Below are 51842 nucleotides of genomic sequence, written 5' to 3' on the forward strand. Positions count from 1 at the left end.
CATTCGGGCTTTCGACTCTCTTTATGGGTTACGCCGATTCGATTTTGGCCCTACAGACGCGTATCAATCCTTTCCTCGAAGCAATATTTTGGCCCCCGGGCTTAGAATAGTCACAAACCTTAACGCTGCGCACGCTGTTATGGCTGGTTACAAGGGACTGTGGCTGCATAGAGTGGCTGAGGGCGAAGACGATTTTCTAGGTCACCAGTTCGAGTTTCGCTGGCGCTATAAAGCGCTAGCACCACTAGCACTCGAGTTAGGTGGTGCTTATCTTGTAAAAGGTAAAGCGCTGGAAACTGGTGCGTATCCCGGTAACGCCATGTACGCTTACACCGGGTTCATTTACTCTTTCTAGGTAGAAACGTAGATGGGGTGTGTTTTGTTTCGGCTTTCACACCCTATTTTCAGGTCATTGGCGACGTTAAGCGTGATTCTTGATGTAAAGTTCGTCACGTCGTAAGTGCGTAAAGTAGCGCATCTCTTCCGAAGACACGTTTACGGCATAACCCTTCTTTTATACCGCCAATACGCTCCGCCACACGAATACTTGCCTTGTTATTTGGCTCAATAAAACACTCTAGCCTGTGTAAGTTCATCTGTGAAAAGGCAAGCTTTTTTAGCGCTTCACAAATTGCGGTAGCGAGCCCTTTGCCGCAAGCGTCAGGCCTTAACCAATATCCAAGATTAGCTGTCAGATGAGTATGGTGAATATGGTTGATTATACCCATGCCTAAACACGTGTCGTTGTGTATGAGAAGGTAAGTAAGACCATAACCTGCCTCCCGAGCCTTTTCCATACTGGAAATACATTGCTTAGATAGCGCAGGTGTTACCGGGCATACTGCTGAACCAAACCAAGGTTTGACATGATGAATGGATTGCTGACCAGCCTCACAAAGCGCATCGCAGTGTTTTTCTGCTATGCGCTGAATAGAGATTGGGCCTTGCTCAGTATGAATAGAAGGCAAGCGAGAAGGCAAAATTGATAAGTCGATCAAAAGGGTTTTTTATCCAGTAATCGACATGCGAACACAAGAGCAAATACCGCAAAGTACGCAGCAAAAATTATCTGCATCCATTCGGCCATACCCATTGATAAAAACTGCCACGAATCTTCTAAACAATCACCTTCTGCAGCAAATACCGCGGGCAGCCACTCGTGGAGTTGTAACCAAGCCGGAAAGTTAGGCACTATTTCACAACTGGCGAAGAAAGGGTTAGCTGCGTTAAGGATACCTACATGCTCTTTGGCAATCAAAAAGCCCCATCCCGCTGACACTGCCCAACCTGCAAAGCCGAGCATACGCGTGAAGCCATTGTTTTTTATCAGCACAATTAATGCGGAAATCACAATGCCATACATTGCTGTACGTTGATAAATACACATAATGCAGGGCTTTAGGCCCATACCGTACTGAAAATATAGCGCTGCAATTTCTAATGCGAGAGACGTTGCAAAAAGCACAAGCCACGAAGACTTGTGCTCTGCCCAATGGCTTATGCTGTGAATGATACCACGCATAGATTAGTGACCTACCGCTTGCGCGCCGGGTTCAACAGCCGTGTGGTGCTCAATGAGATGCATGTCATAAAGCACTTGTGTTGCGTCAGCAAGTCCAATATAGGTCGCTAATAAGCCGACAATGGTAAGCACTAAAGTGTAAGGCAGGGCCATCATAACCATTCGTCCATACGACAAGCGAAGTAGTGGCGCGATTGCTGAAGTAAGTAAGAACAGGAAAGCTGCCTGACCATTTGGTGTTGCAACACTGGGTAAGTTAGTTCCTGTATTAATGGCTACTGCAAGCATATCGTACTGGTCACGAGTGATTTGACCAGCTTGAAGAGCGGCCGTTACTTCAGTGATGTAAACCGAACCAACAAACACGTTATCACTCACCATTGAGAGTACGCCGTTGGCAAGATAGAACATTACCATTTGTGTTTCACCTTCAAATGATAATACCCAGTGAATAACGGGTTGGAATAAACCTTGGTCAATAATTACCGCAACGACACCGAAGAAAACACATAATAGTGCCGCAAAAGGCAGGGCCTCTTCAAACGCTTTGCCTAACGCATGCTCTTCAATAACACCGCTCATTGACGTGGCTAAAACGATAACTGACAATCCAATTAAGCCTACCGATGCCATGTGTGTAGCAAGACCTACAATTAACCAGATTCCAATGAGTGCCTGAACGACAAGCTTGGCACTTTCGCGCTTGCTGCGGCCTTTGTCCATATGATCGTTATAGTCGACCAATATTTGTCTTACTGCTGAGGGTAATTTGGCACCGTAGGAAAACAAACCGGTCTTTTCTAATACAACAGTGGTAAGCAAACCAAAAATAAAAACAGGCAAAGTCACCGGCGCCATTCGAATGAAGAATTCAACGAAGTCCCAGCCAGCTTTGTCGGCAATGATCAGGTTTTGAGGCTCGCCAACCATTGTCATAACGCCACCTAATGCGGTACCTACTGCCGAATGCATCATAAGGTTTCGTAAGAATGCTCTGAAATCTTCTAGGTCGTGACTTCCTAGCTCGTCATCACTGGTGTGGTCGTGTTCAGAGTGAAACTCTTTCCCAGAAGCGACTTTGTGATAAATAGAATAGAAACCTAAGCCAACGCTGATGATTACCGCGACTACGGTTAATGCATCTAAAAAGGCTGACAAAAATGCAGAAGCGAAGATAAACGCCAAGGAAAGGACAAGTTTGTTTTTCACTTTAATCACAAGTTTCGTGAAAAGGAACATCAACAAGTCTTTCATGAAGTAAATACCTGCCACCATAAATACGAGCAGTAGCAACACTTCTAAATTAACTTCTATTTCGTGCATCATATGACCTGGCGAGGTCATACCAATAAACATGGCTTCTATGAGAAGAAGGCCGCCTGGCTGAAGTGGGTAACACTTCAATGCCATTGCCAGTGTAAAAATGAACTGAATAACAAGTGTCCAGCCAGCAATATAAGGGTCCACCATAAAGATGAAAGGGTTAACAATGAGAAAGGCAATGATGGTTTTTTTATACCAGTCGGGCGCATGTCCCAGGAAGTTCTTATAGATCGCCGCGATCATTGAAGTTTGCATGAGTTCCTGTTCCTTTTACAACAAAGCACGCATTTTTGCGTATCTTTACACTGTGTAGTTCCGGTTATTGCATTGCATAAACTACCGGAGTGGCGGGATAAAGTTCGCCTCACCATAGTTTTGCTGCTGTCATTATAGTCGGAAATTAAGCGTACATGATATTAACGTCTTGAGAAAGCAATTCACAGACCCCACCCTCTGAAAGTTACTGAATATTTATCACTTTTTTAATGATGATTGCTGTGACATAGGTAAATGAGACCAGTTTCGCACATTAAATGTACAAAACGATGTTTAAGATCGCTGAAATAACACTTTAGTTTTAATGATTTGTTAAAAGCTTTAGTAGACCGAGCATAATTCATTGTGATAATAAAAGAGCATCTGGTACAATCAGTTACAAAATAACAATAACGTGCAGGCGATTAGTTATGATTTATAAGGCACAGAGTCCAGCTGGATTCGCCGAAGAATATATTGTTGAATCTATTTGGAGTGGAAGATTTCCACCTGGCACCATTTTGCCTGCAGAAAGAGAACTTTCTGAGTTGATAGGTGTAACGAGAACGACGCTGCGTGAAGTGCTTCAGCGTTTGGCCCGCGATGGGTGGTTAACCATTCAGCATGGTAAACCCACAAAAGTAAATAACTTTTGGGAGACGTGCGGGCTAAATATACTAGAAACCCTTGCCCGATTAGATCAAGAAGGGATCCCTGAACTGGTCGATAATTTGCTGGCAGCGCGTACCAATTTAAGCGCAGTGTTTATCCGAGGCGCTATCAGAAACAATCCTCAAGAGTCTGCCGCAATTATTGCTCGATACAAAGACGTTGAGCAAGAAGGGTTGGCGTTTGCCCAGTTCGATTATCAAATGACACACGATTTAGCATTGGCATCTAACAATAACGTGTTTGTACTTATGATGAACGGTTTCCGCGGTCTATACTCGCGTATCGGCGGTTACTTTTTCTCGCATCAGCAAGCGCGGGATGTTGCAAATAAATACTATGCAGATTTGTTAAATGTTGCGGAGAACGGCGCGTATGAAAAAGTGCCAGTCGTAGTGAGAAACTATGGTATTGAGAGTGGCAAAGTGTGGTCTGCTATTCGTGATGAAATGCCAAAAGACTTGGTCGACTAGTTTTTCGTACTGTGGGCCTTGTGGCGTTTTAGCTGGCCATCAAACACACAAATCCGGTCAAATTTCGTTGTTTTGAAAGCAAGTAAATAACACTGTATAGAACGAGTCACGCGCCGCATCGCTTTTTAAAGCATGCGGCGTTTTTTCTTTGTAATATATTCTCGCCTTTTAGAGGAGGAGTAAAACCAATCCGCATTGATAATTGCTAGCGCCAACCTCTTGGTTATGTATACTCGATATCAAAACAGGCACTGTTTCATTGAGTTTAGTGGGAATTGATGCGTTGGTAAGTCTTTTTTTCTAATATTAACATGTCGCGAACACGCTTTGATAAAACAGCGATTACATAGGAAGAAAAATGAAATATTTATGGATAACCTTTGTCACGAGTAGTCTATTGTCAGGCTGTGGCGTTGACAACAACACTGAAACTCCCAAAACAATGCCAGAAAATGCTTTATCAACCCCCATGCTTAATATCGAAATGCCTGCTCCCTTGGCGAAAAAAGTGCCTTATGCAATGGAAGCGCATGGCGTTACACGAGTTGATAACTATTACTGGATGCGAGACGATACTCGCACTGACGAAGCGGTTTTGGCTCACCTAGAAAAAGAAAACAACTACGTTGAGACAGTGCTCGCGCCACTTAAAAGTACCCGCGAAACGCTTTACGAAGAGTTGGTGTCTCGTATCGAAAAAGACGACTCTACTGTTCCTGTGCTAGACAATGGCTTTTGGTACTATACAAGCTACTCTGGGGAAAACGAGTACCCTGTATATTTACGAAAGCCTTCGCTTGATGCTGAGCCGCAAGTGTTGCTTGACGCAAATGTTATGTCGAAAGGACACGATTATTTTAGTATTGGCTCATATGCAATAAGCGAAAATAACGCGTTGATGGCTTATTCAGTAGATACGCTTAGCCGTCGTATTTACACCATTTACGTGAAAAATATAAAGAGCGATGAAAAGCTCGGCGATGTTTTAGAGGGAACCTCGGGCAGCGTCGTCTGGGCGAACAACAACACGCATCTTTTCTATGTTAAGAAAGACCCTCAAACCCTTTTAGGCTATCAGGTTTATCGCCATGAATTAGGTAGCTCGCAAAGCGACGACGTGTTGGTGTATGAGGAGACTGATCCAACGTTTTACACGTCTATCAGTAAGAGCAAAGACGATAGCGTTATTTATATCCTCCATCAAAATACAGATAAGACGGGTGTTACTGTGATCGACGCGAACAATCCCACCGCGCCGACACGGGAATTTCTGCCGTTAGAAGACGGGCGAGAGTACAGCGTTGCTAAAGCGAAAGACGGTTACTACGTCTTGACGAATATCGACGCCAAGAACTTTAGAGTTATGAAAGCGCCGCTTGACGCCACCGATGATGTTTCGAAATGGGAAGAAGTGGTTGCACATCGTCCAAATGTTTTTCTACAAAGCATTGAGCTAATGAAAAACCATCTAGTGGTTAAAGAAAAAGAAAACGGCATGCTTCGCATGGTGGTACACAATTTGACCACAAATGAAGAGCAGGTCATTCCAACACAAGATCCAATCTATGGTGCGTATTTTAATGCAAACCCTGAAATGGATACCAATAAACTCAGAATATATTACAGTTCTCTGACGACCCCAGGTTCAATCATCGATATTAATTTAGATACCCTCGACAGTGAGGTAATGAAGCAAACCCGTGTATCTGACACGTTTGATTCTTCTACTTATGCTTCTGAGAGAGTAATGATAGAAGCAAGAGATGGTGCAAAGGTTCCAGTTTCATTGGTTTATCGTAAAGATAAATTCAAGAAAAACGGCACTAATCCGCTATACCAATACGCTTATGGATCGTATGGCGCAACTATTGACCCTACGTTTAGAAGCAGCTGGCTTTCGCTATTAGACAGAGGTTTTGTGGTTGCTATTGCTCACATTCGCGGGGGGCAAATGCTCGGGCGTGAATGGTATGAGAACGGTAAAATGCATCAAAAAATGAATACGTTTACTGATTTCATTGACGTAACGAAAGGCTTGGTTGCTCAACAGTATGCTGATGGAGACCGCGTATTTGCCATGGGTGGCAGTGCGGGTGGCCTGCTAATGGGCGCGGTGGTAAATATGGCGCCAGAACTGTACCAAGGGGTTAGTGCACATGTGCCCTTTGTCGACGTGGTTACCACCATGAGTGATGCGTCTATTCCGCTGACAACCGGTGAATATACAGAGTGGGGTAATCCAGCGAATAAAGCTGAGTTTGACTATATGCTGTCGTATTCACCTTACGATCAAGTTGAAGCAAAAGAATACCCACACATGTTGGTGACAACCGGTCTACATGACTCTCAAGTGCAATACTTCGAGCCCATGAAATGGGTAGCGAAACTCAGGGAGTATAAAACAGATGACAACCTACTTCTGTTTAAGACGGATATGGAAGCGGGCCACGGCGGCGCGTCAGGGCGCTTTAAGCGTTTCGAATCAACAGCGCTTGAATACGCCTTTGTTTTGCATCTAGCAGGTGTACCGCTCTAATTTGGTATTGATTTTTTGAATCTACCTTTTGTCTTAAAGCCCGAATAGTGACCACTTTTCGGGCTTTTTTATTTTTTTGTGTTTTTAGTATGCGGATTCTAATTGTTAGGCGTAAAGTCTAGTCATGGTGTTGAAACACACTCTCATTTAGCATTCATAGGAGCTGAAACATGACTACTACTGACACAATTAAAGGCAAAATTAACGATGCCGAAGAAATGGCGCGTAAAATTTGGTTAGCAGGCCTAGGCGCTTATGGTAAAAGCGTTGAAGAAGCGCAGGGGCGTTACGAGAAGTTAAGCGAAGAAGCAAACAAAATGTTTGACGAGCTTGTAACGAAAGGCGAATCATTAGAACAAGACGCGAAAAGCAAAGTTAAGTCTACGACTAATGAAGTTGAAAACCGTGTTGCAGATGTACGTAAGAAGCTAGGTCTTGACTCAGAGCCAGCTGACCAACGTATTGAAGAACTTTCAGCTAAAATTGACGCGTTGACTGAAGCAGTAGCAAAATTAGCTGCTAACAAATAATTCGTTCTCCCTTTTGGGCATCCTATGGGTGCCCATTGCGCATGTAAACTTTTAGCACGCGTTTAGTGCTATTGGCTTAAGTGAAATTGAGTGACAGCGCCGCTTTTTACAAATAGCGAAAGTCGACATACAGGGCTACTTACCTTTGCGCCTTGTAAGTTTTTTACTGTTGCTGTCATGCTTACTGAATCTCCACTACGGAGGCGTTATGAGCAACAAAAGTAATCCAAATACAAAGCCACTTGCTACCACAGACAACGCATCAATAGCGTCTGCGGATACAGCTACATCACCTTTAAAATCATCTCCATTATTTGGTTGGCTATATGCGGGTACAGACCTCATATCTGCTAAGCTTGATCAGGCAGCAGGTGTGGTCAGCCAGAAAATTGATGATACTCATGAAACCATCAACGCTATGCAGGCCAAAGGCCTTGAAGTTGAAAGTGAATTAAGAAAAACGCTAAACCCTTTTGCGATGGTCAACGCTGCGCAGAAATTTGTCAGTGCCACGCCACTTTTTTCAGTGTTTTCTGGGGGGCAAAAGCGCCAACAAAAAGAGCAACAGTTAGAGGCGCTTAATGCGAAGGTGGATTTGCTGGTCGAACAAGTCGCCCTTTTAGCAGCAAAAGAAGCAGCGAAGCAGGTCAAAGCAAGACAGACCGTCGAGACAACTCCGGCTACGACAGACAAATCATCAAGCGCTGGCTCGGCCACCAAGCCGCCTCGTGCGAGAAAAACGACTGCGTCTACGACGAAAGCGTCAGCTGCGGGAGCGACGGCACCGAGTAAGAGAGCGGCGAGTTCAAACACGAGTAAAAGTGCTGCGGCTAAGACGGCGACAAGAAAAAGCACTGCAGCGACCAAAGCCACCGCTGCAAAAGCGACCCGCTCTGGCAACAGCGAGTCGCCTGAAGAGACAAAGAAAAACGATTAACGGATCTGTTAAAAGATAGGTGATTGTGTAAATAGGGTGAGTCTATGCGGACTGGTATACTGACTTACCCTATTTGTTTTTCGCCCACAAATTTTGATGCTTTTTAAAGCCGAAGTAGTCATAAGGCTCCCAGAAACTAGGCACCAGATTGTCGATTTCATCCGGCGTGAAATTGTTAGAAAGTTGGCTCATGATTTCATGCAATTTCTCTTTACCTAGGCGCATGAGCTTTTTCCTGTTTGCAGGGAAATAGAGATTTCGGCTCTTTGGAATAATCTCGTGAGCGCCACTGGTGATAAACTTTTGGTTTCGTGTTACGACTTTACACAATGGCTCGGCGGGATTTGCCGGGTTAAGTCCAGTCACGATAGCATATTCATACTGGTCTTTTTCCTGACCGTTTTCATTCTCCGGTATGAAGGTAATACCAAAACCCTGCGGAAAGTATCCGACTAAATCAATAAAATCATGTGACAGTTGTTTATTTAACCCGTTCTTTTTCGCCAACTGCTCAATAAGCAAATAGCCTTTTGGTAACCCCAAACGCGAGTAATCTGATTTAGTGGAAAGCACAATTGAAACGTAAATCTGAGGGATTTTAACAATCTCGCCCAACCCGGTTTTGGAAACAAAAGCGTCTTTAACCAGGTTTAGCAAAAATTCATGCGCTTCATTATGCACCAACGTAAACCTGTCTCTTTCCTCTTTTATATCTCCAACATAATTAGGGATACCTAATCCTTCGCTCAGATATTTAAGCGTGAAGTGATAATTGAGTTTAAGAAGATCTTTTCTCTGTGACTCTTCTAATAAACGAAACTCATCTAAATCGCCGTTTTCGCCTTTTAAAATCGTCAGTGCAGCAGGGCTCTGTAAGCCAATATCTTGAAGAAGTGCTGCGGCAATAAGGGGGCGACCAAGTTCCACTTTCCATTTTTCTTGCCAGTAACGGTTTCCGCGAAAACGAGACGACGACTCACGGTACTTGGAGAGATATTTGTGAGCTATGCTATCGTGGTCCAACAGACGGTCGACCAATCGCAACGTCAATACGGCTTTGTACAGGGGCTTAAATCGCGTGTGAACACGAGCAAAATTGCCCTGGGCGCCAGGCGTAAGCAGCATCAGAGTGCCGAGTAGCTTAGCACTTTGTTGTTGGGTTTCTTGCCAATTTTCCCCTTCGCTCAGCGCAATTATTTTATTGCATACAGCGTCAAGACGCTCAAGCCTTGAAAGACGTTCTTCCTCTAATTTTTCGGTGCTATTTTTTATCTGCTTTGTGAGCTGATCACAAAGGATCTCTTTTTGCTTGTTGCCCTTTATCTTTTTCAGTTCGACTTTTAAATCTTCAATATGATTTTCGAGGGAGGGAGTGAGAGAAAAATAATGGCGAGCATCCTCAAAGACTGAACCATAGCCAGTTTCTAGAGGTGATATCATATTAATGAGTTGTTTTACTTGTTGCGTGTAAATGCTATCAGGGTTTTGGCTTTGTGCGCTCACCGTTATCCTTTAATTTGATGCTACGAGTTGCCGCTTCTTTTTTCGAGCAGTTCCAGGCTGTACAGTTCAGCTCACGTTTTATCTTACCACATGACCTAACTCTACCGCCTCACGTTTCTTCAGTTGAGCTAAATGATACCGTAATTTTTCACTGATTTTGGTATTTCTTTTAATAACATGGAGTTGCGGCCATGACGCTCGTTCTCCACTAACAATTAACTGCGCAATACTCTCGCGAGTCGGGTTAGATAACACGTGCGATAAATTTCTAATTTGTCGCTTGGGTAGAATATTAATATTGCCAACATATTGCTGATCAATGATAGAACGTACTTTGTGAATAGCCAGCTTTGCGCTTTTATTCCGTGTTAAACGTTCGATAATATCGATGGCAAAAATACTGTTTGTTTTAGCAAGCTGACCAATGTGGCGAGCCGACATATCCCAAACTGAATTGGGATCAATACGGTTTGCCGAGATAAAAGGCACAGCTAAAGGGTTAGTTTGGCTGACAATACTGTGGTTAACGCCATATAGCCTTGCGAGGCGTTCAAAGGGAAGGTCAGCCATCAGTGAACCGTCTGCAAAACGTCGGTTTGGAATGTAAGGCACGATGTCACCACTCGGCGTCTTTGCACGCAGCTGAACTGGACTGAAGATAACGGGTACAGCACACGATGCTCTGACTGCTTGGGTAATAATAGCATTCGGCGAAGTCTTGGCATTCAATAACCGTGAATGTTGATGAAGATCTGCGGGTGATACGGTTACCGTAATGTGTCTCCCCGTTTTCTTAAATGCCTCTTCGAAGGTGGTAAGGTCGAAAAGCTCAATTAAGGCATTCTCCAACACAGAGCTATCAAATAATCCTTTTTTACCGAGTCCCGCAAAGCTTCGCCAGTGTTTGAACGTTTCGTAAATAAACTCAGCACTGAGTGCTTCTTGCAGCTGGTCTTGATCTCGCGTGCCCAACATTGCTGCGATAATTGACCCTGCACTCGAGCCAGAAACCACAGTGGGCAGAAGGCTCTTTTCATTAAGCGATTTTACAACACCTGCATGAAAGAAGCCTAAACCGGCTCCACCTGACAACATCAGACAGCTTCGACCAAAGGCGTGGGCCGTTTCCTCAAAGAAGGACAGCTTTTCGTAAAAATCTACATGTTGCTCGTCGGCGTGAAAAATTTGTTCTAGGGCCTGCGTTACCTCATCAATGAATTGCTCAACGAGATATTTAGTACCAATCTTACATTGGGTTAATAGTACGGGGTTTGCTATGTTACCTAAATTACCGTGAAGCCCTTCGTGAAGTATCGACATCAAAGCGTGCAAGTCGCCCTTACCTCGGGCTAACTGAAGACGCTGAACACGTTTGCGAATGAGCTTGTAATCGTAATCATCGCTTTCGTCTTTGGCTTTCCACTCTTCAGCGCCGGATAGCGCATCGTGAGCTAAACATGCGGCTTCATATTCCTCATAATTATTCGCATGCTCCATATCATGTTCTAGTTTCTTTAACCGCAAATCTATTACTGCCATGATAAATACCTAAAATATTGAACTAGCAAGATTATTTGTTGCTAGCTACGGAGATGTAGATAACAACAATATAGTGACCTTGCGTTCTGCATACTGAATTTGTGTACAACTATGAAATACGAAACCGAATGAAGGTCGCAAAAAACATAATATTTCAAGTCTATTCGCATTATTTAGAATTCACCACCTAATACCTGTACTTAACACGTCATTCTGCTGTGAAACTCTGATGTTTTGCTTTCTTTTGAAATTTCACTCACTTGTTTTCAATCAACAATTCAAAGTTATTTCATTTTTTACGTTGACCATTTCGTAAGCACTCAGTAGCCTGACAATGAGAAGAATAAACTGGAACCTTACTTGTAGTATGGAATGGAACCTTGAAACCCTGAGTTTGCTATCAATTCCTTTGATTAGCGCCATAGTTGGCTGGCTGACTAACTACTTGGCGGTAAAAATGATGTTTTATCCAATCGAATTTGTGGGCGTAAAACCTATTTTTGGATGGCAAGGGCTGATTCCTGCAAAACGTCGTCAGATGGCGGAGATTGAAGTTGAGCTGGTTTTAGGTAAGTTACTTAGTGTCGAAGAGTTAGCTCAGCGGCTTGATGCTGATGAACTTACCAAGGCAATCGAAAGGCGTTTAGGCCAGGTTATTCGTAAAGTCGTCAACGACGTCATGGCCGAATCAGCGCCACAGCTGTGGGCTGCGCTTCCTGTTCAAGGTAAGAACCTTGTTTATCAGCGAATAGAAAATGACATTCCTAATGTAGTTCACAAAATGGTGGACGATTTCCAACACAATGTCTCTGAAATTTTAGATATCAAAGAGCTCGTTGTAGAGCAGCTAGTGAGTGCGCCAGAGCTCGTTAACGAGATATTCCTTACCGCGGGTAGCAAAGAGTTTCCGTTTATTGTCCGTTCAGGTTTTTACTTTGGTTTCCTTTTTGGTTTACCCACTATGTTGCTTTGGTATTTTTACCAAGCTTGGTGGATATTGCCACTGGGTGGTCTATTGGTAGGGTATGCGACGAACTGGATTGCGATAAAAATTATTTTTGAACCAAAGCGACCAATAAAACTTGGACCAATAACGATCCAAGGCATGTTTTTAAAGCGCCAGAAAGAGGTGTCAGAAGTTTACTCGGATATCATAGAGAAAAAGCTCATCACGCCCAAAAATATCACCCACGTCATTCTGCATGGTTCAGGTTCTGCTCAGCTCTTAGAGCTCATTGAGCTTCATGTTAATGACGCCATAGAGCGCTATGTAGCCATTGCTCAACCCTATTTTGCACTGGGCGTTGGTTCAGAAAACTATCACCAGATGAAAGCGCTGGCAGTACGCCAAATTTTTGATAATTCAGATAAATACCTGCTTTATGCGTTTGATTACGCGAACAATGCGTTGCAAGTCGGGCACGACTTAAGCGAACGAATGCAGGCGCTCAGCGTTGAAGAGTTTGAAGGGGTATTGCGGCCCGCCTATCAACAAGATGAGTGGAAACTCATCGTAACCGGGGCTATTTTAGGTATGGTGGCTGGAGTCGCACAGCTTTATCTTGTGTTTATGTAGTGAAGTTTATCTGGTGGATGTTTCGCAGCACGCTCGATATTCCACATTCTACGAAAAGGTCTGGACGAAATTATGAAGACAGCGCAAAAAATACTGCTCACTGCGCTTACCTTGTTCAATGAACACGGTGAAAACACTGTAACCAGTGTAGACATCGCGTTGGAATTAGATATCAGTCCAGGAAACCTCTATTACCACTTTAAAGGTAAAGACAGCATCGTAAGTGCGCTAATGAAAATGCATGAGCAACAAATGCATAAGCTCTTGAATAGAGAAAAGCTTGATACACTTCATCCTGAAGAGATCATGTATTACCTGTTTTTGCTTGTTGATAGCATTCACGTCTTCCGTTTTTTTTATCGCAGCCCGGCAGATTTGGCTGAGAAGTACCCCCCCATAGTTCGTCCTCGCCAGCACATACTTTCAAGCTTAAATAAACAGCTGGCCTTTCTTTTTGACGCGTTATCACAGCAAGAAGCACTCATTGCAACAAAAGCGGATATAGCACTACTGGTAGATTTGATGTCCCTGATTATTACGCAGTCGTGCCAATTCGATGAATTAAACAGTCATATGGATAGCGCCATGCAGCGCTATCATGCTTTGTCGCTAATGATGGTAAGTGTGTTGCCACGTTTGGCGCTCTCTGATGAGCAAAAGCAAGAACTCTCGCAGATGCTTAATTCTCACGATTTCGTGAGAGATGTCTCAACGCAACCCCCTTTCGACTTTGCTTGAAGGAATAACAATGGCAAAAACGCTCAGCTTCTTAGATAAGTCATTTTGGATAACGGAGTCTGATGAGAATCCTAAACACGTTGCTTGTTTGCAATTACTTGCCATTCCTAAAGGGGCGAACAGCACTGAATATGTTCCTCAACTATTTAAAGAAATAAGGAGCTTTGCTCGCGCAACATCGCCTTTTAACTGTGCCGTGAAAACGGTGCTAGGGTATCCAGTTGGTTTTGCACCCGTGAAAAAACTTAATATGGATTATCATGTACAGATTCATCGCGTTGCCGACATAACAAATAGAGAAGCACTCGATGCCTTTGTCGCGAGACTGCACGCCTCACGATTAGACCCGGATAAACCTCTGTGGCAATACCATTTTATTTTTGACGACAGTAGCGATACGTTTGCGATATATGCCCGCGTTCATCACATGTATGGCGACGGTGCAACCTTGGTGCGTTGGTTTCAAGCTGGCTATGTATCAAATTCTCACGAAACTAAGTTTACACCCGTTTGGGCGGTGAAGCGGCTCAGGCACAAGCGCCACGAGTCGGTGAGTTTTTACAAGCGCATTGTAGGCGTTGGCTACGCGTTTAAAACAGCCTTTGATTTGTTGGTTATCTTTCTTCGTATTTTCATGAAGCTTTTGAGGGTTAACCCACACTACATGCCCATTCCGTTTACGGGTACCAAAACCGTACTGACTGGGCAAGTTAAGGCGGGGAGGGCGGTAGCGACGATGGACTTAGACTTTAAGCGGGTAAAGGCGCTGGCAAGGCGCACTCGCTCTACTGCCAATGAGGTACTTTTGTGCGCGTTTGATATTGGCGTTCATAAACTGCTGCAAGACCACGGGCAAGTATTTAAAAAAGCCCTATTTACTAATATGCCCATTAATCTGCGCAAGCCAGGCGAGAAAACGACGGGCAATAAAATAGCCATTGTTCCTGTTCAGCTTGCCCATGGCGAAACAGACCCGTATCTTCGACTTCGCCAAATTGTCGTAAACCATCGCATTGTAAAACATGCTGCTCAGCATGCGCGACCCGCTGCATTTAGCGGCTACACTATCGTAATTCAGTCTTTAGCCTTGGTATTTGAATGGTTAAAGTTGTCCAGTGTGGTGAAGCCCATTGCCAACATCTTAATTTCAAATGTGCCAGGGCCAACGGATAAACGTTACTTGAAAGATGCCGAACTGCTCGCCTGCTACCCAATTTCTACAATGACACCCGGGGGAGGGGTCAATATTACGCTTATGACCTATGCGGGGACGGCAAACGTTGGGTTAGTGTGCTGTAACAAAAATATAAAATCCTTACAGCCGTTGGCAAGATACGTAGAGGAGGCATTTGACATGCTGGAAGCTAGCGTCGATGACCCAAGGTTGAATATTGACGATATTGGAGAACAGGTCGATATGGTCCCAGTTTCCATTGTTTCAGACCATTAGCACAGCGATTGTGATTACGCTAACGAGGGGAACGCGACAGAGAATTACTGAGCTATAAAGATGAAAATGTCACTCGCCTAGGTAAAAGCGAAGCACGTTTTCTTCTACCCGAACGTTTTGCCCCAGTTTTGCAAAGAGAACTTCCCGCCAGTGATCGTTGCGCATGGTGTGGCTCAACGTTTCCTGAGTAATTTGTTTTTTGATTGCGCTGTCAATTTGTGGCGTGTGGTAGTCCAACACCTTTTGTTTTGAGCCGGATAAATAGAGCTGTAGGTAATCGGCAGCGATGTCTGACGTGCCCGCGCTGAACAACGAAAAAGCGGTTTTTAATGGTCTACCCAATAAGTTATTGACGTTTTTAGGAAAAAAACGAGTGAGCAAAAACTGAGTATCCTTAATAAGGGCATAATCGTCGTTAACCAACGTAACGTTGTCGGTTTTGAGGTCTACCAAGTAAAGCGTACTCATATTTTTGTCGTAATATGGCGTGGCAGAAAGGGTAAAAACCACGTGGGCGCGGTAGATGGTGGTGGCAGCGATTTCGATGTTTAAGGCGGCTAAACATTGAAGGCCAATGCGGTTTCTTTCATCATCTAATATGAGGTTACCTTCAAGCACCGTAACGGTGCCTGTACCAACGGGGATTTCGAATGTAAATCCGTAGGGGAAGCTGTTTTTTATCAGGTTGTGCAGTTCAGACTTGGTAAAATCATCGTGCGTCAGCCTACCCAGTTTTACAAGCCACTGAGCAAAAAACACTTTGCATTTGTCTTTCAACGATAGATTGTTCGGCAAAACTCATTCTCGGGCTAATGATTAGCCAGCGGGCCACTGTAGGCTGACATTTCTCATCACAAAGAAACTAAGCTATCAGGATTATTAGATTTTTTAAATCTTACCACTTAAGTATTTTCCCAAAGAAGAATTGTTTGCTAATCTGGTCGAACCACAACGTTTTTTTTAACATTATCCGGTTTGGCTTAAGGAGTTGGCGAAATGAGCGAAGTACTCAGCAAGTACGATTACATCATTGTAGGAGGAGGGTCTGCTGGTGCTGTGCTTGCAACGCGCTTATCAGAAAATCCTGCGCTTGATATTTTGCTATTAGAGGCTGGCTCTAAAGACACAAATCCATTAATTCATATCCCCTTTGGTCTTTCTGTTCTGAGCCGGTTTGAAGGAATTGGTTGGGGCTATCATACGGCACCACAAAAAGAGATGTACGATCGAGAATTGTTTTGGCCCCGCGGTAAAACGTTAGGTGGCAGCAGTTCGGTTAATGCGATGTGTTACATTCGCGGGCAAAGAGAAGACTACGATCGCTGGGCTAATGAAGAAGGGGCTCAAGGTTGGTCGTTTGATGACGTGCTGCCTTATTTCAAACGGTCAGAGAACTTCGAAGAAGGCGCTGACGAATACCACGGTACTGGCGGTCCGTTAAACGTAAGCAAATTGCGTCATACAAGTGTGCTATCAGAGACATTTGTAAATTCAGCGTCATTTGCAGGTTACCAACAGCTAGACGACTTTAATCGCGACGAGCGTGAAGGGTTAGGGTTTTATCACGTTACCCAAATTAACGGACAGCGATGTTCCACCGCAAAAGGTTACTTAACGCAAGCGAAGCATCGCAACAATCTTACCGTTCTTACGAAAGTAGCTGCGGAGAAAGTGCTGCTTAAAGAAGGGAGAGCCATTGGCGTTCAGGTGCGTGAGAAAGGGGTGGTAAATCGTTATTTTGCTAGAAGTGAAGTAATTTTATGCGGTGGGGCAATTAATTCTCCGCAACTGCTCATGCTATCAGGCATCGGCCCACGGGCTGAACTAGAAGAAAAAGGCATATTTGTACAGCAAGACCTGCCAGGAGTTGGACAAAACTTACAAGATCATTTGGACGCAATTGTTCAGTACACATGTAAGGCACGGGAGGGATATGCGGTTGCATTAGGAGCGCTTCCGTCGTACGCAAAAGCGAGTGCGGATTACGCGCTTAAACGAAACGGCATTTTTTCATCAAATGTTGCAGAAGCCGGTGGTTTTGTAAGCTCTAGTTTAGCGACACAAGGCCCCGACATTCAGTTTCACTTCTTGCCTGCAATTCTTAACGACCACGGAAGACAGCTCGCTTTTGGTTATGGGTACGGCCTTCACGTGTGTTGCTTATACCCTAAAAGTCGCGGCACAATCTCGCTTCAAAGCAATCATCCTGCTGACCAGGCACTTATCGACCCCAATTATTTATCTGCAAAAGAAGATCAGCAGGTGATGATAGAAGGCGTGCGCATTGCACGAAAATTACTCTCAGCGCCAGATTTCGACAAATTCCAGGGAAGTGAATTGTACCCAGGGGAACAAGCGCAAAGCGACGATGAAATTTTAGAGTTTTTACGGGAGCGTGCTGAAACCATTTATCACCCCATCGGCACGTGTAAAATGGGTAGCGATGACGACGAGATGGCGGTGGTTGATAATCAGTTGCGAGTGAGAGGTATTGCTGGTCTGCGAGTGGTTGATGCCTCCGTAATGCCTAGCCTGATTGGTGGCAATACCAATGCGCCAACCGTCATGATAGCGGAGCGGGCAGCGGAATTTATTAAAGCTGCGCACGAGGGGCAGCCTGTTTCTCTAGCGAAAGCTTAATCAGCGTAATTGGGCATGTAATTGCAGGGAGCGAGTTAATGTCTCGCTCAAACACGGCTAGCCGCACTAGTCGGTGGGAAAATTCATCACTCTGAATAGCTTAACCACTGTCTATCCCTGTTTTTGCATAAACAAGTCGGCAGCGCAGTCACACATTTCTTCAATGTGGCTGCTGTCAGCGTAAATACCGTCAATAAGCAATCGTGCTATTCCATGCAATGTACCCCAGGTCACTTGCGCTAGACGAAGCGCATCCTGGTTGTTCGGCAACAGCCCTTTGTCCTGCCAATAGCGCGTCATGGTCACTTGAAACTGAAAGCAAGGAAAGGCGACGTCTTTTAAGTCGTTGGTCGCTGCTTGGTTTTGCCATATTGTTCGCCCGAACATCAGTTCATACATTTCGGGGTTGTCAGCCGCATAGCCGATGTATTCGTGTATAAACTCACGAAAACGCTCCTGTGGCGTTTTATCTTCTTGTTCAAATATGCGCTTTGCGGTGGAATGCCAATCGCTGAAACCCTTTGCTGCAATTGCGCTTAATAGCGCACTCTTGTCTTTAAAGTGATGGTAGGGCGCAGTACGAGACACACCGGCATCTTCAGCCAGTTTTCTAAGCGATAGGCTATCAACGCCATGCTGAGAAAGACGCGCAGTGGCCGCCTCTATCAGTGCGCTGCGTAAATCGCCGTGATGGTAGCTTTGTACTGCATTAGTCATAAACCAAAAGTTTCCGTGTTCACTATTGAGCCGAATAGATAACGTTTTATCTTGACAGTGTCAACATAGCCTTTTATCTTGACGCTGTCTAGTTTGCAAATTTGTTAATAGGAACAGCCCAAGGAGACAGCGCAAACCATGAAGTACTCTACATTAGAAGTAAAACAAGAGGGCCATATTGCCCACGTAGTACTTAACCGCCCAGAAGCAATGAACAGCATGATCCCAGAATTCTGGACAGAACTTCCCGCGGCTATTCGGGAAATAGACGACAATGCCGATGCCCGTGTCATTGTTATTTCATCGACAGGTAAGCACTTCTCTGCCGGTATGGATTTATCGGTGTTCTTGAACATGAAGGAAGACTTTAAAGGTGACCCTTCGCGTAGAGCAGAGCGTATGCGCCGCATGGTTATGCTGCTTCAAGATAGCTTTACCGCCATCGAACAGGCACGTATGCCCGTTATCGGTGCTGTTCAAGGCGGTGCAATTGGTGGCGCGGTTGACCTGCTTAGTGCATGCGACATGCGCTATTGTACCCAAGACGCTTTTTTCACTATCAAAGAAACCCAACTAGGTATGACAGCTGACGTTGGCACGCTGCAGCGTTTACCAAAACTGATCCCTATCGGTATTGTGAAAGAGCTCGCCTATACAGGTCGCAACTTTGGTGCCGCAGAAGCGCAGCAACTTGGCTTTGTAAATCAGATATTTGACGACCAAGGTGCAATGTTAGAAGCCGTAATGAAAATAGCCCAGCAGATTGCATTGAATTCGCCGCTAGCGGTTTCAGGCACCAAGACTATGATTAATTACGCGGTAGAACACACGGTGGCAGAAAGCTTGACCTATATGGCTACTTGGCAAGCGGGCATGTTCCAAATGGAAGATGTGTTTAAAGCCATGGAAGCACAGAAAACTAAAACGCTGCCGGACTATCCGCCTTTATACCCAGCGATTAAGAAAATGAATTCGTAAGTTTCATATGAAAGTGCGCCTATTGCCGCTTTTTTAGCTATCAGTTCAATGGTGGCGAGGCTGCGTTAGGACTGCTTCGATGAACGACTTTTATTACAAAGACAAAGAGCATTTCTAAAGCAGAAATGCGTGAAAAAAAGAATAATTTAACAGGCTTTTTAACGGCTTTTACCAAGCCAAAACGACTTTCAGGAATGTATCATGAATCAGACCGTTACCGATCATCCCGTTTACCCTCATTTATTTCGTCCGTTGGATTTAGGGTTTACTACCCTTAAAAACCGCGTGCTTATGGGCTCTATGCACACAGGCTTAGAAGAGTTGCCCGATGGCCATAAACGTATGGCAGCGTTTTATGGCGAACGTGCGAGAGGGGGCGTTGGCCTTATCGTTACAGGTGGAATTGGGCCAAATGAAGAAGGCGCTACCCATCCATCAACGTTTCGCCTAGATACGGATGAAGCGGTTAAAAATCACAAAGAAGTGACGGATGCAGTGCATACTGCAGGCGGTAAAATCTGTATGCAAATTTTGCACACAGGGCGCTATGCGTATAGCCCCAAGCTTGTTGCACCTTCTGCGGTACAGGCGCCAATTAACCCATTTAAACCAAAAGCACTTGAAGCCGAAGAGATTGAAAAGCAAATCGAAGATTTCATTACTGCAGCAACTCAAGCTCAGCGCGCGGGTTACGATGGTGTTGAAATCATGGGGTCTGAAGGCTATTTCCTTAATCAGTTTATTGCCAAACGTACAAACCACCGCGACGATGAATGGGGCGGTGAATACGAAAACCGCATTCGCTTGCCTATTGAGGTGGTTCGCCGGGTGCGCGAAGCTGTAGGTAAAAACTTTATCATCATCTATCGCTTGTCGATGCTAGACCTTGTGGAGGGTGGCTCTACTTACGAAGAAGTCGTGCAGCTAGGTAAAGAAATTGAAAAAGCTGGGGCAACTATTATCAACACTGGTATTGGTTGGCATGAAGCGCGTATCCCCACCATCGCTACCAAGGTACCGCGCGCGGCATTTACGTGGGTAACAGCTAAATTCCGTGAAGCGCTATCCATTCCGGTGATAACGTCAAACCGTATCAACACGCCTGAAGTTGCTGAAGAAGTGCTATCTCGTGGTGATGCTGACATGGTGTCGATGGCACGTCCGTTCTTGGCTGACCCAGACTTTGTGCGCAAGGCGCAACAAAACAAAGCCGATGAAATTAATACATGCATTGGTTGTAACCAGGCCTGTCTTGACCATGTATTTAACGGCAAAATGACCAGTTGCTTGGTGAACCCCCGCGCTTGTCACGAGCTTGAAATTAACGTTCAACCAGCAGAAACCAAAAAGCGTATTGCGGTTGTAGGTGCAGGACCTGCAGGGTTGGCGGCTGCAGTGACATCCGCACAGCGCGGTCATGACGTTGTGGTGTACGATGCGTCTAGCGAAATTGGTGGTCAATTTAATATCGCTAAACAAATTCCAGGTAAAGAAGAGTTCTATGAAACGCTACGTTATTTTAAGCGCCAAATTGAGCTTCACAAAAACATTACCCTTAAATTGAATACCTATGTTGATGCGGCTGCGCTAAACGATGAAGGGTTCGATGAAGTGATGATTGCCACAGGTATTAAGCCGCGCACGCCAGCTATAGAAGGTATTGAGCACGAAAAAGTACTCACCTACATTGACGTATTGAAAGAGAAAAAGCCAGTAGGTAATAAAGTGGCCATTATCGGTGCCGGCGGTATTGGTTTTGATACCGCTGAATATTTGTCTCATGGAAAGGAAACGCCAAGCCAAGACATTCCAGCGTTCATGAAAGAATGGGGTATTGATATGACTTTCTCGGCCCGTGCAGGCATAGAAGGCGTGAAGCCGCAGCCAGAACCATCGCCAAGAGAGATTTTCCTACTACAGCGCAAGACAACCAAAGTAGGCGCTGGGTTAGGCAAAACGACGGGGTGGGCGCATCGAGCCGGCTTGCTAGCCAAAGGAGTGACGATGATCCCAGGTGTAAGCTATGACAAAATTGATGATGAAGGGCTACACATCACGGTAGACGGCAACCAGCAAGTGTTGCCGGTAGACAACATCATCATCTGTGCGGGGCAAGAGCCAATGCGTGATATTGTCGAAGGTCTCAACATGCCATATCACCTTATTGGTGGTGCAGATGAAGCGTTAGAGCTTGACGCAAAACGCGCCATAGACCAAGGCACGCGAGTGTGTGCTGCGGTTTAAGTACTAAGAAGCAATGAACTAGTAAGCAACAAAGCGTCTCTAAAAGAGGCGCTTTTTTTATGTAAAAAAACAAAGGCAGGTTTGTAGTGGTCTGTTGTAGCGATACAGATCTGTTATCATTCTCATTTTTTATCTGAGACGAACATGACCTTCAGCAACACCCAAGATTTAATTCACGCTGTCAGTAATTCACCAGAAACAATCGAGTTCAAGGACGTTATCGCGCTTGTTGATAGCGCGTTCACTTTTACGTCAACCGCTTTCACCAACGGTGATGTTTCAAACGAGGCGAACCAAAACAACGGCTCGTGCAAGCTGCTTGCACTCGGTCAGCACTTAAAACTAAATCATGCGCAAACACTGGCCTTATTCGGACGTTTTTATCGCGAAGATGTGCTGAATAACCCTAACGGAGACGACCACGCGAATATTCGCAACTTTATGAAAACTGGCCATGAAGGGGTGGTGTTTGACACATTTCCTTTGGTGAAAACAGACGTATCGCATTGCTAAACAATAGCGACCTTACGGGTCCAACGCGCCCATTTTCAGAGCTTATTCCTGCGAGCGCGGCCGCGTTCGCTGCTTATCGGTTATTTCTTGATTAAAAAAACGGTACGAAGCTTCGTCACCTAGTTTTTGTGAGAGTGATAATCCCAAGCGAATAAGCGAATTGTCTCGCTGTACCTCAACGGCTTTTTTTAGAACGTTGAGGCCAGCTTTCGTTTGACCAATACTATCCAGAGCAAGTGCATAGATATACCAATTTTGCGGGTTGTCAGGGCCAAGTGTTGCCGCTTGTTTAAAAAACGTAACAGCGGTTGGCTTGTCTTGTTTACGAATATAAAACATCCCCAATGAATAGTGGATAAGGTCGCTTTTGGGCATTTGGTTTACTGCTTCAAAGAGTATTTGTTCTTCTAAGCGAAGTTTATTTTGAGCGCGATAAAGTTCAGCAAGGTTTACATAGTTCGCTTCAAAATAGGGGTCTATTTTTATGCCTTGTTTGAGTAAGGTCTCGGCTTCTTCAATATTGCTTAGCTGATATTCAACAAGGCTTTGATTAAGGTTACCTTCACCTCGCCATTGATTCACTTTATTTGATAACGTGAGCTCTTCAAGCGCTTTCTTAAAGCTCTCGCTATTTAGCCCCAAGCCAATCAGATTATTTACGGCAGTTATCCGAATGGCTTTGAATTTGTCATCAAGTAGGCTGGCGTACGACTTTATGCGCTCTTGAGGTGAAAGAGCCTTGCCTGCTTGTGCAGCTCCCAGCCTTAAAAGGGGCTCTTTATGGTTAATAAAATAATGTAATTCTCTGTCGGTAATCGGCTGGTTAGTTGAGTGCAACAGCCCTATGGCTGTTGCGCGCTTAATTACGGGTAACGATGTTGAATATGCAATGCGCAATATGGCTTCGTTACCATGAATTTCGCCGGACATAAGTAATATGTAACTTTCCTCTTCTCTACTTAGCAGAGAGTCTCTGCCATGCCAAGATGTTAGTATTTTGGATACCCAAGCGTTGTCTTTTTCATGACAACTTAAACACGCGTTAGGTGTGCCTGTTTTCGCTGAAATATGTGGCGTTGGAATACTAAAACTATGGTCGCGCCGTTCATCCACCCCCATAAAAGTACGCGTAGGCATATGGCAGTTTACGCACTGATTTGCGTCTGTACTTTCGGCATGCTTAGTGTGTTTTTTACCTTGGAAAGTTGATGCCAAGTGGCACTGCAGACACAAACCATTCCCCTCCATTTTTAATTTCATAGAGTGTGGGTTATGGCAGTCGATACAGTTAACACCAGCCTCATACATGCGGCTTTGCAAAAAAGAACCGTAAACATACACTTCTTCTCGTATTTGCCCGTCGGCAAAATACAGAGGAGGGATAAGAAGTGAAGGGGAAAACTGATCTAAAAAAGGCGTCTTGGGATCTATACCGTCAGAGAGTGCGCTGCGTAACGAGTGACATGCAAAGCATGTTTCCATAAACTGATTGTCTCGTTTGGCGGGAACGAACTTACCATTTTCTTTTTCATACCAAGACGCGATACTATCGCCTTCCTTTAACAACCACTTTCCTATCGCTTTTTGTTCGCCCAGAGAGAGAGCGTGAGAAGTGGAAGAGGGCCCTAGAGATGTTTTTTCACTAAGAGGTGTTATTTTGGCGATTTCATTTGTTTTATCGCTCCTAGTTTTGTTTGCCTCATCAGTGTAATGCGCCGCCATATCGCCATGGCAGGAAGCACACGACACATTGATTTCATCAAAGTGGCTGTTGAATGTAAGAGTTTCAGTATCAAACTTACGCTTCAAACCACTAGAGTGACAATCGGCGCACATGCCATTCCAGTTTTGCATAGGCTGTTTCCAATGCAACCTGTCTTTATGTCCAATATCTTCAGATAAATAGTTTGGGTACCAACGCTGGCCGCCTTCTGATCTGTCCCGTGTATCCCATGCAAATGGAAAAACTTGAAACTTGCCTTTTTCAGTTTCGATTAGGTATTGCTGTAGTGGGTAGTGGCCAAAAACATAAGCAACTCTATAGGTCGTTGTATTTCCTGCTTCTGTTAGCTCAGCGAAAAATGCAGTATCGTTTTTGAAAAAACGCGCAGTCTGCTTAAAGTGAGAAATTGAATCATCATCGAAATTAGCAATTACGGTCTCGTCGGTGGCATAGGCCATCGCTCTAGCGTGGTCAGATTGTTGCCATTGAATTACCTGTTCCTTATGGCAAGTTACACAGTTGGCATATTCTTTCCCGTGTAAGTTTCTACTTAAACTCGTTAAAAGTAACAGGCTGAGAACAAAAACCAACCGAGGCATTACGACGTCCATTATGTCTTAAGGTTAACTAGCTACACTGTATCACAGTGATTTTTGCAGCGTTAAATTTAGTTAGGACATGCGCGTTATTTCTCACGCTCAGTTAAAATCAACTCGCTAGACTGGGGCATTATCGCGAAGTCAAATTGGCCTAAGACATTCATGCCCAGTAATCCGTCGGCATCGGGAAGGGCGTCTTCGGGCAATACGATGGCAGAGACATCGTTGAACTCGTAGCCAGCAAAGTAAAATCGCGGTATTTGTACCAATGGTGCTTCAATGGTGCCTGATGCCGTTCTAACGTTGAAGTTACCAATAAATGTAAGGTTTCGCATGCGGCCTAAACGAGCAAACAGTCGGGAAGAAATTGCGGTTGTACTGGCGCCTGTATCTAGAATCATGGTGGCCCTTTGATTAAGGGCCTTTGCTTCAAGTCGGTATTGATCGCCAATGCGCTCTAAGGCTACACGGGTTTGATAACGAGCGGCGTCAGTGCTTGTCGGCTCTATTTCGCTATTGTTCGGCGTAGTGTCTGCATTGGCAACATCGCGCATTTCATAGGCTTTATTGCGAATGATATTGGCGTCTCTGTCGTTAAATGGTAGGGCTGCAAGCACATCTTCCATTAGGGTAAGTTTTTGCTGATAAGCGTAAGCTTCTGCCAAATTAAGGGTGTAGTGCTTAGCGTCGGGTATGCGTTGATACAGTGGCTCATTTAATCTGGCAACCAGTTCCCATTGTTCGTCTTGACTTAACTGCGTCTGTGCCTGTTGATACAAGGTGGCAATTTTTGTGTCGATAAATGCGAGAGTTTCAGTTGAAAGAGGCAGTTCAGCCAAGTCGTAGTAGTGCACTATCGCTGTGGGCAGGGGCTTTGTTAACTCAATCAACTCACCTTCTAGCAACAGCAGCGATTCGTTGAGCGGGTCATTTTTTAAAAAGTTTGTTAGCTCTGCTGCGAGCAATGCATATTGCCCATTATTGAGCAGGGCAGTGAGTGAATCTACTTCGTCTTGATTTAGTGAAGGTGCGGATGAGTGCAGCGCTTCGCGCTCACTTGATGATGTATTAGCGCCATGAGTGCTTGAGGCATAGGACGGGGAACCTTTGCTGTTATAGGGGGCTGCCTCATTCTCAACTTGAGCCATGTCCTTAAATTGTGCCTCACCTTCTAAACGGTGTTCATAGTTAGCTTCCCTCTCATAAGCTTTATCATTGTGTTGTTTTAAGCTAAGCCATAAGTAAACGTTTATGCCTAGCGACACAAAAAGTAGGAATGAAAGCACCATTGCTAGCCATGTTTTCATTGTGCCACACATGCCTTGCCATATATGTCCACGAATTGTTTAGGCATGCGTTTTGGCGCACCTGTATCAAGACTCACGCAAACGAAGGTCGTCACAGCATCAAATACTGTCTTGTCTCGTTTTGGGCAGATAAACTGAAACTGACGTTGTAAAGTCAGTTTGCTGTCGCAATGCACTATCCAAGTAGCGCATTCTAATGTATCACCAAGGTGAGTAGGCAAGTGATAGTTTAGCTCATGGCGCTTAATCACCATGCCTCGATTTAGCGATTGATAATCGGCAAACTGTAAGCCAAGCGCGTTTGAGTGAGCCCACGCCAAGCTCTCTAGCTGGGATAGGTATGCCACATTGTTCACGTGCTGATAATGGTCAATGTGCGTCTCATTAATATGCCATTGCTGCACATAAGGGGTGTCTAACATCCAATTAAGCGTCGGTTTACTCAAACTGAATCCTTATTCATATCTCTTGTTTTAATCCTATCCTGTCTGTTTATCATTGGTTGTGCGCCTCATACCACAGGTAGAGGGTTACCTTCAGGTAAGGTTAATTCGTCACTCAGCAATGCGTGCATAATTGCTTTTTCCCGCACTAGCACGGGCTCAATGAAGCTTTGTACATCGCCTAACGCCTTAAATGCATCGAAGCCACGTTCTAAAAACTCGTGCAAGGCAAGTAGCCCTGCAAGTTTGGCCGGGCGGCGCGATAACGAAATTAACATGCCTATACCACGAACTTTTATTACATCGGCAAGTTGGTCGCCTAAGTGCGAGATTATGTCGATTTGATGGGTTCTATCTTCCATTCTAGCCACCTCTCGATAGGCAAGGGCGTAGCTATCGCGGTTGATTGGCGCGTCGGTAAAGTGTGTTTGCAGATACTGAGCCATTGCCATATCTAAATCGAACGATAGCGCATTTAAAGATAAGGCATCACCCATCGCCATCATTGCTTTGTCGGGTAATACTTTAGCGAGTTTTGGAATAACCCGAACGAGGTCAGCGTCACGTTGGCTAAAATCTTTTGGCCCATAGAGTTCTTCAACGAAAAACGCCATGGCTTTTTGATAGCGCTTCTGCTGAGCCAAGTCGTCATGGGTTACTAGCAACCGTTCGCATTGCCACTGCTGTAGCCGATGAATAGTAGGCATTATGCCAAGCTGATTGGCTAAGTCGCGAAGGGCGTTAACTCTATGTATGTGTTTTATAATTTCTTGCGCCAAATGACACACTCCCCGTAACGTTGGCATAGCTTGTTCATAATTGTAAACCTAGATTGACCTAAGCAAGCGTGCCTTTCAAGTGAGAATACAAAGTTTTACTGGTATACTCTGCCGCCATCGGTTTAGCTCGCTTATTTAGATTTTGATTAACGCAATGAACAGTCAACGAAGTCATTTACCACTAGGAAACACCGTTGAAGACAAGATAGCTTTTGAACAAGACCTGCGCTCGGAAACAGACAGCGATGTTCCCACGTTAATGTCACTGTTTAATAGCACGTTCGAAGATTTCAATACACGCTTGGTTTTAGGCAAAGATGAGCCCATCTATATTCCCGCTGGGCAAGGCGAAAGCTACCATCAAATTGTGTTTGCTCACGGCTTTTTCTCAAGCGCACTTCATGAAATCGCCCACTGGTGCATTGCCGGTGAAAAACGCAGGTTGCTAGAGGATTATGGCTATTGGTATTGCCCCGATGGCCGTGATGAGACCCAACAGGCTGATTTTGAGAAGGTGGAAATTAAGCCTCAAGCCATAGAATGGGCTTTCACCGAAGCTGCGGGCAGGGCATTTCAAGTGAGTACGGACAATCTGAATGGTGTACAGCCCGACAGAGAAGGGTTCACTCGAAATGTTGCTGCGCAACTAGCACACTACAAAGCCCATGGTTTTCCGCCTCGAGCCGAGCGCTTCATTAACGCGCTAAAAACTACATTCAGTAAAGATGGGCATAAAAATACCTCTGGAGCAGATGCAGCATGATACCAACCGATTTAGCCCGTCCAACCGTTTTTAAACTCGGTGTTATAGTGAACCCTTTTGCCGGAATTGGCGGAGCGCTTGCCTTAAAAGGCAGTGACGGCGCTGAAATCCGTGAAAAAGCCCTTGCCATGGGGGCTGAGAAAAAGGCCAATGAAAAAATGGCAAAGGCTTTAAGTATTCTTGAGGCGCTGTCTGGTCAATTTACTGTGGTTACCGCAGCGGGTGATATGGGGGCTTCAGTGTGCGAATCTCTTGGTATTCCTTTTGAGGTTATTTATTCACCTGATTCAGAGCAAACCGAAGGGGAAGATTCAGAGCGTGCCGCAAAAGCCATGGTCGAGGCAAACGTCGACTTACTGCTATTCGCTGGTGGCGATGGCACCGCGCGAAATATTTGTAGTGTGGTTGGCACTCAGGTACCTGTGTTAGGTGTACCCGCTGGCTGTAAGATCCATTCCGGTGTTTATTGCGTCTCGCCGTCGGCAGCAGGACAGGTGGTCAGTCAAATGATTGCTGGCGAGTTGGTCAGTGAGATGGACGCCGAAGTGCGCGATATCGACGAAAATGCGTTTCGCGAGGGGAAAGTGATCGCTAAGCATTACGGTGAAATGCGTGTACCCGCTGAACTCACATACGTTCAAGCCGTAAAAATGGGCGGTAAAGAAGACGAAGCCTTGGTGTTAGACGACATCGCAGCATATATCAGTGAGATTATGGATGAAGAGCCAGAAACCTATTTTGTCATGGGGTCAGGCTCTACCGTGGGTTCAGTCATGGAGTTCCTTGAGCTAGACAATACGCTGCTGGGCGTTGATATTGTGAAAAACAGAGAGGTAGTGGCCAATGACGTTACAGCCCCAGAGTTACTCGCATTGACGCAAGGTAAACCGACGAAAGTCATTTTAACGGTGATTGGGGGGCAGGGGCATATTTTAGGCCGTGGAAATCAACAGCTAAGCCCTGCTTTTATTCGGCAAATTGGCAAGCAAAATATGCTGATTGTTGCAACTAAGCAGAAACTTCAGGCCTTAAATGGCAAGCCACTGCGTCTAGATTCAAGCGATGCAACATTAGATACAGAGTTAGCGGGCGCCTTTACCGTTATCACCGGCTATAAAGATAAGGTGCTTTGCAGTGCGCAATAGCCCATGTGAAAATATCAAAATACCGTCACCGGCATTTTATCGTCCACATCCGGTTTATTGATGGCTGTCCAGCGTCTAAGACTCAGTTTTAGACGAAAATTGAACCATTCATTTTTTTAGTCTTATTACCAGGAAAGGAGTATTAAGTGTTACCACCTGCTGCAGCACCAGAGAGTGTCGTTAAAGCTATCGCAGATATTGAAGCATCTCTTGATGATGTAGTTAATCACGGTAGTGATGACGAATTATTTATTGCCAGCTACTTGCAAGGTCACTTTGCGGTGGAATCTCGCCAGCTAGAAATGCGAGAAGATGCCACCATAGCAATGCTTAATGAAAACATGTTGCAAAGCTTAAGAAACGCTTTCGCCAACAATGAGTTAGAGAGTGATGATGCTAAGCAAGTTAAAGCTCTGTGGGCTCGACTAGTCGCAATGTAATTGCGACTCGTTACCCTATTTTCACCTGTTTGATTCTGTCCCTTCGCTGACTTTCTGCCTTTTACAATCCGTTACAGTTTTCTACTCCATTTTCTTTTATTAACCTTCCGATTGATTTATTTTTAACTGTGACTTGTACTACTTGGCGCCCACACGTGTTGAGCACAGACTAATAATAGTCCGCATAGATAATGCGACTATTTTTGTTGTTGGCGACACGACACTGGATGCCATACAGCCAATGCTTGAAAAAGAGTTTGGTAAGTGGAAAGCAGAAGGTAACAAAGGTACAAAGCAAATTGCACAAGCGTCCATGCCTGAAAAAGGTCAAGCAATTATTATTGATCGCCCTGGAGCTCAGCAGTCTTTGATTCTAGCCGCTCACTTAGCGCCTCCAACTGGCGCGGACAACAATATTGCAATAGAAACAATGAACTTAACATTAGGCGGAGCGTTCACTGCCCGTGTAAACATGAATCTGCGCGAAGATAAGAGTTGGTCTTACGGTGCTTACACCTTTTTACAAGATGCCCGTGGCCAACGCCCATTTATGGTGTATGCACCAGTACAAACTGATAAAACTGGGCCTTCGCTTCTAGAGCTTAAAAAGGAATTAAACGCTTATATTGGTGAAAAGCCACCTACGGCTGACGAATTGGAAAGAGCGCGGTTAGATCAGGTTCGCTCATTGCCGGGGCAGTTCGAGACAGCAAATGCAGTGCTATCAAGTCTGTTATCGAGTAAACGATTCGATCGTCAATATGCGTATCCCGAGTCTTTGGTTGATAAATACAACGACTTGTCATTGGAAGACTTGAGCAAAGCGGCTGAAGAGGTATTGCATCCAGAAAAACTGACTTGGATTATCATTGGCGACGCAGAAAAGATTATTGCTGACGTTGAGGCGGCAGATCTCGGCTCGGTAAGTGTCAAGAGCATGAACGCTCTCTAATTCGTATCGATGTTTTGAGAGAAGCAAAGGGCCGAAAAACAATATCGGCCCTTTTTATTGTGCTTATTCGCTAAATTCATCATACGCACGCAGTGCATCTGCTGCGTACATGAAGGAGGGGCCGCCGCCCATATACACGGACATACCGCACACCTCTTCAATTTCTTCACGGGTAGCGCCTAAATTGACTAGCGCTTTAGCGTGAAAACCAATACAACCGTCACACCGCGTTGCGATGCCAATAGCAAGAGCAATAAGCTCTTTGGTTTTTTTATCTAACGCGCCGTCCGCGGTAGCGGCTTTAGCCATATCAGAAAAGCCTTTCATTACCTCTGGTACACCCTTCTTAACTTCGCCAAGATATGGATTAAGGCTTTCTGTAATTTCTTTATATGATTTTGTCATTCTTATTGCTCCTGCTGTTAGCCGCTCATTGAATACCAATCCGCATAAATAATTGCCCACTCAGAAGGTGCTGGCAAGTTTTCTAGCAAAGCGTGGGAAACTGTTCCCTTTCAAATTCCAAGAATGAAGCTAGGAAGCTTGCCAGACCTTCCCGTAGGGCGAGTTTTAAATGTCCGTACTCCTTGTTGTGTCACCTTGATGTAGAACCAATATCAGCGGTAACACGCCGCGATTACGAACATTTTAACTCTCGCTGAGTGGGTAATTATCTATGCGGACTGGTATAAAATAGTAATAAACCTTTATCTCGCTTTATATCAAAGGTAGCTTTCGCTCACTATGACACAAATCAACACTTTCTTTTTTAGTGTTAAATACGTCTTAGGTAGAATGGATAAGGATAAAAAGATACTCTAAGGTTTGTCGAAATCAGTTTAGTATCTGTCTTATTATTTTGAAAATATCTCACTGGGATAGAATGGCGAGTTACCTGTCTTCATTAGTCTGCTTTCTAACCGCGGCCATTGTGTTCCTGACCAGCTTTGCAAATGCGTCTTCATCTGGTTCCGATACTCTCATGAATGAATATTCTGTTGAGCGGCTAACGGCTGAAGATGGCTTTGTTTCATCTGAAATTTATTCCATTGTTCAAGATCGTCAAGGTTTTCTGTGGTTCGGAACCGCTGAAAACGGTGTGATGCGTTACGATGGAAACAAAGTAGCGCTATTTGAGGCAGGTGCTGATCACAGTCAACGCTTATCCCACAATGATGCCGGCAACTTAATGCTAGATGCGAACGGCGATATTTGGATTGGCACTTGGGGGGGCGGTCTAAACAAATATGAATCGACAACAGGCAAGTTTTTCCGCTATTTAAACGACCCTGAAGACCCAAGCTCTCTTTCTTCAAACCGAATTCAATCGTTGTTTCATGACGTCACAGGGCAACTTTGGTTTGGTTCGTACAACGAAGGCTTAAACAGGTATTTAGGCGATGGACGGTTTGAGCGAATAGGGAATGTTCCCGACAACGCGTTGAGTCTTTCCCACAATCGAATTTGGGACATGCTCAATAACGATGAGCACACGCTGTGGGTCGCAACCAGTTTCGGATTAAATTTGCTTGATAAACGTTCGTTAGCTGCTCAACATTTTTTCCCAGATCCCCTAAACAAAACCGCGACAGGAGCAAACGAAGTTCGAAGCCTGCTCAGAACGTCTGCGGGGGATTTTTATGTTGCCACGCAAGAAGGGCCATTTTTATTCATTCCAGATTCGGGCGCGTTTATTCGGCAGACAAACCTAGACGGCCAAGACTTAGGCCAGGTAAATTCCATGATTGAAGATCATGATGGTACAGTATGGTTTGTAACGACCCAGGGCCTTTATCGACATACTGGTAAAGGAAATAAGGTTGAAAAAGTTAGCTTTGGTTATGACAATGGCCTTCGGATCATCTTCGAAGATCACACCAAAACCAAATGGATAACCAGCGAAGTCCACGGCATCTTTAAACTGGTTCCTCGACGAAATATAAAGCAAATTAATAGCAACTCACTGACTGCGCCAAACGGGATTGAACTAGACGAGAACGGCGATATCCTGATCACCACTGCGAATGCCGACATCTATAAATGGGATGTGAAAAAGCAATCTTTACAAAAAGAGTATTCATCAGTATTTGAGGGGCTTGAAGGCTACAAACCTCAAGGTGTAATAGAGCGGCCCATCATTGTCAGTGACAGAAATGGCGTGTTGTGGGTTGCCCAAGACAATTATCTCGCCCGTGTTGATCGACAAAATAAGCAAGTGAAGCATATTAGGTATCCTCGAACGGATAGTAACTATCGTCAGTTCAGAGAATTCAGGTCTCTCGCTTTGGATAGCAAGGGGAATGTTTGGATTGGGACTTACAAGCACGGCGTATTTGTTTACAAGCAAAATTCTGATGAGTTTCTCCACCTCACCGCTAAGGACGGACTATCGCACCCAGAGACTCACGTTATATTTAAAGATAGTAATGACAATATGTGGGTGGGAACAGGGGGAGGGGTAAATCTGTGGTTGTCTGAAACAAAAAGATTTGTCCCGTTTAACAGCGCAATGCATGAACAACGTGGTTTATTAGGCAGCATTGTAGAAGACATTCATGAAACGAACGATGGACACATATGGGTCGCGACTCAAAAAGGCCTCAATCGCTACTTACCTCAAACCCAAACATTTGAATGGTTCGATCAGAACAAAGGGCTTCCTTCAAATTTAATTAGGGCGATTGCGGACGGTGATAGCGGTCAACTATGGCTTACCACGAATAAGGGGATTTTTCTTTATAATCCTGCCACGCAAAAAGCCCTAAATTACAACAGCGATACAGCACTAGCAGGCAAAAATTTTTATTCAAATAGTCTCATCAAAGCATCACAAAATACCTTCTTTACCAGCAGCCAGCGTGGTGTTGAGTACTTTAATTATTCAAACCAGCAAAGCGAATTTGTTGAATCTCAAATAGTGCTTACAGGTTTCAACAAAATGGGCGAGGCGGCGAGCTTTAATATCCCTCCATCTTACGTTAAGGATATCTTTCTTTCTCATGAAGATGACTTCTTTTCTTTAGAATTTGCGCATTTAGATTTTTCTGCTCCCACACGCTCGCGTTTTGCCTATAAATTAGAAGGTTACGAAGAACAATGGATTGATATCGGCGAGCACAATAACGTTTCTTTCACGAATTTAGATGGCGGCACTTATACATTTTTAGTCAAAGCGATGAAGCCCAATGGCGATTGGGGAGAAGAAGCTGTTTTGGTGAATCTCCATGTTGCAGCTGCCCCTTGGAAAACTTGGTGGGCCTATAGTGTTTATGGCGCTTTCCTTTTAAGTATCATCGTCTTGTTCGTATATTTAAGAACGCGATTGCAGCAAAATGAAATTATAAAGCAAAAGCAATTTGTCCAAGCACTTGAACATCAAGTGTCAGAGAAAACCGCTTCGCTTGAGGCGCAGGCCGAGGATTTAAAACTGGCACTGCAGCGGGCGGAGGAGGCCACAAAGTTAAAGTCTGAATTCTTAGCCAATATGAGCCATGAAATTAGAACACCCATGAATGGGGTAATAGGCATGCTTGGCTTACTAAAAAGGAGCCACCTGACATCTGAGCAAACGCAGCGGGTAGACATTGCAAGCGCAAGCGCAAATTCCTTGCTTTCAGTTATCAATGATATTCTGGATTTTTCAAAGATAGAGGCTGATAAACTCGATATTGAGTCTATTGACTTTGATGTACGAGAAGTCATAGAGAATATTGCACGTTCTCTGGCCTATCATGCGCAGGACAAAGGTATAGAGTTGGTAATCGACCTTTCAAAAGTGAGCCATGCAACAATAAATTCCGATCCAAATCGTATTCAACAAATAGTCACAAACCTATTGAGTAATGCAGTTAAGTTCACCGAACATGGTCAAATACTGATTAAGGCTGAGCTGACTCCTTGTGACGACCCTAAAACTGCGGTATTGAGTATTGCTGTTAAGGATACGGGGATTGGTATTCCGGATGCTAAAGTCCCTCATTTGTTCGATCTATTTACTCAGGTTGACGCTTCGACTACGAGACGTTACGGCGGCACGGGATTAGGACTTAGCATTACCAAGAGACTCTGCCAATTGTTGGGAGGGGATATTAGTGTAACTACCGAAGAGGGTAAGGGAAGCTGCTTTAATGTTACCTGTCGCGTAGGTTACGCTAAAGAAAGCGCTATCGTGAAACCCGTGCTGGCAAAAAGCGAGATGTGCTGCTTGATTGTTGATGGCAATGCGTCTATTCGAGAAGCGATGCAAAACCAGCTACACCTCTGGGGTGTGAAAACGCTAGGGGCCTCTTCAGTAGATGAGGCATTCACTCAACTTGCTCTCAATGACAATATGCAGCGTAGAAATCGTGCACCCTACGTAGATGTTGTATTTTTGGATAAATCTATCGGTAAAACGGCTTTACAGCTTTTCTGTCAAACTCTTCGGAACAACGAAAGCACCAGGCATACTCGCATTATTTTGATGACATTAATGGCCGATGTTGACCCTGTTAGCAACGACAACGAATATGACATTGAAGCGAGTTATCCTAAGCCGCTCACCACATCCGACATGCTTTGCGTGCTGCAAAATTCCGAATTTAACAACACGACTCATCATTTTGATACCACTCTTGTCGATACCAATGATCGCAGGAGTGTTCCACAAACATCGCAGAATGCGCTGAATAAGGAGTTAGAAGCAGAGCCTCGTGCAAGTGTGGTGAGTACATCAAACGTCTTGTTAGTAGAAGATAACGAAATTAATCAATTAGTTGCTACTTCTGTGATTGAAAGCGAAGGGTATCACGTAGATGTAGCCAATAATGGTGTTGAAGCCTTAGCCTTTCTCAAGCGCAACAGTACCTACAGCGTAATTTTCATGGATTGTCAGATGCCAGAAATGGATGGGTTTGAAGCCACTAAGCGAATTCGGCAGGGAGCGGCGGGTGCGCGATATAAGGCGATCCCTATTATCGCTATGACGGCAAATGCGATGAAAAGTGACAGGGAAAACTGCATGGATGCTGGGATGAATGACTTCCTAGCCAAACCTATTGAGCACGAACACGTCATTTTTACGTTGAAAAAATGGCTTACACAATGAGATTCAGTACTCACTTGCATGCAAAAATACGGTAGTATGTAACACGTTTTTAACATTTAATGAGGGTATCAATGTTAAGCCGCGTATCAAAACCGTTTGTAAAACTTGTCGAACGTTATCTTCCTGACCCTTATATTTTTGTTCTCTTACTTACACTTGTTACGTTTGTTTTTGCCTCACTTATTCAAGACCAACCCGTGTTAACCACTGTTCAGCAATGGGGAGATGGGTTTTGGGGCCTGCTTACGTTTTCAATGCAAATGCTCTTGGTGCTAGTCACTGGGTTTATGCTGGCATGCACGCCGTTAGTAAAAGCCTTACTTGAAAGGCTTGCGAGCTTAGCAAAAAGCCCTGGGAGCGCCATTGTGCTGGTCACGTTGGTGTCGCTTATCGCAAGTTGGATAAACTGGGGTTTTGGTCTTGTTGTAGGCGCGTTGTTCGCTAAAGCCTTAGCAAGAAAAGTGTCGGTTGATTATCGGCTATTGGTGGCAAGCGCGTATTCAGGTTTTATCGTATGGCATGGCGGTTTAGCGGGCTCTGTACCTTTAACTATCGCAACACCGGGTCATTTTTCAGAAGCACAAATTGGCGTAATCAGTACCAGCGATACCATATTCAGCGGCTTCAACCTATTGTTATTGGCAATCATGTTCGTGATTATTCCCCTTGTAAATCGGTTAATGTTGCCGTCTAAATCTGAAAGCATCATTGTCGATAGTGCAAAGCTACAAGATGACGCTTTACCTTCGGCAACAAACGAGCGGCCCGCCGACAAACTTGAAAACAGCAAGGTGCTTGGGTTACTCGTAGGCTTTGCAGGGCTTGCTTACCTCACAAACTATTTTGCTGCAGGTGGCGGGCTAAATCTCAATGTCGTTAATACGCTATTTCTCTTTCTTGCTATTGTCCTTCACGGTACACCACGCAATGTATTGCATAGCCTGCAGCAAGCCGTTCAGGGCGGCAGTGGTATTGTTATACAGTTCCCATTTTACGCGGGGATCATGGCGGTAATGGTGCAGTCGGGATTGGCGCAAACGATGTCACAATGGCTGATAGGTCTTGCATCTGCAGAGTCCCTGCCTGTATGGAGTTTTATTAGTGCTGGCATTGTTAACATCTTTGTGCCGTCGGGTGGAGGTCAGTGGGCAGTGCAAGCCCCAGTAATCTTGCCTGCTGCCGCTGAACTGGGCGCCGAAATAAACAGAGTTGCCATGGCGGTAGCGTGGGGCGATGCGTGGACTAATTTGATTCAGCCGTTTTGGGCGCTACCCGTACTTGCCATAGCAGGCCTTAAAGCCAAAGACATTATGGGCTTTTGTTTAGTTCAGCTTATCGTTACCGGCGTTATTATTTCACTCGTGTTGCGGTATTTTTAGTTACATGTTTCGGCGCTCATCTTTCTATACATTGTAGTCTTGCATATTCAACGTGTTGTGAATACTTGGAATGCGCTCTTCTGGATTGTGATTCACGTACAACAGCGTACTTGTGCCTGCTTTCGCCAAGATATCAATAAGCTTAAGCGCTTTTTGGCGGTTGAAGTCGTCTAAACCATTGCAAGGTTCATCCAAAATAAGCACGGCGGGGTGCTTAACCATAGAACGTGCAATCAGCACTAATCGCTGGTCACCAAAAGACAGTGACTGAAACGGCGCGTTCTTTTTCTGTTTCAAACCTAATACTTCAAGCCACTGCTCTGCCACCATGCGTTCCGCTAGCGTGGGGCGGGTGTACAAACCAATACTGTCGTGAAAGCCTGAAATGATAACGTGCTCAACACTTGCGTTCACTTTGTACTGCATGTGAAGCGCATTCGACATAATTCCAATGTGCTTTTTAATGTCCCATATGCTCTCGCCTGTGCCACGTTTTATGCCAAACATGGTTAAATCGTTGGTATAACAATGGGAATTATCACCGGTAAACATTTGAAGCAAACAGGTTTTGCCTGAACCGTTAGGCCCCGTGATCTGCCAATGCGCATTTTTATTAAGCGTAAAGTTAAGCTTTTCAAATACGGTTCGCTCATCGAAGCGCACGAACCCATCTTTAAGCTGAATTAAGGTATGAGGTAGGGAATCTAACTCACTGTTCAGGTCATTGCGGTTGGAGTCATCGCCGTGTTTGTCTTTAGCGTTAAGGGCTGAGGGAACATCTATATCATCAGACTCTAGTGCAAACCACGTGCTTAATTCTGAGCGCAAACCGTCATAGCTAAGTTTATCTTCAGATTTCCACGTAATGGCCAAGTCATCCATCACAATCAACTGGGCTTGCATATTCTTGGGAATATCTGCGAGTTTGTTGGCGGTAAGTACTAAAGAAGCTTGCTGCTGAGAAACGAGAAATCGACTGAATGCGCTAATAGCTTCAACATCCAAGCCTTCAAAGGGTTCATCAAGCAAAATAATAGTGGCATCGCTCAACCATGCCAGCATGATAATAATCTTGCGGGTTTCACCTGTTGAAAGTGAAAGAAACCCATTATCTAGCAAATGCTCAATTCTAAGAGCAGAGGCTAGCTCGTTGTAATAACGATGACTTTTATAATCTTCATTAGCGCGAGCGAATAGCTCGCGAACCTGCGTTGGCTCAGCTATTACGTCTAAAATATCCGCACTGTCTTTTTGTTTTTCTTCTTCAATTAACGCTTGCTGTTTAAAAACCGATACCTCTGCAACAACCGAACTACATGCACGACTGCCGCTTACGACCTTTCCGTTACCAGCAAGGGCGGAAATCAAAAGCGACTTCCCGCTGCTATTTTTACCAGCAATTAGAAAGTGTGAAGGTGCGTTTTCAGTACAGAGTGATATTGAAAATGCCGGCGTAATGTATTGATTAGAAAGCTTTGTTTGAAATTCGGAAAGATACAGCATTAATGAGCGTGAATAAATATGAGGTAGAACCATTGTGATGTTTTCTGTTTATGTGTCAATGGTGAATAAGACTTTCTGAAGAAAGAGTCAGCTGGTAAGTTAGTCTTATAAAGTAAATGCAGCATTGGATTTTTGGTAAGGGAATAAATTAATGAGCAAGGTAGTCATTGTAACTGGGGCGAGCCGCGGTATCGGTGCCGCAACCGCTAAACTATTGGGGTGTAGCGAGTATAAGGTTTGCGTTAATTACCTAACAGATAAAAACGCAGCTGATAGCGTGTGCGGCTCTATAAACGAAAATGGTGGCGTTGCATTTGCTCATAAAGCCGATGTTTCCGATGAAGCGCAAGTGCTGGACATGTTCGAGTACGTAAGGAATCAGTGGGATGAAGTAACGCATTTGGTTAATAATGTGGGGGTTTTATTCACCAAAACTGAGTTAATTAACGTCAGTGCAGAACGCTTCACTAAAGTACTTAATACCAATGTGCTTAGTGCATTTTTGTGCTCAAAAGCTTTCGTCAAACAAAACGTTAGAGGTGGCGCAATAGTTAACGTTTCATCCATAGCCTCTCGTACAGGTGCCCCCTTTGAATACGTAGACTATGCCACATCGAAAGGAGCAATGGACTCATTCACCAAAGGGCTTTCATTAGAACTTGCTGCGAAGCACATTCGTGTAAACAGCGTCCGGCCTGGTTTTATTAAAACAGACATTCATGCCGATGGCGGTGAACCAGGCAGAGTAGAGCGGTTAAGCTCACAAATTCCTATGCAACGGGGCGGCACAGCTGATGAAGTCGCACAGGCGATAGCCTGGCTTCTATCACCTCAGTCTTCGTATGTTACAGGGTCGTTTATTGATTTAGCGGGTGGGAAGTAAAGCGCATGATAACACTCAGAGGTTTTAAAACGAGCGATGTAGGTAGGCTGGTAGATATTTTGAATCAACCGCTGGTCACGCAGTTTCTTTCGACAAAAATTCCCAGCCCTTATACAAAAGAAGATGCCATATGGTGGGTTCAAGAGGGGAGCAAAGAAGGTTTCATAAGAGCCGTAGAGTACGACGGCGAGTTAGTAGGGTGTATTGGTGTTAACCCAGGTAACTTTGAATATGAAAGGTCCGGCGAGGTCGGGTACTGGCTTTGTTCATCACATTGGCGAAAAGGGATTATGCGTGACGCGCTACGCCAAATTATCGCTCTTACTTTCTCAAGCACAAGTATAGAACGCATTTTTGCCTGCGTATTTTCATCCAATCTTGCTTCGCAAAAGTTGCTGCTAGATGCAGGGTTTAAACAGGAAGCGATATTGCAACGCGCCATTTTTAAAAACGGACGGTTTTACGATAGCCATATTTTTGCCATCTTGAGATAGCTAAAAAGGTATTCCCCAATAGAGTGTTTTTTCTGTGTTGGAGAAAACAACCTCCAAAGGTGCGATTGAATAAAAAGGAGCTTTCTTGAAAAAAACGAACATATCAATTTTACTCATTTTTCTGGTAATCATTTGCGGGGGGCTAATAATGCCAGAAAAACTCGTAATTCCAGTAGAGGGGGCATCCTCTAACGACTGGAATCACAATACGTTTTGGTATGAGTCATGGGGCAGCTCTGGTGTCCACAAAGGGGTAGACATCTTCGGGGCAAAAGGTACGCCAGTGAAATCCGCTACCACAGGTTATGTTATCCATATAGGCGAATTGGGAAAAGGAGGGAACATTGTCGCGGTTCTTGGCCCCAAGTGGCGCGTACATTATTACGCTCATTTGCAAGAATTTACCGTAGAGGAAGGGGCTTGGCTATCGCAGAAAGATAAAGTGGGCACTCTTGGCGATTCTGGCAATGCCAAAGGTAAGCAACCTCATGTTCATTATTCGATAGTCTCTCTTATTCCGTTGCCATGGAAAGTAACGTCTGAAACTAAGGGCTGGAAAAAAATGTTTTTTCTTAACCCTCATGAGAAGTTGATATAAGTGCGCTACGGTTCAATTAATTTGACTAAGTGAAAACAAACCCCCGCTACATGGCGTAACTCAGTATATATGGACTCTTTTCTTGGCGGGCGTTTAAAGGTTAATGGGGCTTACTAACAAGCGCCACAAGCGTAGTGAAGTTCGTAGCTGTGGCTGCAAATTTCGATTATGTGACCAAACACGTTTTGAATGTAGACTGTAAAGTAAGGATGTCGCCAAGATAGGCCGTATTCACGGCTTGTGCGCTTTATTTGTATTACACGTTAGTTTGTTAATACGTTTTGTATTAAGTCTTCAGTGTTTACAATTGGGTCTTTTCCAAACCATATGGACCACAAAGCGTCGGCCAACGCTTTGCTCTCGGTCTCGACAACTAAGGTATTGTTAAAAAATACCCTAAGCTCTTCTGTAGAAAGTCGGGATAATGTCAATGTCGAATGCTTTTTCACTTCATCCTGAAAACCAGATGATAGCCTTGCAATATCTTTTTTAATTTTACTTAGGTCAGAGCCGAAGTTATTTTGCTCAATGCCTTGAATCAGCGCTTCCTCTATTTGTTCTCGAGACACATCCCTTAAAAACTCCAATTCTATACGCTGCGGTGTGTTTGCGTTTAAAATAAAAGTGATTAGCGCATCTTTGGACGCTAAATTTACTTCAGGCTTCTCCATAAAGTGGCTTAATTTGTAGACGCTGAAGAAAAAGCGTTTTTTCACTGTCGTACCGCTCAACATAAGCGTGTCGGGTATACCCATGGCAGTGGTTTCACCCACGTCGTTTTGGGGATATTTGGATTCAGTCTCCGCCAATACTGTCAAAGAAAAACAGGCCATCACTAAAAAATTAAGAACGCGGATTAAAATCACCTTCGACAAAGCTGTTCCTCTGATAAAACTATGGAAATAGGTATCTACTTATTTATATATCAGTGGCAATACTGATATCGTTAATTACAGTTCACGACTATTTGCGATCAATTTTTATATTTCCTCAGTAAGAAGAGAGATGACAAAAAATAGAGGCTCACTTGAAGTTTACACGCTTTCTTCTTTATGTTCCCTTCATTGTTACGTTGAGTAACCAAAGTCAGGCAGATTACCTGCAGGGCTGCAATGATCCCAAGTATCTAGACTATATTTCACAGCGTTTTGCATATCTTGAATCAAGAAATCGTCGATTGCTAAATGATACATGGCAAGACTACCAGCTGAGTTTGTCGAACAACAGTAATCCATATCAGGTGCTTAATAACGTAAGCCGGCACATAAAATATAGCGCGCAATTTGAGCCTATTGATACAGTTGAATTGAAGATAGAAAGCGCATTTGAATATGCGAATAAAATGAGCACTGAACAACAAATCGCGGGCGACGTTTACGATGGCTTTAGTAGTGAAAATCACTACGTAGATATTGCAAGAGCATGGATAGCCTACCGAGAAGGCAATCTTGAGTTGGCATTTAACGCGCTTCAAGATTCGATCAAGGATATTGACTCTGCGCTGTTAAGCGCTTTCGGCCCAGACTTTGATTTAGTACGTCAACTTTATAACGATGGTCATGTTAAACCGGTGGTTTCATACATCAAAAAGACAGCATCGTTTTGGACTGGCAAGCGACCGGATGCTTTGCGTGGTGCGTGGCTACGTATGATTAACGCCGGATGTAAAATACAGTTCGACACTATTGATACAATAAAAGCGGAACAGTTAGGCATTAGTACGATTAACGTACAAAAAGCGCTTGGTCTTGATTAACCAGTGCTGCCTGTTTTAGCTAGAGGTGTATGAACTCTTTATTCAGCCCCTTAAATTGCATTCAATGTGATTGCAAACTCACCTTATGTTTATATAAACGATATGCAGAGCATAATTTGAAAACGATTGAATGACAAAAACAGATCCATTCAGATACTGATTAGGGCTAAAGCACAGCCAAAGGGTAGGGCTGTTATATCAAAACGGCATTATATTCGGCAAAGGCGGCAACAAGTTACCGTCTTTTACTTTATGTACTCATCGAACCGAGACACACAGTACGGCCGTTCTTTTGTGGTTAGCCTTTCGAAACCCATTAAAGCAAGCACAAAGGTCAAAAACGGACAACTGCTGCCTCACATATTCCGCCTTTAAATGCATAGCACCATTGCTTGGTGTGAATATTGCAAGCCAGCGTTTAAAATGATTAAAAACAAAGTCAGCCTTCTAGGCTGCACAACCCCTAACATCGGCTTTTTAGTATTAGGCGGTGATAATTTGACGTTTTTAACGGACATGTCTCATGAATAGTATGAAAAATAACGACGCTCACGCTTTTTTGACAGAAGGCGGTAGTAGATTAGCAAAAGTGCTGTCATATGCCGCGCTTTGTGTGGGTTTGCTCGCGGGCTGTTCAACGTCTGAAGCGCAGAAAAGTCAGTTTTCACAAACCAATACCGGTGACGTATCGGCGCTAGGCAATGTGGAATACCATACTTATCTGTTAGCTAACGAGCTTTTCGCCGATGTGGGCCCAGCACGCCAGTCTCGCTATGCGGTAGTAGGTTTTGTCCCTGCCGATACCATGAAATACAGCGCCGAGCATCAACATCCGTTAATGTTGTTGGGTCATCAGCTTGAACAGGGAATGATTACTGAGGCCACGAAAAGAGGCTTTTCTACTCAAGAATTTAAGCTTTCGAACGATATAATTGTTAGTGACGAAAGCGACAGAGTATTAACGCGCGATATTGACCTGCTTTCTAATGTCGAACGCGTCGATTTTTATATTACCGGCACCATGGTTTATCAAGAATCAGGCGCGGTTGTTAATGCGCGAATTATTAACGCGAGAAATAAAAACATTGTCGCTGCGGCAACCCGTTTTTTCCCTGCCGAATTGTTTTGGCGAGAAGAGCAAGTCACCACCAGAAACGGCAAGTTATACAGAACTGAAGGTACGAGGTAACCCCATGAAAAGACGAAATCAATACGCGGCGCTTTCGCTATGTGCTTCATTGCTCAGCGTGAGTGGGTGCTCTATGATGATGGGGGAAGAAGAGGTGGCTGAACAAACACCTCAGCGCCCGGCCATGAATGTAATCGATATTACTGCCGCTGACCGTGCTCCCGCTAAACCGGTTGAAAACACCGGTGACACGCAGTCTCAGGGTATGGACGCGTACGGTGCTATCGGCCAGCCACCGCTTTATTCAAGTGTGCAAGGCGCGTACAAAGGGCGTCCTTTGACCAAACACATTGGTGACTATGTAAAGAACATGGCGCAAGATTTGATTGCCAATATGGAATACGTCAATAATAAAACACCTATCGGTGTTACACACTTTGCATTACTAGACACTGACCTACAAAAAACGGATTTGCTGGGCCGTCAAATGGCTGAATCGTTCGTTCATGAATTGCATAAATTCCGCGTGCCCGTTATCGATTTTAAAGCTACCGAGTATATTCGCATCACCGATAACGGTGATTTTGTATTAAGCCGAGACTACTTAGAGTTAAGCAGCAGCCTTCCTATTGAATACGTTCTTACTGGGACCATGACCAAGCACCAAGGTGGTGTGTTAGTAAACGCGCGTATTTTAGGCATGGAGTCACGCGCTGTTGTGGCAACAGCACAAATGTTAGTGCCGTTTTATGTGGTTGACGCACTTATTCCAAGTGACGGTAGCCAGCAAAACGGTATGCGCGATGGCGTTAAGTTAAGTCGCGGCTAGGAGTTTCAATATGGTGTTCGTAAAGAAGCGTGTTCCAAGTAGCTGGATGTTCCTTAGCATCGTGTTGAGCGCGTGTATGACAGGGTGCACCAGTACAGAGTCTATAGGCTCGTTTTGGTTAGGTGACGACGGTGAAATTACCCATCATGCCGAGCCAGTGCCTGTACCTAGCCGGTCAGGGTTAGTTTACACGCCAGACTCACGAGACAGACAGTATCAGCAGCACGTTGAGGTAGAGCCAGGCTATAAAGATCCACTACACCATGGCTATTCACCAGCGCGAACGCACAAGCGTTTAAATGATTACGCGTCGCAGCTTGCGATGGCGTTAATGGACAACGCCACCCGTCTTACGCAACAAGATATGGTGGGTGTGGCAAGTTTTGTGAGGCTGAATCAGTCGTTGAGCGACAGTACCGTATTAGGTAATCAGCTTTCAGAGTACCTTATTGCCGAGCTTCAAGACTTTGGGTTAGCTGTTGTCGATTTTAAATTGGCAGGTGGCATCACCGTTACACCCGTTGGCGATTTCGTCCTCACGCGCGATGGTACTGCGCTAGCTAAACAGGTCGAAATGGACCATGTTGTAACCGGCACCATTATTGAAGACGACAGAGGCGTGAGGGTGAACGCGCGTATCGTGTCGCTGGAAAATAAGCAAGTTGTGGCAAGTGCCAACGTATACATTCCCGCTTTTATCGTGATGGATTTAAATAAAATGGCTAGCGTAAACTAGCCATTTATTTTCATTGTGCTTTGCCTTAGACAGTGAATCCTTTCATGTTCGTTTGAACACCGCTAAATATCCGAACTTACATTCCTAGGCAGTAAGAGAACGCTGGCGAGACGTTACCCCTGACCTCTGATCGCCTCGCGAGTCATAAAGCGGCTTGTGTTTACCGCATTAAGCAAATCATTACTTAAAGGCAATGGTTCCTTACATAAACTGCTCACCAACACCTCTGCCATTAACGGGGCTGTGGTCAATCCTCTCGAACCCAAGCAGGTTAGGGTGGAAACTACAGTGTTTGGCAGTAGTGGTGCGCTGGTCAATGGTTTGCCCACGCCTAGCATAGCGTATTGCACTTTGAGCGAATCGAAGTCATGCAGCGCACCCACAACGGGCTGGTGATCAGGCGAACCTAAACGCGTTGCCGCTCTGGCTTTACCATCGTGTTGTAGCGCTTGAACTATGTCGGTGTTTGACAGTGCCTGTTCATGTGTGGATAGGTTCGCCATAGTTTCTTCACTTCGCACATCGGTACTTAAGTCGTTCTTCACGTAGGTTGACCCCAATGCATGTCGACCGTTGAGTGCTGGTGTCATATATCCCTTGTGGCACAATACGGTGTTAAGTTGTTCGATTGGCATTTGGGTAGGAATAGCTTCAACCTGACCCCGAACAGGGCGAAGCGACAGGCTGTCAAAATCGCGAGCGCTTACTGCACCTGCGCCAAGGGCAAGGATAAGGTGATCAGCGGTAACGATTTCTTCTTTTTCATTACTGCTGAGCGCTGTATTGTCGTTATTTATATCGCTATCAGAAGTTTCGCAAATCATCTCATACTTGACACGTTTCTCAGGCTCAACAACGCTAAAACGAATCTGCGCTTGTTGTTTTTCTGTCCTTTTAACGGCCTCATCTGAAGCTTTCTCGCAGGTGGGACCGCCGTGTGAAACGACGCTTTCTGCATTATGAGGCTCTACTTCAATCGCTTTGTGAGAGACATAGGTATGGTTGGGTTTCAACGTGAGTTTGCCGCTTTGCATCGCTTCTTCGACCATTGCACTAACTAACTGTGGTGGTGAAAGCCATCCGCCCAAGCCTATGTATAGGCCAAAATAGGGAAGGGGCAGGTTAGCGATATCGCTTACTTCCTCGCTGTTCAAAGGTTTGATCAAAGCATCAGGCCATACGTCGGCGGCCGCAAGTTTATTTTGACGCTCTGCGACTTTGTCGTTAAAGCTTAATTGAATGACGCCACAAAAATCATGGGCAACGTCGGCGAGACCATTGGCTTTTGCATGTTTAATAGTGCGGTCGTAGGCTTGTCTCGCATACAAAAAGCTGTGCGCCTGAATACGACTGGCAATGCTTGCTTCGCTGTGAAGTTGCGGGTAGAAGCCCCCTTGCGGATTGCCAGACGCGCCACTTGCAAGGGTGTCTCCATCAAAATATAAAGTGGTACTAACCCCACGTTTTACTAAAGCTAGGCATGCGGTGGCCGCAGCAAGACCGGAGCCCACCACTGCTACATTGCTTGTTTCATCAATAGAGCGGCCGGTGTATCGATAATAGGGGCCACCCGGCAGGCGTAGTTTATGCTGTACATTCTCGTTGTTTTGGTCGAAAACGCCGGTTAGCATGTCACGCTTACGGCCAAAACCATTACGTTTTTTTATAGTAAAACCCACGCCGGCAAGCCCGCGTTTTACAATGCCCGCAGCGGTAAATGTGCCAAAGGTTGTGCCAGTTTTTGACAAACGAGCCATTTGGCTAAACAGAGCATCGGTCCACATGTCAGGGTTTTTGCTAGGTGCAAAACCATCTAAAAACCAGGCGTCGACGAGTCCATTTACAAGGGAATGCCATTGAGGTAGAAGTTCGTGGACATCACCAATCCACAAGTCGAGTACGGTTGAATGGCTTTCAAAATGTAGGCGATGACAACCTTCGAGGCCCATAGGGTAAAGTGAAGAGAGGGCATCCGCCTCTTCTTTAAGTGCTGGAAACGCTTCTAGTGCACGCTGCATATCCTGCTGAGGCAGTGGAAACTTTTCCGTTGTAATAAAATACAGGCGTTTTAATGGATGGTTAGTGTTCGCTGCTCTAAATTCGTTAAAGGCACGCATGGCGACCAAAAAGTTCAGCCCTGTTCCAAAACCAGTTTCGGCGATTACAAAAGTGGGGTTGCGCCACTGTTGCCAGCGCTCAACAAGGTCGTTGCCCGCGACAAAAACGTGTTGGGTTTCATCAATTCCGCTGTCGTTAGAAAAATAAACGTCGTCAAAATGGTCGGCGACAGGCGTACCGCTCTCATTAAAATGAACCTGTGCATGCTTAGATTTCACTGTTTATTTTTCTCCTTTTGTATGGGGTTGTGTTGGCAGTGTGAATTCAGGTTACTTTTTCCTTGCTTATCGGCCAATTCACTTGGTGGGTGACTGCGTAACTCGGTACTACCTTGACTATTCGGCGAACATAAGACCATTGCTGGTGTTGAAAAATGCGAAAGTATTTTATTGGTTACTTGCTGTGCATCAATCATACCGCCAATGGTGATCCAAGAACCGTTAACGTTAATTAATCCGCGGTGATCCATAGTAGACGTTTCCGCTTCTGTTTTTGAAATAACCCAGGTCTCATTGGCGATATCGAAGGTCCAGATAGCGTCATCCGCAGTTGATGGCACTCCGTCATAGCCAATGCCATTGTAGTTGTAAGGATTAGTCGAGCCACCCACAAAATAGATTTTATTGGTGGCATCATCGCCAGCAGCGGCCATGCGATAGCGCGCAGCACCTGTTGGATGTTGAAGGGTACGCCAATCAATTTTGAGAAAATTGTGCTTGTCAATTTCACCTTTAAAGCAGGCGGTTTGTGCTGCAAAGCTGCGGCGTTTATTACTGTGCGGTATGACTGATACGCCGTCACAAATAACTATGGTGTTATTGACGATGCCGCCAGCTTGACCGAATACCGGATTACCTAAAAATGGGCTCGCTTGTTGCCATAGGTCGTTTTGCGTATCGTAAACCTGCACAAGATTTACGTTGCCATCGTTGTGCCAGCCTGAAACCAAATACACGTAGCGGTCTTGGTAAACCAGTGCAGATGCATCATCAACAGGTACCGGCATGGGGGCCAATCGCTCATATTTCCCCGTAACAGGTGAGTATCTGTAAACATCTGGCGTACTAACTTCGTTATGGTTTTCATCAACCGTGTAGCCGCCAAATATATAAACGGCATCGTTAACGCCTACCGCCACTGATGCTAAACGGCCTTTCAACTTTAGGCTTGACGGAACAGGGGGCAAGGTATTCCACTGAAGCGAACTCATGCGCTTACTAGAATTTTCTTTGTCAATTGCAAGCTGCAAAGCACGGTTATGCACGTCTTTATAGGTTTTACCTTTGCCCAGTCCCATAAAACTGAAAATATATTGTGTGTCGTCTATGGTGACAGAAGCTACGGCGTTGTTTGAAACTGGTTCTGGTAGCGCTGGAAGGCGAATAGGCGCAGCTATTGCTGAGACAATCGTTACAGAAGCGATGACAAAGGCCGCCATTATGAAAGAAAATTGGTGCACCGCACTTAGGAAAATGCACAGAGCAATGGTTCTTGGCTTTTTTAATAACACAGCAATCTTCAGTTTCTATTTAAATGTCGAACGTTAGGTCGCGTATTCTACCTGTCACCTTTTCGTTTTTCCGCAAAAGTTTGTCCCCACATATCACTCTTATCTTCTTATTGCTTCTACAAATGACAATCTATCAATAAAAACAATATGTTTATTTAATTGCTGTTGTAAATAATTTGTTAAATTTGGTGGTGTGTGTATTGAAAATAGTTCAGGGAGAAGGTATGTCCGGCGTGTTTCACCAATGTGGTCAAAGCATTTGCAAGCGTACAAGAGATGAAATGGATGATCGTGCACGTATCATCGCATATGCACTTGTTGAGCAAAGTGTGAAAGAAAACGATGTGGTCGCTATTTTTATGCGAAACCACATTGATATATTCGAAGTTGTAGAGGCATGCCGATATGTGGGAGCGCGTTACGTTTTGCTTAATTGGCACAGCCCAGTAGCGGAACTTTCGCCTATTCTGGAAGACAGTGGCGCTAAGGTACTGTTCGCTCATCGCGACTTATTAAAAGGCGACAGCGAATGGGAAACGTTGTCACAAATTCAATCGCTCTCTGTGATATACACAATTAAAACGCCTGCAAGCATTCTAGAGCGCTATCACCTTTTAGATAACGCTGAATCTGCTTCGGAACCGCCAATTGGGCAGCAGTATCAGAGTCTCGATCGACTATTGGCAACCCAAAACGCAAAGCGTCACAACGACTCGCCTAAACGATTTAAGGGTATGTTTCCCTACACGTCAGGCAGCACTGGAAAGCCCAAGGGCATCAAGCGGGTTGAAGATCTAAACCGTCCGGATCCTTATTTAACGTATAAGGGCCTGTCTGATGTGTTAATGCAGTTATCAGAGGGCGATCGCTTTTTCGTTTCGGCACCGCTATATCACAGCGCACCTCATGCACTTACGCTTTGCTGTTTAGCGGCAGGTAATATTGACGTATTCATTGAGCCTCAATTTGACCCCGAACGCTTTTTAAAAGATATAGAGCGGTTTAAGTTAACGCACGCTTATATCGTTCCCACTATGATGGTGAGGCTACTTAAATTGCCTGAGTCGATAAAAAATAAATACGACATATCAAGCTTACGTTTTGCCTTATCAACCGGGTCAGCACTGCCAAGCGATGTTAAAGAAGCCATGATCAAATGGTTTGGTCCAATTTTTTATGAGTCGTATGGTGCGAGTGAATTGGGTTTTATGACCTTAATTTCATCTCAAGAGGCACTAAAAAAACCTAACTCTGTGGGTAAGCCTATTTCCGGTGGAGAAATTAAAATACTGGATGACAATAAAGAGGAGTGTGAAGAGGGGAATGTAGGCGTTATATATGCGCGTCTTTCCATGTTCGCGCCATTCAAATATACCAATACAGCGGGTACGCCCAATGACTTGCATGTTGGAGAGTTCACTACCTTGGGCGATATGGGTTATGTGGACGCAGATGGCTACGTGTATATTTGTGATAGGAAAAAAGACATGATTATCTCAGGTGGCGCCAACATATTTCCCGCTGAAATAGAAAGCGTCATTATAGAAATGCCTGAGGTAATAGATTGTGCAGTATTTGGCGTGCCAGATGCAGAATATGGCGAAAAAGTTGTGGTGGCTGTCCAGTGCTCACCCGATAATACGCTTTCGCTTGGTAGTCTGCACGAATATTTAGATGGCAAGCTAGCGCGATTCAAGTGGCCTAAAATTCTGCAAATACACGATGCTTTACCCAGGGAAGATACGGGCAAAATCTTTAAAAACAAACTCAGAGCTCAGTTTATCGAGTAGCTTCAACCTTCAAGCTTATTTGAAGGTTTTGTGAAGGTGTAAATTAACGCTGGTCATTACCCAGTGCATTCGTGCTACATTGGCGTTATTAAAAAGACGGAGACGGTAAAACGAATGAGAATAAGCGTGGCGCAAATTCCTGTTTTTACACGAAATGTTTAGAACGAAAAAAGGTGCTAGCGTGCCTATATTCAACGAACGTGAGCGTGACAATTGGCAAAGCAGACCACTTTACCATTCAAAATCGTTACCATAAGCCGCAACAACGCAAAGGGTAAACTATGAGAAGAGCAGTTATCACCGGTCTTGGTATCGTTTCAAGTATCGGCGTAAATAAAGAAGACGTACTTGCCTCACTTCGAGCGGGTAAGTCTGGAATTACATTTTCAGAACAGTTCGCCGAAATGGGCCTTCGCAGCCAAGTTTGGGGCAACATCGACATCGATTTGAAAGACCATATTGACCGTAAAGCTATGCGCTTTATGGGCGATGCGGCAGGTTACGCATACGTGGCAATGCAGCAAGCCATTGCAGACTCTGGCTTAGAAGAAAGCGATATTTCAAACGAGCGCACAGGTATTATTGCTGGCTCAGGTGGCGCGTCTTCTGAAAACCAAGTACTTTCTGCTGATATTCTTCGCGAAAAAGGCGTTAAGCGTGTTGGCCCGTACATGGTGCCTCGCTGTATGGCGTCCACGGTATCGGCCTGTCTTGCAACGCCTTTCAAAATTCGCGGCGTGAACTATTCAATTGCCTCTGCATGCGCCACTAGCGCCCACTGTATTGGCAATGCGCTAGAGCTTATTCAGCTTGGTAAGCAAGACGTAGTATTCGCCGGTGGTGGTGAAGAACTACATTGGGCACTATCAAGCCAATTCGACGCTATGGGCGCTCTAAGCTCTAAATATAATGACAATCCTGCCGTGGCATCACGTACTTATGACGCAGCACGTGACGGCTTTGTGAGTTCTGGCGGCGGCGGTATGGTTGTTGTTGAAGAACTTGAGCACGCGTTAGCACGCGGCGCAAAAATCTACGGCGAAGTAGTCGGTTACGGGGCTACATCAGACGGTTTCGACATGGTTGCACCGTCGGGTGAAGGTGCAATTCGCTGTATGAAGATGGCAATGCAAAATATCGATGCGCCTATCGATTACTTGAATACCCACGGTACATCAACGCCAGTAGGTGACGTGAAAGAGCTTGCCGCTATTCAAGAAGTGTTTGGTCAAGCGGGCGTGCCTATAAGTGCAACGAAGTCTCTGACTGGTCACGCTCTGGGTGCAGCGGGTGTAAACGAAGCTATTTATAGCTTGTTGATGATGGAAAATAACTTTATTGCGCCATCAATAAACATTGACACGCTGGACGACGCTGCACAAGGCTTAGACATTGTTACTCAAGCACGTGAAGCAACGTTAAACACTATCATGTCTAACAGCTTTGGCTTCGGCGGCACTAACGCAACGCTTGTTATGCAGCGCTACAACGGTTAGACCAAACCGTCAGAATCAGTAAGTTTTTTAGCTTCATTTGACAAGTTTAAAAATAGAAAACGAAAGGGCGTAAACCTGAATACCGTGAGTGTTTGTGTTTACGCCCTTTTTGTGTCGTTTTCCATCGACAAAGAATTTCTTTTGAGAAGATACTATCGAGAACAAGCGATTGATTTTACGTTTTATACCAATCCGCATAGAGCATTGCCCACTCAGAAGGCGCTGGCAAGTTTCTTAGCAA

General features: G+C 44.8%; 43 protein-coding genes (1 of these 43 only partly in view). 27 read left to right on the forward strand and 16 right to left on the reverse strand.

Annotated elements, in window-relative coordinates:
• Positions 1–355, forward strand: the 3' portion of a protein-coding gene (locus tag GVO63_RS04680) for an alginate export family protein (RefSeq protein WP_159578299.1). 929 nt of this gene lie to the left of the window's left edge; 355 of the gene's 1284 nt are visible here — the last part of the coding sequence; its start codon lies beyond the left edge, outside the window; its stop codon occupies positions 353–355.
• Positions 356–449: 94 nt separating this feature from the next.
• Here GVO63_RS04680 and GVO63_RS04685 read toward each other — a convergent pair whose 3' ends face one another.
• From GVO63_RS04685 to nhaB, 3 genes are read right to left on the reverse strand one after another with little or no spacing between them, the layout of a single operon-like run.
• Positions 450–998 (reverse strand): GNAT family N-acetyltransferase, encoded by a 549-nt coding sequence (locus GVO63_RS04685; protein WP_159578300.1) that lies wholly within the window; start codon positions 996–998, stop codon positions 450–452.
• Entirely contained in the window at positions 995–1522 is a 528-nt protein-coding gene (gene dsbB / locus GVO63_RS04690) for a disulfide bond formation protein DsbB (protein ID WP_159578301.1), read from the reverse strand. Before dsbB ends, GVO63_RS04685 begins: the two co-directional genes overlap by 4 nt.
• Before the next feature lie 3 nt (positions 1523–1525).
• A complete protein-coding gene (gene nhaB / locus GVO63_RS04695; RefSeq protein WP_159578302.1) occupies positions 1526–3100 on the reverse strand; it encodes a sodium/proton antiporter NhaB in 1575 nt (524 codons plus the stop codon).
• A gap of 431 nt (positions 3101–3531) precedes the next feature.
• Here nhaB and fadR point away from each other — a divergent pair, with 431 nt between their 5' ends.
• The 4 genes from fadR (at position 3532) to GVO63_RS04715 (ending at position 8245) form a co-directional block, all read left to right on the forward strand.
• Complete coding sequence (gene fadR, locus GVO63_RS04700) at positions 3532–4242, forward strand: fatty acid metabolism transcriptional regulator FadR (RefSeq protein ID WP_159578303.1); 711 nt, start codon at positions 3532–3534, stop codon at positions 4240–4242.
• A gap of 358 nt (positions 4243–4600) precedes the next feature.
• The gene (locus GVO63_RS04705; protein WP_159578304.1) at positions 4601–6778 is read left to right on the forward strand and encodes a S9 family peptidase; all 2178 of its coding nucleotides are present in this window, start codon (positions 4601–4603) and stop codon (positions 6776–6778) included.
• Between the two features lie 170 nt (positions 6779–6948).
• Positions 6949–7308, forward strand: a complete 360-nt coding sequence (locus GVO63_RS04710) for a phasin family protein (RefSeq protein WP_159578305.1) — start codon at positions 6949–6951, stop codon at positions 7306–7308.
• Between the two features lie 208 nt (positions 7309–7516).
• Positions 7517–8245, forward strand: a complete 729-nt coding sequence (locus GVO63_RS04715) for a hypothetical protein (protein WP_159578306.1) — start codon at positions 7517–7519, stop codon at positions 8243–8245.
• A gap of 69 nt (positions 8246–8314) precedes the next feature.
• Here GVO63_RS04715 and GVO63_RS04720 read toward each other — a convergent pair whose 3' ends face one another.
• Both GVO63_RS04720 and GVO63_RS04725 read right to left on the reverse strand, forming a co-directional pair.
• On the reverse strand, positions 8315–9748 hold the full coding sequence (locus GVO63_RS04720; protein WP_159578307.1) for a hypothetical protein: 1434 nt from the start codon (positions 9746–9748) through the stop codon (positions 8315–8317).
• 78 nt (positions 9749–9826) lie between these two features.
• Positions 9827–11287: a DUF3336 domain-containing protein gene (locus tag GVO63_RS04725; protein WP_159578308.1), complete on the reverse strand. Its 1461-nt coding sequence runs from the start codon at positions 11285–11287 to the stop codon at positions 9827–9829.
• 367 nt (positions 11288–11654) lie between these two features.
• On the opposite strand from GVO63_RS04725, the gene GVO63_RS04730 reads away from it, so the two are divergent.
• From GVO63_RS04730 to GVO63_RS04740, 3 genes are all read left to right on the forward strand, one after another.
• Positions 11655–12863 (forward strand): DUF445 domain-containing protein, encoded by a 1209-nt coding sequence (locus GVO63_RS04730; protein WP_159578309.1) that lies wholly within the window; start codon positions 11655–11657, stop codon positions 12861–12863.
• Between the two features lie 72 nt (positions 12864–12935).
• Positions 12936–13601, forward strand: a complete 666-nt coding sequence (locus tag GVO63_RS04735) for a TetR/AcrR family transcriptional regulator (RefSeq protein WP_159578310.1) — start codon at positions 12936–12938, stop codon at positions 13599–13601.
• Between the two features lie 10 nt (positions 13602–13611).
• Complete coding sequence (locus GVO63_RS04740) at positions 13612–15051, forward strand: wax ester/triacylglycerol synthase domain-containing protein (RefSeq protein WP_159578311.1); 1440 nt, start codon at positions 13612–13614, stop codon at positions 15049–15051.
• 69 nt (positions 15052–15120) lie between these two features.
• Here the strand turns inward: GVO63_RS04740 and GVO63_RS04745 are convergent, their stop codons facing one another.
• The gene (locus GVO63_RS04745) at positions 15121–15846 is read right to left on the reverse strand and encodes a DUF1439 domain-containing protein (RefSeq protein WP_159578312.1); all 726 of its coding nucleotides are present in this window, start codon (positions 15844–15846) and stop codon (positions 15121–15123) included.
• A gap of 201 nt (positions 15847–16047) precedes the next feature.
• On the opposite strand from GVO63_RS04745, the gene GVO63_RS04750 reads away from it, so the two are divergent.
• Complete coding sequence (locus tag GVO63_RS04750; RefSeq protein ID WP_159578313.1) at positions 16048–17691, forward strand: GMC family oxidoreductase; 1644 nt, start codon at positions 16048–16050, stop codon at positions 17689–17691.
• A gap of 111 nt (positions 17692–17802) precedes the next feature.
• On the opposite strand, the gene GVO63_RS04755 is transcribed toward GVO63_RS04750, so the two are convergent.
• Complete coding sequence (locus GVO63_RS04755; protein ID WP_159578314.1) at positions 17803–18408, reverse strand: TetR/AcrR family transcriptional regulator; 606 nt, start codon at positions 18406–18408, stop codon at positions 17803–17805.
• A gap of 138 nt (positions 18409–18546) precedes the next feature.
• On the opposite strand from GVO63_RS04755, the gene GVO63_RS04760 reads away from it, so the two are divergent.
• From GVO63_RS04760 to GVO63_RS04770, 3 genes are all read left to right on the forward strand, one after another.
• Positions 18547–19386, forward strand: coding sequence for a crotonase/enoyl-CoA hydratase family protein (locus tag GVO63_RS04760; RefSeq protein WP_159578315.1), 840 nt, complete (start codon positions 18547–18549; stop codon positions 19384–19386).
• Positions 19387–19587: 201 nt separating this feature from the next.
• A complete protein-coding gene (locus GVO63_RS04765) occupies positions 19588–21630 on the forward strand; it encodes an NADPH-dependent 2,4-dienoyl-CoA reductase (RefSeq protein WP_159578316.1) in 2043 nt (680 codons plus the stop codon).
• A gap of 144 nt (positions 21631–21774) precedes the next feature.
• Positions 21775–22143 carry a HopJ type III effector protein gene (locus tag GVO63_RS04770; protein ID WP_159578317.1) on the forward strand — a complete coding sequence of 123 codons (369 nt, stop codon included), beginning with the start codon at positions 21775–21777 and terminating at the stop codon, positions 22141–22143.
• A gap of 42 nt (positions 22144–22185) precedes the next feature.
• Here GVO63_RS04770 and GVO63_RS04775 read toward each other — a convergent pair whose 3' ends face one another.
• From GVO63_RS04775 to GVO63_RS04790, 4 genes are all read right to left on the reverse strand, one after another.
• Positions 22186–24465, reverse strand: a complete 2280-nt coding sequence (locus tag GVO63_RS04775; protein WP_159578318.1) for a multiheme c-type cytochrome — start codon at positions 24463–24465, stop codon at positions 22186–22188.
• 86 nt (positions 24466–24551) lie between these two features.
• Positions 24552–25772, reverse strand: coding sequence for a TIGR02281 family clan AA aspartic protease (locus tag GVO63_RS04780; RefSeq protein WP_159578319.1), 1221 nt, complete (start codon positions 25770–25772; stop codon positions 24552–24554).
• The gene (locus tag GVO63_RS04785; RefSeq protein ID WP_159578320.1) at positions 25769–26218 is read right to left on the reverse strand and encodes a thioesterase family protein; all 450 of its coding nucleotides are present in this window, start codon (positions 26216–26218) and stop codon (positions 25769–25771) included. The genes GVO63_RS04780 and GVO63_RS04785 overlap by 4 nt, the downstream gene beginning before the upstream one ends.
• Before the next feature lie 65 nt (positions 26219–26283).
• Positions 26284–26994 carry a hypothetical protein gene (locus GVO63_RS04790; protein ID WP_159578339.1) on the reverse strand — a complete coding sequence of 237 codons (711 nt, stop codon included), beginning with the start codon at positions 26992–26994 and terminating at the stop codon, positions 26284–26286.
• 154 nt (positions 26995–27148) lie between these two features.
• Here GVO63_RS04790 and GVO63_RS04795 point away from each other — a divergent pair, with 154 nt between their 5' ends.
• The 4 genes from GVO63_RS04795 to GVO63_RS04810 all read left to right on the forward strand — a co-directional run bounded on the left by GVO63_RS04795 (position 27149) and on the right by GVO63_RS04810 (position 30294).
• Entirely contained in the window at positions 27149–27757 is a 609-nt protein-coding gene (locus tag GVO63_RS04795; RefSeq protein ID WP_159578321.1) for an elongation factor P hydroxylase, read from the forward strand.
• Positions 27754–28902 carry an ATP-NAD kinase family protein gene (locus tag GVO63_RS04800; protein WP_159578322.1) on the forward strand — a complete coding sequence of 383 codons (1149 nt, stop codon included), beginning with the start codon at positions 27754–27756 and terminating at the stop codon, positions 28900–28902. Before GVO63_RS04795 ends, GVO63_RS04800 begins: the two co-directional genes overlap by 4 nt.
• Positions 28903–29048: 146 nt before the next feature.
• Entirely contained in the window at positions 29049–29342 is a 294-nt protein-coding gene (locus GVO63_RS04805) for a YfcL family protein (protein ID WP_159578323.1), read from the forward strand.
• 142 nt (positions 29343–29484) lie between these two features.
• Positions 29485–30294, forward strand: coding sequence for a pitrilysin family protein (locus GVO63_RS04810; protein WP_201285091.1), 810 nt, complete (start codon positions 29485–29487; stop codon positions 30292–30294).
• Between the two features lie 63 nt (positions 30295–30357).
• Here GVO63_RS04810 and GVO63_RS04815 read toward each other — a convergent pair whose 3' ends face one another.
• Entirely contained in the window at positions 30358–30699 is a 342-nt protein-coding gene (locus GVO63_RS04815) for a carboxymuconolactone decarboxylase family protein (RefSeq protein WP_159578324.1), read from the reverse strand.
• A gap of 478 nt (positions 30700–31177) precedes the next feature.
• Between GVO63_RS04815 and GVO63_RS04820 the strand changes: the two genes are divergently transcribed.
• On the forward strand, positions 31178–35380 hold the full coding sequence (locus GVO63_RS04820) for a hybrid sensor histidine kinase/response regulator (protein ID WP_236552059.1): 4203 nt from the start codon (positions 31178–31180) through the stop codon (positions 35378–35380).
• A gap of 71 nt (positions 35381–35451) precedes the next feature.
• Complete coding sequence (locus GVO63_RS04825; RefSeq protein ID WP_159578325.1) at positions 35452–36759, forward strand: short-chain fatty acid transporter; 1308 nt, start codon at positions 35452–35454, stop codon at positions 36757–36759.
• Between the two features lie 24 nt (positions 36760–36783).
• Here GVO63_RS04825 and GVO63_RS04830 read toward each other — a convergent pair whose 3' ends face one another.
• Positions 36784–38295 carry an ATP-binding cassette domain-containing protein gene (locus GVO63_RS04830; RefSeq protein ID WP_159578326.1) on the reverse strand — a complete coding sequence of 504 codons (1512 nt, stop codon included), beginning with the start codon at positions 38293–38295 and terminating at the stop codon, positions 36784–36786.
• A gap of 118 nt (positions 38296–38413) precedes the next feature.
• Here GVO63_RS04830 and GVO63_RS04835 point away from each other — a divergent pair, with 118 nt between their 5' ends.
• From GVO63_RS04835 to GVO63_RS04845, 3 genes are all read left to right on the forward strand, one after another.
• Positions 38414–39145: an SDR family oxidoreductase gene (locus GVO63_RS04835; RefSeq protein ID WP_159578327.1), complete on the forward strand. Its 732-nt coding sequence runs from the start codon at positions 38414–38416 to the stop codon at positions 39143–39145.
• A gap of 5 nt (positions 39146–39150) precedes the next feature.
• Positions 39151–39639: a GNAT family N-acetyltransferase gene (locus GVO63_RS04840; RefSeq protein ID WP_159489090.1), complete on the forward strand. Its 489-nt coding sequence runs from the start codon at positions 39151–39153 to the stop codon at positions 39637–39639.
• 148 nt (positions 39640–39787) lie between these two features.
• Positions 39788–40237, forward strand: a complete 450-nt coding sequence (locus GVO63_RS04845; RefSeq protein WP_159578328.1) for a M23 family metallopeptidase — start codon at positions 39788–39790, stop codon at positions 40235–40237.
• A 263-nt stretch (positions 40238–40500) separates the two neighbouring features.
• Here GVO63_RS04845 and GVO63_RS04850 read toward each other — a convergent pair whose 3' ends face one another.
• The gene (locus GVO63_RS04850; protein WP_236552061.1) at positions 40501–41103 is read right to left on the reverse strand and encodes a chalcone isomerase family protein; all 603 of its coding nucleotides are present in this window, start codon (positions 41101–41103) and stop codon (positions 40501–40503) included.
• 161 nt (positions 41104–41264) lie between these two features.
• On the opposite strand from GVO63_RS04850, the gene GVO63_RS04855 reads away from it, so the two are divergent.
• The 4 genes from GVO63_RS04855 (at position 41265) to GVO63_RS04870 (ending at position 44687) form a co-directional block, all read left to right on the forward strand.
• The gene (locus GVO63_RS04855; protein ID WP_159578330.1) at positions 41265–41993 is read left to right on the forward strand and encodes a hypothetical protein; all 729 of its coding nucleotides are present in this window, start codon (positions 41265–41267) and stop codon (positions 41991–41993) included.
• 523 nt (positions 41994–42516) lie between these two features.
• Positions 42517–43182, forward strand: coding sequence for a FlgO family outer membrane protein (locus tag GVO63_RS04860; protein WP_159578331.1), 666 nt, complete (start codon positions 42517–42519; stop codon positions 43180–43182).
• A 4-nt stretch (positions 43183–43186) separates the two neighbouring features.
• Complete coding sequence (locus tag GVO63_RS04865; RefSeq protein ID WP_159489098.1) at positions 43187–43951, forward strand: FlgO family outer membrane protein; 765 nt, start codon at positions 43187–43189, stop codon at positions 43949–43951.
• Between the two features lie 10 nt (positions 43952–43961).
• Positions 43962–44687 carry a FlgO family outer membrane protein gene (locus GVO63_RS04870; RefSeq protein ID WP_159578332.1) on the forward strand — a complete coding sequence of 242 codons (726 nt, stop codon included), beginning with the start codon at positions 43962–43964 and terminating at the stop codon, positions 44685–44687.
• Positions 44688–44800: 113 nt separating this feature from the next.
• Here the strand turns inward: GVO63_RS04870 and mnmC are convergent, their stop codons facing one another.
• Both mnmC and GVO63_RS04880 read right to left on the reverse strand, forming a co-directional pair.
• Positions 44801–47023, reverse strand: a complete 2223-nt coding sequence (mnmC, locus tag GVO63_RS04875) for an FAD-dependent 5-carboxymethylaminomethyl-2-thiouridine(34) oxidoreductase MnmC (protein ID WP_159578333.1) — start codon at positions 47021–47023, stop codon at positions 44801–44803.
• A complete protein-coding gene (locus GVO63_RS04880) occupies positions 47020–48315 on the reverse strand; it encodes a kelch repeat-containing protein (protein WP_159578334.1) in 1296 nt (431 codons plus the stop codon). The genes mnmC and GVO63_RS04880 overlap by 4 nt, the downstream gene beginning before the upstream one ends.
• Before the next feature lie 224 nt (positions 48316–48539).
• On the opposite strand from GVO63_RS04880, the gene GVO63_RS04885 reads away from it, so the two are divergent.
• Complete coding sequence (locus GVO63_RS04885; RefSeq protein WP_159578341.1) at positions 48540–50105, forward strand: AMP-binding protein; 1566 nt, start codon at positions 48540–48542, stop codon at positions 50103–50105.
• 281 nt (positions 50106–50386) lie between these two features.
• On the forward strand, positions 50387–51601 hold the full coding sequence (gene fabB, locus GVO63_RS04890; protein WP_159578335.1) for a beta-ketoacyl-ACP synthase I: 1215 nt from the start codon (positions 50387–50389) through the stop codon (positions 51599–51601).
• Positions 51602–51842 lie beyond the last annotated feature (241 nt).

Origin of the sequence: Alteromonas sp. KUL106 (assembly GCF_009811415.1) — a bacterium.
GTDB lineage: Bacteria > Pseudomonadota > Gammaproteobacteria > Enterobacterales > Alteromonadaceae > Alteromonas.

Excerpts from the sequence above, each read along its gene's own strand:
- GVO63_RS04735 (WP_159578310.1), top strand. The coding sequence starts at position 12,936 with ATGAAGACAGCGCAAAAAATACTGCTCACTGCGCTTACCTTGTTCAAT.
- GVO63_RS04715 (WP_159578306.1), top strand. The coding sequence starts at position 7,517 with ATGAGCAACAAAAGTAATCCAAATACAAAGCCACTTGCTACCACAGAC.
- fadR (WP_159578303.1), top strand. The coding sequence starts at position 3,532 with ATGATTTATAAGGCACAGAGTCCAGCTGGATTCGCCGAAGAATATATT.
- GVO63_RS04830 (WP_159578326.1), bottom strand. The coding sequence starts at position 38,295 with ATGGTTCTACCTCATATTTATTCACGCTCATTAATGCTGTATCTTTCC.
- GVO63_RS04710 (WP_159578305.1), top strand. The coding sequence starts at position 6,949 with ATGACTACTACTGACACAATTAAAGGCAAAATTAACGATGCCGAAGAA.
- GVO63_RS04725 (WP_159578308.1), bottom strand. The coding sequence starts at position 11,287 with ATGGCAGTAATAGATTTGCGGTTAAAGAAACTAGAACATGATATGGAG.
- GVO63_RS04795 (WP_159578321.1), top strand. The coding sequence starts at position 27,149 with ATGAACAGTCAACGAAGTCATTTACCACTAGGAAACACCGTTGAAGAC.
- GVO63_RS04770 (WP_159578317.1), top strand. The coding sequence starts at position 21,775 with ATGACCTTCAGCAACACCCAAGATTTAATTCACGCTGTCAGTAATTCA.
- GVO63_RS04835 (WP_159578327.1), top strand. The coding sequence starts at position 38,414 with ATGAGCAAGGTAGTCATTGTAACTGGGGCGAGCCGCGGTATCGGTGCC.
- GVO63_RS04750 (WP_159578313.1), top strand. The coding sequence starts at position 16,048 with ATGAGCGAAGTACTCAGCAAGTACGATTACATCATTGTAGGAGGAGGG.
- GVO63_RS04780 (WP_159578319.1), bottom strand. The coding sequence starts at position 25,772 with ATGAAAACATGGCTAGCAATGGTGCTTTCATTCCTACTTTTTGTGTCG.
- GVO63_RS04815 (WP_159578324.1), bottom strand. The coding sequence starts at position 30,699 with ATGACAAAATCATATAAAGAAATTACAGAAAGCCTTAATCCATATCTT.
- fabB (WP_159578335.1), top strand. The coding sequence starts at position 50,387 with ATGAGAAGAGCAGTTATCACCGGTCTTGGTATCGTTTCAAGTATCGGC.
- GVO63_RS04820 (WP_236552059.1), top strand. The coding sequence starts at position 31,178 with ATGGCGAGTTACCTGTCTTCATTAGTCTGCTTTCTAACCGCGGCCATT.
- GVO63_RS04755 (WP_159578314.1), bottom strand. The coding sequence starts at position 18,408 with ATGACTAATGCAGTACAAAGCTACCATCACGGCGATTTACGCAGCGCA.
- GVO63_RS04760 (WP_159578315.1), top strand. The coding sequence starts at position 18,547 with ATGAAGTACTCTACATTAGAAGTAAAACAAGAGGGCCATATTGCCCAC.
- GVO63_RS04840 (WP_159489090.1), top strand. The coding sequence starts at position 39,151 with ATGATAACACTCAGAGGTTTTAAAACGAGCGATGTAGGTAGGCTGGTA.
- nhaB (WP_159578302.1), bottom strand. The coding sequence starts at position 3,100 with ATGCAAACTTCAATGATCGCGGCGATCTATAAGAACTTCCTGGGACAT.
- GVO63_RS04865 (WP_159489098.1), top strand. The coding sequence starts at position 43,187 with ATGAAAAGACGAAATCAATACGCGGCGCTTTCGCTATGTGCTTCATTG.
- GVO63_RS04775 (WP_159578318.1), bottom strand. The coding sequence starts at position 24,465 with ATGCCTCGGTTGGTTTTTGTTCTCAGCCTGTTACTTTTAACGAGTTTA.
- GVO63_RS04800 (WP_159578322.1), top strand. The coding sequence starts at position 27,754 with ATGATACCAACCGATTTAGCCCGTCCAACCGTTTTTAAACTCGGTGTT.
- GVO63_RS04705 (WP_159578304.1), top strand. The coding sequence starts at position 4,601 with ATGAAATATTTATGGATAACCTTTGTCACGAGTAGTCTATTGTCAGGC.
- GVO63_RS04885 (WP_159578341.1), top strand. The coding sequence starts at position 48,540 with ATGTCCGGCGTGTTTCACCAATGTGGTCAAAGCATTTGCAAGCGTACA.
- GVO63_RS04845 (WP_159578328.1), top strand. The coding sequence starts at position 39,788 with ATGCCAGAAAAACTCGTAATTCCAGTAGAGGGGGCATCCTCTAACGAC.
- GVO63_RS04740 (WP_159578311.1), top strand. The coding sequence starts at position 13,612 with ATGGCAAAAACGCTCAGCTTCTTAGATAAGTCATTTTGGATAACGGAG.
- GVO63_RS04765 (WP_159578316.1), top strand. The coding sequence starts at position 19,588 with ATGAATCAGACCGTTACCGATCATCCCGTTTACCCTCATTTATTTCGT.
- GVO63_RS04825 (WP_159578325.1), top strand. The coding sequence starts at position 35,452 with ATGTTAAGCCGCGTATCAAAACCGTTTGTAAAACTTGTCGAACGTTAT.
- dsbB (WP_159578301.1), bottom strand. The coding sequence starts at position 1,522 with ATGCGTGGTATCATTCACAGCATAAGCCATTGGGCAGAGCACAAGTCT.
- GVO63_RS04870 (WP_159578332.1), top strand. The coding sequence starts at position 43,962 with ATGGTGTTCGTAAAGAAGCGTGTTCCAAGTAGCTGGATGTTCCTTAGC.
- GVO63_RS04730 (WP_159578309.1), top strand. The coding sequence starts at position 11,655 with ATGGAATGGAACCTTGAAACCCTGAGTTTGCTATCAATTCCTTTGATT.
- GVO63_RS04860 (WP_159578331.1), top strand. The coding sequence starts at position 42,517 with ATGAATAGTATGAAAAATAACGACGCTCACGCTTTTTTGACAGAAGGC.